The organism is Mucilaginibacter sp. P25, assembly GCF_050859465.1.
Taxonomy (GTDB): domain Bacteria; phylum Bacteroidota; class Bacteroidia; order Sphingobacteriales; family Sphingobacteriaceae; genus Mucilaginibacter; species Mucilaginibacter gossypii.
Genome location: NZ_CP193937.1, coordinates 2,412,655 through 2,470,325, shown reverse-complemented (window position 1 = coordinate 2,470,325; position 57,671 = coordinate 2,412,655). Strand labels below are relative to the sequence as shown.

Annotated in this window: 54 protein-coding genes and 4 pseudogenes (2 of these 58 only partly in view); 30 read left to right on the top strand and 28 right to left on the bottom strand. The window is 42.6% G+C overall.

Translation table 11 applies throughout. From position 1 onward, the window contains the following. From leuC to ACRQ5D_RS12820, 10 genes and pseudogenes are all read left to right on the top strand, one after another. On the top strand, positions 1–940 hold the 3' portion of the coding sequence (gene leuC / locus ACRQ5D_RS12865; protein ID WP_091174069.1) for a 3-isopropylmalate dehydratase large subunit. The gene continues 476 nt to the left of window position 1, outside the view; 940 of the gene's 1,416 nt are visible here — the last part of the coding sequence; the start codon falls outside the window, past its left edge; the stop codon is at positions 938–940. A 35-nt stretch (positions 941–975) separates the two neighbouring features. Beyond that, positions 976–1,389 (top strand): GxxExxY protein, encoded by a 414-nt coding sequence (locus ACRQ5D_RS12860; protein ID WP_091174072.1) that lies wholly within the window; start codon positions 976–978, stop codon positions 1,387–1,389. A 57-nt stretch (positions 1,390–1,446) separates the two neighbouring features. After that, positions 1,447–2,036 (top strand): annotated as a pseudogene (gene leuD / locus ACRQ5D_RS12855) (3-isopropylmalate dehydratase small subunit). A gap of 203 nt (positions 2,037–2,239) precedes the next feature. Beyond that, the gene (locus ACRQ5D_RS12850) at positions 2,240–2,920 is read left to right on the top strand and encodes a methyltransferase domain-containing protein (RefSeq protein ID WP_432329145.1); all 681 of its coding nucleotides are present in this window, start codon (positions 2,240–2,242) and stop codon (positions 2,918–2,920) included. A 59-nt stretch (positions 2,921–2,979) separates the two neighbouring features. Continuing rightward, positions 2,980–4,050 carry a 3-isopropylmalate dehydrogenase gene (gene leuB / locus ACRQ5D_RS12845; RefSeq protein WP_091174124.1) on the top strand — a complete coding sequence of 357 codons (1,071 nt, stop codon included), beginning with the start codon at positions 2,980–2,982 and terminating at the stop codon, positions 4,048–4,050. A gap of 131 nt (positions 4,051–4,181) precedes the next feature. Next, positions 4,182–4,937: a methyltransferase domain-containing protein gene (locus ACRQ5D_RS12840; protein WP_091174076.1), complete on the top strand. Its 756-nt coding sequence runs from the start codon at positions 4,182–4,184 to the stop codon at positions 4,935–4,937. 207 nt (positions 4,938–5,144) lie between these two features. Continuing rightward, the gene (locus tag ACRQ5D_RS12835) at positions 5,145–6,311 is read left to right on the top strand and encodes a 2-isopropylmalate synthase (RefSeq protein ID WP_091174080.1); all 1,167 of its coding nucleotides are present in this window, start codon (positions 5,145–5,147) and stop codon (positions 6,309–6,311) included. Between the two features lie 2 nt (positions 6,312–6,313). Next, positions 6,314–7,564, top strand: coding sequence for a threonine ammonia-lyase IlvA (gene ilvA / locus ACRQ5D_RS12830; protein WP_091174084.1), 1,251 nt, complete (start codon positions 6,314–6,316; stop codon positions 7,562–7,564). Positions 7,565–7,702: 138 nt separating this feature from the next. After that, the gene (locus ACRQ5D_RS12825) at positions 7,703–8,725 is read left to right on the top strand and encodes a proline iminopeptidase-family hydrolase (RefSeq protein WP_432329142.1); all 1,023 of its coding nucleotides are present in this window, start codon (positions 7,703–7,705) and stop codon (positions 8,723–8,725) included. 54 nt (positions 8,726–8,779) lie between these two features. Next, positions 8,780–9,619 (top strand): DUF2911 domain-containing protein, encoded by an 840-nt coding sequence (locus ACRQ5D_RS12820; protein ID WP_091174089.1) that lies wholly within the window; start codon positions 8,780–8,782, stop codon positions 9,617–9,619. A 130-nt stretch (positions 9,620–9,749) separates the two neighbouring features. Here ACRQ5D_RS12820 and ACRQ5D_RS12815 read toward each other — a convergent pair whose 3' ends face one another. The 7 genes from ACRQ5D_RS12815 to ACRQ5D_RS12785 form a co-directional block, all read right to left on the bottom strand. Beyond that, the gene (locus ACRQ5D_RS12815) at positions 9,750–10,640 is read right to left on the bottom strand and encodes an IS1595 family transposase (RefSeq protein ID WP_189549506.1); all 891 of its coding nucleotides are present in this window, start codon (positions 10,638–10,640) and stop codon (positions 9,750–9,752) included. A gap of 149 nt (positions 10,641–10,789) precedes the next feature. Next, on the bottom strand, positions 10,790–11,680 hold the full coding sequence (locus ACRQ5D_RS12810; RefSeq protein WP_189549506.1) for an IS1595 family transposase: 891 nt from the start codon (positions 11,678–11,680) through the stop codon (positions 10,790–10,792). 79 nt (positions 11,681–11,759) lie between these two features. Beyond that, entirely contained in the window at positions 11,760–12,485 is a 726-nt protein-coding gene (locus ACRQ5D_RS12805) for a DUF2490 domain-containing protein (protein WP_091174713.1), read from the bottom strand. 140 nt (positions 12,486–12,625) lie between these two features. Continuing rightward, complete coding sequence (locus tag ACRQ5D_RS12800) at positions 12,626–12,856, bottom strand: hypothetical protein (RefSeq protein ID WP_432329140.1); 231 nt, start codon at positions 12,854–12,856, stop codon at positions 12,626–12,628. Then, a complete protein-coding gene (locus ACRQ5D_RS12795) occupies positions 12,798–13,652 on the bottom strand; it encodes a hypothetical protein (RefSeq protein WP_432329138.1) in 855 nt (284 codons plus the stop codon). Before ACRQ5D_RS12795 ends, ACRQ5D_RS12800 begins: the two co-directional genes overlap by 59 nt. Positions 13,653–13,662: 10 nt before the next feature. Then, positions 13,663–14,475 carry a hypothetical protein gene (locus ACRQ5D_RS12790; protein ID WP_432329136.1) on the bottom strand — a complete coding sequence of 271 codons (813 nt, stop codon included), beginning with the start codon at positions 14,473–14,475 and terminating at the stop codon, positions 13,663–13,665. 20 nt (positions 14,476–14,495) lie between these two features. After that, positions 14,496–15,383: an ArnT family glycosyltransferase gene (locus ACRQ5D_RS12785; protein WP_432329135.1), complete on the bottom strand. Its 888-nt coding sequence runs from the start codon at positions 15,381–15,383 to the stop codon at positions 14,496–14,498. A 150-nt stretch (positions 15,384–15,533) separates the two neighbouring features. Here ACRQ5D_RS12785 and ACRQ5D_RS12780 point away from each other — a divergent pair, with 150 nt between their 5' ends. Next, on the top strand, positions 15,534–16,013 hold the full coding sequence (locus tag ACRQ5D_RS12780; RefSeq protein WP_091174707.1) for a DinB family protein: 480 nt from the start codon (positions 15,534–15,536) through the stop codon (positions 16,011–16,013). On the opposite strand, the gene ACRQ5D_RS12775 is transcribed toward ACRQ5D_RS12780, so the two are convergent. The 9 genes from ACRQ5D_RS12775 to ACRQ5D_RS12735 form a co-directional block, all read right to left on the bottom strand. Then, a complete protein-coding gene (locus ACRQ5D_RS12775) occupies positions 16,010–17,371 on the bottom strand; it encodes a hypothetical protein (RefSeq protein ID WP_091174705.1) in 1,362 nt (453 codons plus the stop codon). The genes ACRQ5D_RS12780 and ACRQ5D_RS12775 overlap by 4 nt on opposite strands. Then, on the bottom strand, positions 17,356–18,864 hold the full coding sequence (locus ACRQ5D_RS12770) for an FAD-binding protein (protein WP_091174702.1): 1,509 nt from the start codon (positions 18,862–18,864) through the stop codon (positions 17,356–17,358). The genes ACRQ5D_RS12775 and ACRQ5D_RS12770 overlap by 16 nt, the downstream gene beginning before the upstream one ends. 6 nt (positions 18,865–18,870) lie before the next feature. After that, complete coding sequence (locus ACRQ5D_RS12765; protein ID WP_431199764.1) at positions 18,871–19,149, bottom strand: Bor/Iss family lipoprotein; 279 nt, start codon at positions 19,147–19,149, stop codon at positions 18,871–18,873. A 207-nt stretch (positions 19,150–19,356) separates the two neighbouring features. Beyond that, entirely contained in the window at positions 19,357–20,250 is an 894-nt protein-coding gene (gene cfa / locus ACRQ5D_RS12760) for a cyclopropane fatty acyl phospholipid synthase (protein WP_432329132.1), read from the bottom strand. A gap of 4 nt (positions 20,251–20,254) precedes the next feature. Beyond that, entirely contained in the window at positions 20,255–20,470 is a 216-nt protein-coding gene (locus ACRQ5D_RS12755; RefSeq protein WP_432329130.1) for a hypothetical protein, read from the bottom strand. 183 nt (positions 20,471–20,653) lie between these two features. After that, positions 20,654–21,676: a recombinase RecA gene (gene recA, locus ACRQ5D_RS12750; protein WP_090534412.1), complete on the bottom strand. Its 1,023-nt coding sequence runs from the start codon at positions 21,674–21,676 to the stop codon at positions 20,654–20,656. A gap of 142 nt (positions 21,677–21,818) precedes the next feature. Then, a complete protein-coding gene (gene nth, locus ACRQ5D_RS12745) occupies positions 21,819–22,574 on the bottom strand; it encodes an endonuclease III (RefSeq protein ID WP_091174695.1) in 756 nt (251 codons plus the stop codon). A gap of 243 nt (positions 22,575–22,817) precedes the next feature. Beyond that, positions 22,818–23,012: a hypothetical protein gene (locus tag ACRQ5D_RS12740; protein WP_091174692.1), complete on the bottom strand. Its 195-nt coding sequence runs from the start codon at positions 23,010–23,012 to the stop codon at positions 22,818–22,820. 269 nt (positions 23,013–23,281) lie between these two features. Next, positions 23,282–23,866 (bottom strand): RNA polymerase sigma factor, encoded by a 585-nt coding sequence (locus tag ACRQ5D_RS12735; RefSeq protein ID WP_090534404.1) that lies wholly within the window; start codon positions 23,864–23,866, stop codon positions 23,282–23,284. Positions 23,867–24,352: 486 nt separating this feature from the next. Between ACRQ5D_RS12735 and uvrA the strand changes: the two are divergent. From uvrA to ACRQ5D_RS12700, 7 genes and pseudogenes are all read left to right on the top strand, one after another. Beyond that, positions 24,353–27,240 (top strand): annotated as a pseudogene (uvrA, locus tag ACRQ5D_RS12730) (excinuclease ABC subunit UvrA). A 239-nt stretch (positions 27,241–27,479) separates the two neighbouring features. Continuing rightward, a complete protein-coding gene (locus ACRQ5D_RS12725; RefSeq protein WP_431199760.1) occupies positions 27,480–28,577 on the top strand; it encodes an IPT/TIG domain-containing protein in 1,098 nt (365 codons plus the stop codon). Further along, entirely contained in the window at positions 28,531–29,721 is a 1,191-nt protein-coding gene (locus tag ACRQ5D_RS12720) for an IPT/TIG domain-containing protein (RefSeq protein WP_432329126.1), read from the top strand. Before ACRQ5D_RS12725 ends, ACRQ5D_RS12720 begins: the two co-directional genes overlap by 47 nt. Before the next feature lie 239 nt (positions 29,722–29,960). Continuing rightward, entirely contained in the window at positions 29,961–30,278 is a 318-nt protein-coding gene (locus tag ACRQ5D_RS12715) for a hypothetical protein (RefSeq protein ID WP_432329124.1), read from the top strand. Between the two features lie 23 nt (positions 30,279–30,301). Next, positions 30,302–30,553 carry a hypothetical protein gene (locus ACRQ5D_RS12710; protein WP_432329123.1) on the top strand — a complete coding sequence of 84 codons (252 nt, stop codon included), beginning with the start codon at positions 30,302–30,304 and terminating at the stop codon, positions 30,551–30,553. A gap of 131 nt (positions 30,554–30,684) precedes the next feature. Continuing rightward, positions 30,685–32,013 (top strand): ABC transporter substrate-binding protein, encoded by a 1,329-nt coding sequence (locus tag ACRQ5D_RS12705; protein ID WP_431199758.1) that lies wholly within the window; start codon positions 30,685–30,687, stop codon positions 32,011–32,013. Positions 32,014–32,177: 164 nt separating this feature from the next. Beyond that, complete coding sequence (locus ACRQ5D_RS12700; RefSeq protein ID WP_431199757.1) at positions 32,178–32,321, top strand: hypothetical protein; 144 nt, start codon at positions 32,178–32,180, stop codon at positions 32,319–32,321. Between the two features lie 152 nt (positions 32,322–32,473). Here ACRQ5D_RS12700 and odhB read toward each other — a convergent pair whose 3' ends face one another. The 6 genes and pseudogenes from odhB to msrA form a co-directional block, all read right to left on the bottom strand. After that, complete coding sequence (gene odhB, locus ACRQ5D_RS12695; RefSeq protein WP_091174683.1) at positions 32,474–34,027, bottom strand: 2-oxoglutarate dehydrogenase complex dihydrolipoyllysine-residue succinyltransferase; 1,554 nt, start codon at positions 34,025–34,027, stop codon at positions 32,474–32,476. A gap of 61 nt (positions 34,028–34,088) precedes the next feature. Continuing rightward, positions 34,089–36,905, bottom strand: a complete 2,817-nt coding sequence (locus ACRQ5D_RS12690; RefSeq protein WP_091174680.1) for a 2-oxoglutarate dehydrogenase E1 component — start codon at positions 36,903–36,905, stop codon at positions 34,089–34,091. 174 nt (positions 36,906–37,079) lie between these two features. After that, entirely contained in the window at positions 37,080–37,721 is a 642-nt protein-coding gene (locus ACRQ5D_RS12685) for an FAD-binding domain-containing protein (protein ID WP_432329120.1), read from the bottom strand. Then, the gene (locus ACRQ5D_RS12680; protein ID WP_431199755.1) at positions 37,685–38,380 is read right to left on the bottom strand and encodes a deoxyribodipyrimidine photo-lyase; all 696 of its coding nucleotides are present in this window, start codon (positions 38,378–38,380) and stop codon (positions 37,685–37,687) included. Before ACRQ5D_RS12680 ends, ACRQ5D_RS12685 begins: the two co-directional genes overlap by 37 nt. 259 nt (positions 38,381–38,639) lie before the next feature. Then, positions 38,640–39,445 (bottom strand): annotated as a pseudogene (locus tag ACRQ5D_RS12675) (5'-nucleotidase, lipoprotein e(P4) family). 240 nt (positions 39,446–39,685) lie between these two features. Further along, positions 39,686–40,231 carry a peptide-methionine (S)-S-oxide reductase MsrA gene (gene msrA / locus ACRQ5D_RS12670; RefSeq protein ID WP_091174672.1) on the bottom strand — a complete coding sequence of 182 codons (546 nt, stop codon included), beginning with the start codon at positions 40,229–40,231 and terminating at the stop codon, positions 39,686–39,688. A gap of 115 nt (positions 40,232–40,346) precedes the next feature. Between msrA and ACRQ5D_RS12665 the strand changes: the two genes are divergently transcribed. Both ACRQ5D_RS12665 and ACRQ5D_RS12660 read left to right on the top strand, forming a co-directional pair. Continuing rightward, on the top strand, positions 40,347–40,739 hold the full coding sequence (locus tag ACRQ5D_RS12665) for a DoxX family membrane protein (RefSeq protein ID WP_167516241.1): 393 nt from the start codon (positions 40,347–40,349) through the stop codon (positions 40,737–40,739). A 425-nt stretch (positions 40,740–41,164) separates the two neighbouring features. Beyond that, positions 41,165–41,932 carry a hypothetical protein gene (locus tag ACRQ5D_RS12660; protein WP_143020877.1) on the top strand — a complete coding sequence of 256 codons (768 nt, stop codon included), beginning with the start codon at positions 41,165–41,167 and terminating at the stop codon, positions 41,930–41,932. Between the two features lie 85 nt (positions 41,933–42,017). On the opposite strand, the gene ACRQ5D_RS12655 is transcribed toward ACRQ5D_RS12660, so the two are convergent. After that, the gene (locus ACRQ5D_RS12655) at positions 42,018–42,914 is read right to left on the bottom strand and encodes a LysR family transcriptional regulator (RefSeq protein WP_091174667.1); all 897 of its coding nucleotides are present in this window, start codon (positions 42,912–42,914) and stop codon (positions 42,018–42,020) included. Between the two features lie 99 nt (positions 42,915–43,013). On the opposite strand from ACRQ5D_RS12655, the gene ACRQ5D_RS12650 reads away from it, so the two are divergent. Together ACRQ5D_RS12650 and ACRQ5D_RS12645 are read left to right on the top strand one after the other, a co-directional pair. Beyond that, complete coding sequence (locus tag ACRQ5D_RS12650) at positions 43,014–43,652, top strand: NAD(P)H-dependent oxidoreductase (protein WP_091174664.1); 639 nt, start codon at positions 43,014–43,016, stop codon at positions 43,650–43,652. Between the two features lie 19 nt (positions 43,653–43,671). After that, on the top strand, positions 43,672–43,908 hold the full coding sequence (locus tag ACRQ5D_RS12645; protein ID WP_432329116.1) for a putative quinol monooxygenase: 237 nt from the start codon (positions 43,672–43,674) through the stop codon (positions 43,906–43,908). A 310-nt stretch (positions 43,909–44,218) separates the two neighbouring features. Here ACRQ5D_RS12645 and ACRQ5D_RS12640 read toward each other — a convergent pair whose 3' ends face one another. Beyond that, the gene (locus ACRQ5D_RS12640) at positions 44,219–44,428 is read right to left on the bottom strand and encodes a hypothetical protein (protein ID WP_432329114.1); all 210 of its coding nucleotides are present in this window, start codon (positions 44,426–44,428) and stop codon (positions 44,219–44,221) included. 490 nt (positions 44,429–44,918) lie between these two features. Between ACRQ5D_RS12640 and ACRQ5D_RS12635 the strand changes: the two genes are divergently transcribed. From ACRQ5D_RS12635 to ACRQ5D_RS12600, 8 genes and pseudogenes are all read left to right on the top strand, one after another. Next, a complete protein-coding gene (locus ACRQ5D_RS12635) occupies positions 44,919–45,689 on the top strand; it encodes a DUF349 domain-containing protein (RefSeq protein WP_091174653.1) in 771 nt (256 codons plus the stop codon). A 279-nt stretch (positions 45,690–45,968) separates the two neighbouring features. Further along, entirely contained in the window at positions 45,969–48,392 is a 2,424-nt protein-coding gene (galB, locus tag ACRQ5D_RS12630; RefSeq protein WP_091174650.1) for a beta-galactosidase GalB, read from the top strand. 402 nt (positions 48,393–48,794) lie between these two features. Further along, positions 48,795–49,615 (top strand): annotated as a pseudogene (locus ACRQ5D_RS12625) (SDR family NAD(P)-dependent oxidoreductase). A 127-nt stretch (positions 49,616–49,742) separates the two neighbouring features. Beyond that, positions 49,743–50,633, top strand: coding sequence for a helix-turn-helix domain-containing protein (locus ACRQ5D_RS12620; protein WP_091174646.1), 891 nt, complete (start codon positions 49,743–49,745; stop codon positions 50,631–50,633). A 108-nt stretch (positions 50,634–50,741) separates the two neighbouring features. Next, entirely contained in the window at positions 50,742–51,113 is a 372-nt protein-coding gene (locus ACRQ5D_RS12615) for a YncE family protein (RefSeq protein WP_431199751.1), read from the top strand. Between the two features lie 11 nt (positions 51,114–51,124). Beyond that, positions 51,125–53,188, top strand: coding sequence for a bifunctional YncE family protein/alkaline phosphatase family protein (locus ACRQ5D_RS12610; protein WP_431199750.1), 2,064 nt, complete (start codon positions 51,125–51,127; stop codon positions 53,186–53,188). Positions 53,189–53,547: 359 nt separating this feature from the next. Further along, the gene (locus ACRQ5D_RS12605) at positions 53,548–54,168 is read left to right on the top strand and encodes an aldose 1-epimerase family protein (protein ID WP_431199749.1); all 621 of its coding nucleotides are present in this window, start codon (positions 53,548–53,550) and stop codon (positions 54,166–54,168) included. 88 nt (positions 54,169–54,256) lie between these two features. Further along, positions 54,257–54,595 carry a hypothetical protein gene (locus tag ACRQ5D_RS12600; protein ID WP_090534362.1) on the top strand — a complete coding sequence of 113 codons (339 nt, stop codon included), beginning with the start codon at positions 54,257–54,259 and terminating at the stop codon, positions 54,593–54,595. A 453-nt stretch (positions 54,596–55,048) separates the two neighbouring features. Here ACRQ5D_RS12600 and secG read toward each other — a convergent pair whose 3' ends face one another. The 4 genes in view from secG to ACRQ5D_RS12580 are tightly spaced (at most 21 nt apart) and all read right to left on the bottom strand, a layout consistent with a single transcriptional unit that may run on beyond the window. Next, the gene (gene secG / locus ACRQ5D_RS12595; protein ID WP_091174641.1) at positions 55,049–55,417 is read right to left on the bottom strand and encodes a preprotein translocase subunit SecG; all 369 of its coding nucleotides are present in this window, start codon (positions 55,415–55,417) and stop codon (positions 55,049–55,051) included. 9 nt (positions 55,418–55,426) lie between these two features. Next, on the bottom strand, positions 55,427–56,797 hold the full coding sequence (locus ACRQ5D_RS12590; protein ID WP_143020874.1) for a hypothetical protein: 1,371 nt from the start codon (positions 56,795–56,797) through the stop codon (positions 55,427–55,429). Positions 56,798–56,818: 21 nt separating this feature from the next. Further along, a complete protein-coding gene (locus ACRQ5D_RS12585; protein ID WP_091174636.1) occupies positions 56,819–57,343 on the bottom strand; it encodes an LptE family protein in 525 nt (174 codons plus the stop codon). Between the two features lie 5 nt (positions 57,344–57,348). Further along, a protein-coding gene (locus ACRQ5D_RS12580) for a sigma-54 interaction domain-containing protein (protein ID WP_091174634.1) crosses the window boundary here: on the bottom strand, positions 57,349–57,671 show its final stretch. It continues 934 nt past the right edge of the window; 323 of the gene's 1,257 nt are visible here — the last part of the coding sequence; the start codon falls outside the window, past its right edge; it ends in the stop codon at positions 57,349–57,351.

Here is a 57,671-nt window from a genome sequence, read left to right as displayed (position 1 = left end):
CCAGTCGCGCCCAAAACGCATGAAAATTGAAGTGAACGGAAAACTACAAAAAGGCGTTGGCGCCAAAGATATTATCCTTTACATCATTGCGCAGATCTCGGCTGCCGGCGGTACCGGTTATGCTGTTGAATATGCAGGCGATACCATCCGCTCGTTGAGCATGGAAGGCCGCATGACCATCTGCAACATGAGTATTGAGATGGGTGCACGTTGCGGACTGATTGCTCCCGACGAAACCACCATCAACTACGTAAAAGGCCGTGAATTTGCTCCTAAAGGTGAAGAATGGGACAAAGCAGTTGCCTACTGGAAAACTTTATACTCTGATGCTGATGCATCTTTTGATGAGGTATTATCCTTTAAAGCTGAAGATATTGAGCCGATGATCACTTACGGAACAAATCCGGGTATGGGCATCGGTGTTACACAACATGTTCCTGAAACTGCTTCATTTGAAGCCAAAGAGCAGGGATCATATAAAAAAGCCCTTGATTACATGGGTCTGCACGATGATGAAACGCTATTGGGCAAACCAATTGATTACGTCTTCATCGGCAGCTGCACCAACTCGCGCATTGAAGACCTACGCCAGGTTGCCGAGTTTGTAAAAGGCAAACACAAAGCCGATAATGTTACTGTATGGGTAGTTCCCGGCTCAAAACAAGTACAGCAGCAGGCTATTGCCGAAGGACTGGACAAAATATTTGATGCCGCAGGCTTCCCGCTTCGCGAACCAGGCTGCAGCGCATGCCTTGGTATGAACGAGGATAAAATCCCGGCAGGTAAATATTGCGTCTCAACCTCAAATCGCAACTTTGAAGGAAGACAAGGGCCAAACAGCCGTACATTCCTTGCAAGCCCGCTTACCGCGGCTGCGAGTGCAATTACGGGTGTGGTTACGGATATAAGGGAATTTCTGAAGGAAGAGGAATTGGTCTGAACTCGAATTTTATAGGAATTGAATGAATTAACAGAATGGAGATTAATAAAAAACGGACACCTGAAGAGTTTAAAGATTGTACGAGCAAAATAATTGGCTGTGCCATGCGTGTGCATTCTACTTTAGGGAACGGTTTCCAGGAAGTAATTTATCAACGAGCCTTAGAAATAGAAATGGGTTTGGAAGGTCTGAGATTCGTCCGGGAAATGGAGATGCCTATCTTTTATCGTAACGAACAAATCGGAACAAGGAGAGTGGATTTCTTTGTCGAAGGCGAAATAATGGTTGAACTGAAGGCTATTGCACAGTTAGAAAACGTTCATTTAGCTCAGGCCATAAATTACCTCGAAGCTTATAACATCCAAACAGGTTTACTCATAAACTTCGGAAGCTTAAGCATGGAGTTTAAAAGATTATTGAATAAAAAATATATCCCAAATCTGAATTAATGATTTTTTTCGATTCGAAAAATTCCCTTAATTCAAAAAATTCGAGTTCAGACAATTATGGCAACTAAAATATTTAAACACATTCAAACCAGCGTGGTGCCTTTGCCTATCGAGAACATCGATACCGATCAGATCATTCCTGCAAGGTTTTTGAAGGCGACTACCCGCGATGGTTTTGGCAATAACTTATTCCGCGATTGGCGTTTTGATGAGAACGATAACCCTAAAGCTGATTTCGTACTTAATCATCCGACCTTTAGCGGTAAGGTATTGGTAGCAGGCAAAAACTTTGGTTGCGGCAGTAGCCGTGAGCATGCTGCCTGGGCTATATCTGACTATGGTTTCGACGCCGTAGTGAGCAGCTTTTTTGCTGATATTTTTAAAGGCAACGCCCTTAATAATGGCTTGTTACCGGTACAGGTAAGCGATGATTTTCTGAAAAAATCTTCGATGCCGTTTATGCCGATCACAAAGCTGAAGTAGAGATCGACCTGGAAAGCCAGACTATCACCATCTCATCAACCGGCGAAAAAGAAAGCTTCGAGATCAATCCTTACAAAAAAGCTTGCCTTATAAACGGCTACGATGATATCGACTATATCTTAAGCCAAAAAGGAAAAATTGAGGAGTTTGAGTTAGCAAGATAGACCATAGTTTATAGTCCATGGACCATAGATTAAAACTAAGTGGGCTATGGACTATGGACCATCGGCTATGGACAAACAAATGAACTAATGAACCAACAAAAACATATTCAGCGAGAAGGTAAAGGTACCGCCAAATTATTCGACGAACGGAGTTTAGCGAACGATTATGCAACCCTTGCCCCCTGCTCAGGCCGGGCCTGAAGGTGCTGGATGTGGGTTGTGGTACCGGCGCTATCTCTAAGGATATTGCCGCATTGGTTGGTGAAAGCGGTCATGTTACGGGCATTGATAATACCGAGTATTTTATCCAGAGCGGTATGGAAACTTACGCTTCGGTTCAAAATATGGAGCTCATTTATACCGATCTGTTCAGCTTTGAGCCGGAAGAACAGTACGATCTTATTGTATCGGCCCGCGTTTTACAATGGCTGAGCAATCCAGTTGAGGCTTTGAAAAAAATGTATTCGTTGTTAAAACCTGGTGGTACGGTATCCATTTTGGATTATAACCACGAGGCTTTACAATGGCAACCGCAGCCACCGGCAAGCATGCAACGCTTTTATGCTACCTTTTTAAGGTGGAGAGGCGATGCCGGCATGAATAACCATATTGCCGAAGACTTGCCCGAATATTTGCAGGAAGCAGGTTTTATCAATATCGAGGTATTTAACGCCGACGAGGTTTACCAAAAAGGCGAGTACAACTTTGAAAACAAAGCAGGCATCTGGGCAAAAGTGGCACAATCAAAGCAAATGGTTGAGGAAGGCTATATTGATGATGAATCGCGCCTGCTGGCTATTGATGAGTACACCAACTGGGTAGAAAATGAAGCCGAGCAAATGGCGATGAAACTAAAAGAAGTACGCGGCGTAAAACCCGAATAAAATAAAACATCTATAAAAACAAAAAACCGCTGCCTCAGGCAGAGATTAGGGTTATGGGAATTAAAAAACACATATTAGTAATACCCGGCGACGGGATAGGCCCGGAGGTTACCACCTGGGGTAAAGCAGTTTTAGAAAAAATCGGTCAGGATTTTGGCCACGAATTTACGTTCGACGAAGCCCTGATGGGTCATGCGGGTATCGAGGCAACCGGTAATCCACTGCCTGATGAAACACTGGCTAAAGCTAAAGCAAGCGATGCTATCCTGTTTGGTGCTATCGGTCACATCAAATATGATAATGATCCGTCGGCCAAAGTGCGTCCGGAGCAGGGATTATTAAAAATCCGTAAGGAGCTTGGTTTATACGCTAACCTGCGCCCTATTATGCTGTTTGATGAGCTTTTGGATGCATCGAGCCTGAAACCTGAAATATTGAAAGGTACTGATATCCTTTTCTTCCGCGAGCTGACCGGCGACGTTTATTTTGGTGAGAAAAAACGCAGTGAAGACCGTAACACGGCTTCTGACCTGATGATCTATTCACGCTACGAAGTTGAGCGTATCGCTATTAAAGCATACGAGGCAGCCCGTGTACGTGGTAAAAGGTTATGCTCCGTTGATAAAGCAAATGTACTGGAGGCTTCACGCCTATGGCGCGAGGTGGTACAGGAAATTGCCAAACAATACCCTGACGTTGAAACCGAGCACATGTTCATTGACAACGCGGCTATGCAATTAGTTAAAAACCCTAAAAAGTTTGATGTGGTATTAACCGCCAACTTATTCGGTGATATCCTTACTGACGAAGCATCGCAAATTGCAGGTTCGATGGGTATGCTGGCTTCAGCTTCTGTAGGTGATGGTACGGGATTTTTTGAGCCTATCCACGGTTCGGCACATGATATTGCCGGTCAGGATAAAGCAAACCCACTGGCATCGATATTATCAGTAGCTTTAATGCTTGAAATTAGTTTCGGCTTAAAAGATGAAGCTAAAAAGATAACAGACGCAATTGATAAAACTCTGAAAGACGGTTACCGCACCGGCGATATTGCTGATGCCAATACTGATAAAGTGAAAATTTTAGGCACTACGGCAATGGGCCAAAAAGTGCTGGAATATTTGTAGGTAGAGATTAGAGACCGGAGCTTGGAGATTAGGCAATGTATTGATAGAATCACCATTCCCCTTGTAATCTCGGCAAAAAAACAAAATCTGTGAAATCACCTTAATCAGTGAAATCACAAAAAAGGAATAACATGAAATGGAACGCTGATTTATACGACCAAAAGCATGCCTTCGTATTTAAATACGGAGAAGATGTGCTTGAGTTTTTGGATGTGAAACCTGGTGAACGCATCCTTGACCTGGGTTGCGGCACAGGCCATTTAACTAAACTAATACAGGATAAAGGTGCCATCGTAAAAGGCACCGATTATTCGCCCGAAATGATAGCCCAGGCTAAACAGCTTTATCCTGATGTTGATTTCGCGGTAGAGAATGCAGCTGATTTTCACACCACGGAAAAATATGACGCCATATTTTCGAACGCCGCCCTGCATTGGGTGCTTGATGCCAACGGTGCTATTCACAGCGTAGCCAACAGCCTTAAAAAAGGAGGCCGGTTTGTTGCTGAAATGGGCGGACAGGGCAATGTTGAACGTTTGATTGAGGCTACCAAACTGGTACTGCATAATCATGGTTACAATGAAAAAGCTGATACCAAAGTATGGTATTTCCCTTCGGTTGGCGAATATGCTACCAAACTGGAAGAGCATGGTTTCAGGGTTACCTACATGATTCATTATGATCGTAAAACCCCGCTGCAGGATGGCGATCAGGGCGTAGCCAAATGGATTACCATGTTTGGCGCACAGTTTTTAGAAGGCATTCCCGAGGATGAGAAAGAACAAATCCTGGCTGAGATCATTAAAAAGCTTGAACCCTTTTATAACGATAACGGCCAATGGTATGCCGATTATAAAAGGTTAAGATTTATTGCCATTAAAAAATAGATATGAGACGTGAGATTTGAGATATGAGATTTTTTTCTCTAACTTGAATACTCGCTTCTTCAAAGAGATATGAGACGTGAGATATGAGATTTCTTTATATCTCAAATTATACCTCTAACAAAAAATAAAAGAAACAAAAAATAACAATATAGATGATTAGGCATGAGTCTCAAATCTCATATCTAACATCTCAAATCTAAAAAAGATATGTTACACGATCCCAACCGCGTTTATGTTTTTGATACCACGCTCCGCGATGGCGAGCAGGTACCGGGTTGCCAGTTAACAACCCCCGAAAAGATTGAGATAGCTAAGGAACTGGAACTACTGGGCGTGGATATTATTGAAGCAGGTTTCCCGGTTTCAAGCCCGGGCGACTTCCAAAGCGTTGTTGAAATTTCAAAAGCTGTTAAAGAACCTACCGTTTGTGCGCTTACGCGTGCCAACAAAGGTGATATTGACGCTGCTGTAGCATCTCTGCAATATGCCAAACGTCCGCGCATCCATACCGGTATCGGTTCGTCTGACATGCATATCAAACATAAATTCAACAGCACCCGCGAAGAGATTTTGGAGCGCGCTGTTGAAGCCGTTAAATATGCCAAAAAATCTGTCGAGGACATTGAGTTTTACGCCGAAGATGCCGGCAGGGCCGATGTGGTTTACCTGGCCCAAATGGTTGAAGCTGTTATCGCCGCCGGTGCTACAGTAGTAAATATTCCAGATACAAATGGTTACTGCCTGCCAGATCAATACGGCAGCAAAATCAAGTTTTTGAAAGAGAACGTTAAAAACATTGATAAAGCTATCATCTCTGTACATTGCCATAACGACCTTGGTTTGGCTACAGCCAACTCAATAGCTGGTTTGCAAAATGGCGCGCGCCAAATTGAGGGTACCATCAACGGTATCGGCGAACGTGCCGGTAATACTTCTATCGAAGAAGTGGTGATGATCCTCAAAACGCATCACACCCTGGGCCTACATACCAATATTGACTCTAAACGATTCTATGAATTGAGCCAGATGATCCGCACACAAATGCGGATGCCGGTACAGCCTAATAAAGCTATTGTAGGTGCAAATGCCTTTGCGCACAGCTCGGGTATTCACCAGGACGGCTTCCTGAAAATGCGCGAAAACTATGAAATCATTCGCCCTGAAGATGTAGGCTTTCCGAGCGCCACAATAGTGCTAACCGCGCGCAGCGGCAGGCATGCTCTGAAATTCCATCTGGAGCGTTTAGGATATACGCTGGATAAGGAAGAACTTGCTTTTGTTTACAATAACTTTTTAACGCTTGCCGATAGCAAGCTTGACATAAATGACCAGGATTTGCAAAGCCTTATGGCGCACCGACTGGTAAAAAATTAACAATGGAAACTGATACAAAAAGCCAGCTTAATTTCGAAGCGGCATACCAGCGGATAAAAGACGTTGTGAAACGTACCCCGCTGCAATATAACGCCGGTCTTTCGGCAAAATACGAGTGTGAGGTTTATTTAAAACGCGAAGACCTGCAGGTTGTTCGCTCATATAAGTTGCGCGGCGCATACAACATGATCAGTCAGTTAAATGATGATGAGTTGATCCGCGGTGTGGTTTGCGCCAGCGCGGGCAACCATGCCCAAGGCGTAGCCTTTTCGTGCAATAAAAGGAATATCAAAGGCGTAATTTTTATGCCCGAAATTACCCCCAAACAAAAAGTTAAACAAACCGCCATGTTTGGGAACGGCAATATAGAGATTGTTCTTACCGGTGATACGTTTGACGATTGCTTGGCTGAGGCCCTCGCCTACACCGAAAAAAACCAGATGACCTTCATCCCTCCTTTCGATGACTACCGCGTTATTGAAGGCCAGGGAACCGTAGGCGTTGAAATACTACAGGACCTTCCGGATATTGAAGTAGCGATTATGCCTATCGGCGGTGGTGGCTTTGCATCTGGAACAGGTACTTATCTTAAAAACAATGTTCCAAACATCCATCTGATAGGCGTTGAGCCTGAAGGTGCCCCATCAATGCTGGGCGCCATAAACCATGGTAAACCCATTACATTAGATGAAATAGACCGCTTTGTTGATGGCGCCGCTGTTAAACGCGTTGGCGCATTAACTTATGATATCTGCAAAGATATCCTGGATGATATGCTGCTGGTACCTGAAGGTAAAATTTGTACCACCATACTGAAACTTTACAACGAAGATGCTATTGTGGTTGAACCCGCAGGAGCGTTATCAGTAGCCGCACTTGATGCCTGTAAAGAGCAGATCAAAGGCAAAAAGGTAGTTTGTATCATCAGCGGTGGTAATAACGATATTGCCCGTATGCAGGAGATCAAAGAAAAATCATTACTGTACGAAGGCCTGAAACATTACTTCATTGTTCGTTTCCCGCAGCGTCCGGGGGCATTGAAACTGTTTGTGAACAGTGTATTAGGTCCCGGTGATGATATTACCCGTTTCGAATTCATTAAAAAGAATGAAAAAGAAAACGGCCCTGCACTGGTTGGTATCGAGCTAAAAAATGCAGAAGACTATCCGGCTTTGCTGCAACGCATGCATGCGCACCGTTTCAATGTTATTGAACTTAATAAAGATCAAACTCTGTTTGAGTATTTGGTGTGATACACTATAAATACTCAAAAAAAGCGTCATTGCCTTTAACAAGGCAATGACGCTTTTTTTGTATATCCAATGAAGCTAATTTAGTTAGCTTCTTATTATCTTTATCTAATAATCACCTCCACCATTCCTATCGCTAACATGAAAAAACCATTCTTCATCCTGATTGCTGCCTGCTTTTGCGCATGCAATAATCCGTCAAAACCAGCGGCAGATACCGCAACTGAATCATCAAACACTCCTTACGCAATAAAAACCGGCGGGAATAAGCTCATTAAAGTTGCCGGTAAATATAACGTATGGACAGAAAAAGTTGGCGACGGTAAAATAAAAGTGTTACTGCTGCATGGCGGTCCGGGTTTTTCACATGACTATATGGAATGCTTTGAGGATTTTTTGCCGAAGGAGGGCATTGAGTTTTATTATTATGATCAGCTTGGCTGTGGTAATTCGGATGCGCCTGCCGATACCTCATTATGGAACATTCCACGTTATGTTGAAGAGGTTGAAGAAGTGCGCAAGGGCTTAGGGCTTGATAATTTTTACATACTCGGACATTCATGGGGCGGTATGCTGGCTATGGAATACCTGCACAAATACCAGTCGCACGTTAAAGGGGCGGTATTATCAAACATGACAGCCGGCATTAAAGGCTATGTTGCCTATGCCGCTGAGTTGAAGAAGAAGTTTTTTACGCCGCGTGATATCACTGTATTTGATTCATTAGACAGGCTTAAACAATACGACTCGCCTCAATACAACGACTTGCTGATGAATAAGCTATATACCCAGGTGATCTGCAGGCTTCCATTAGAGAATTGGCCCGAACCTTTATGGCGTGCCTTCAAAAAAGCGAATCATACCATATACATACAAATGCAGGGTGTTGACGAGTTTCACGTAACCGGCAATTTTAAAGGATGGGAATTTTGGGACAAACTGCAGAATATAAAAACGCCTACCCTTGTTTTAGGCGGCGTACACGATGAAATGAACCCCGAAGACATGAAAAAGGAAGGCCGTTTATTACCCAACAGCCGCACCTATTTATGCCCCAACGGCAGCCACATGAGCATGTATGATGATCAGCAAAATTATTTCAAAAACCTCATCACTTTTTTAAAGGACGTTGACGCGGGTACATTTACCGCAGATAAAAAGTAGCACACCAATTCTAACACAGCGTTTTATATTCCACCACCATTAAAACCGTAAATCATGAAAAAGTTATTTACCTGTATCATCACCACGATGATCTTCACTGCGGTAAATGTTTATGCGCAGTTAACGCCGCAACCCAGTTCAACGCAAAGTATTGTGCAGGATTTTGGCCTCGGAAAAATCAGTCTTGTTTACTCCCGTCCGGATGTAAGAGGCCGTAAAATATTTGGAGGTATGGAACCTTACGGAAAAGTTTGGCGCACGGGGGCCAATTCGGCCACGGTAATTAAATTTACCGATGAGGTAAGCATGGAAGGCAACAATATCCCGGCGGGCGAGTATGGGCTGTTCAGCATCCCCGGCGAAAACGAGTGGACCATCATCCTCAGCAAACAACCAAAGCAATGGGGCGCCTATAACTATAAGGAAGCTGATGATTTTTTGCGTTTCAAAGTAAAAACAGAACACCTTAAGGCTTTAACAGAAACCATGACCCTCGCATTCAGCAATGTTGCAGCAACCACCTGCGATTTACAGATGATGTGGGAGCACAGTGGCTTCACAATTCACATGACCACCGATATCGATGTCAAGGTAATGGCCAAGATCGACTCGGCCATGAATACAGATAAAAAGCCATACTATGAAGCTTTGATCTATTACTATAACAATAATAAAGATATGGACAAGGCCTTAGCCTGGGCAACCGAACTGGAAAAAGACAAAAACTTTCCGCCATTTGTGCCTAAACTATGGAAAGCTCGGATCTTATTGAAAAAAGGTGATAAAGCCGCAGCAATAGCTACAGCCCAGGAAGGTGCAAAAATGGCTGCCGATATGAAAACAGATGAGTACGTACGGTTAAATAATGAGCTAATAGCACAGGCGAAGAAGTAATCATTTTAACTCGATATAATCTCCAAACAAAAAACCCTTGCCAGTGATATTGGCAAGGGTTTTTGTTTGGAAGTAAGATTCTAAAAAGCTGGGGATTGCGCGATTCCCCTCTTGAGAGAGTAATAGCCCATCAAGAGGCAGTAGCCATTTTGTTAATTAAAAAGTTAAACACCTGGTTATTGCCTCTATTGTTATATTTAAATGTGAACTCATTCAGGTATGATTGCAAATGTCTGAGCGATACTTTATGGTATTGACCATATATCCCCCGTTTTAACAATGTCCAAAAGCCCTCAATCGTATTGGTGTGATACTCTCCCCGGGCATACTCTTCTTTTTCCTTGTTTAATACCTGATGTTCACGGAATATTTTATTTAAACCGGCATATCCACCAAAGCCGTCCGTTACAATAGTAGCATCTGTGCTCACTGATTGTTCAACAATGGGTTTGAGCGTTTTCCCATGTGCCTTATCTATGACCTGAAGCTTTAGACGGCCATCCCGCTCCAATAACCCAATCACGGGCTGTTTATCCTGCATGCCGGTGACCTGCAAATTATTATCGCGCCTTTCCTGCCGCTTTTTCTTTGAGTGATTGGCTTTTTTACCACCTAAATAAGTCTCATCTACCTCAACAATACCCTTAAACAAACCGCCATCCCCGCCGTCCCGCATGGCTTCCCGTATCCGCATCTGCAAATACCAGCCTGTCTTACGATTGCATCCCAGATCCCTGCTTAACTGACGTGCAGATAACCCCTTTTTCGCATTCAGCATTAATGAAATAGCCAAAAACCATTGCGGCAAAGGAAGTTTGGTGCCCTCGAAAACAGTGCCGACCAAAACGCTATAGCTGCGGTTACAGCTATTGCAAATATGCCGTTGGCTTTCCTGGCGCTTGCTGCTCCGTTTGCTGTTGCAATACGGGCATTCTGGCAATCCTTGCCATCTTAATCCTTCAAGATAGTCTATGCAACTGGACTGATCTGGAAAACGCTTAATCGTCTCTATGATATTCATTATCATAAATATACAAATTATTCCTGCCTTTTCATGGGCTATTACTCTTGAGAGGGGCGAAGGGGTGTGTTTCTGCTTTGATAAGTCTACAGCAGCCCCCCTGCTACCGCTCATTCCTCCGCACCCCCTCTCAAGAGAGTAATAGCCCATCAAGAGGCAGTAGCCATTTTGTTAATTAAAAAGTTAAACACCTGGTTATTGCCTCTATTGTTATATTTAAATGTGAACTCATTCAGGTATGATTGCAAATGTCTGAGCGATACTTTATGGTATTGACCATATATCCCCCGTTTTAACAATGTCCAAAAGCCCTCAATCGTATTGGTGTGATACTCTCCCCGGGCATACTCTTCTTTTTCCTTGTTTAATACCTGATGTTCACGGAATATTTTATTTAAACCGGCATATCCACCAAAGCCGTCCGTTACAATAGTAGCATCTGTGCTCACTGATTGTTCAACAATGGGTTTGAGCGTTTTCCCATGTGCCTTATCTATGACCTGAAGCTTTAGACGGCCATCCCGCTCCAATAACCCAATCACGGGCTGTTTATCCTGCATGCCGGTGACCTGCAAATTATTATCGCGCCTTTCCTGCCGCTTTTTCTTTGAGTGATTGGCTTTTTTACCACCTAAATAAGTCTCATCTACCTCAACAATACCCTTAAACAAACCGCCATCCCCGCCGTCCCGCATGGCTTCCCGTATCCGCATCTGCAAATACCAGCCTGTCTTACGATTGCATCCCAGATCCCTGCTTAACTGACGTGCAGATAACCCCTTTTTCGCATTCAGCATTAATGAAATAGCCAAAAACCATTGCGGCAAAGGAAGTTTGGTGCCCTCGAAAACAGTGCCGACCAAAACGCTATAGCTGCGGTTACAGCTATTGCAAATATGCCGTTGGCTTTCCTGGCGCTTGCTGCTCCGTTTGCTGTTGCAATACGGGCATTCTGGCAATCCTTGCCATCTTAATCCTTCAAGATAGTCTATGCAACTGGACTGATCTGGAAAACGCTTAATCGTCTCTATGATATTCATTATCATAAATATACAAATTATTCCTGCCTTTTCATGGGCTATTACTCTTAAGAGGGGAGCCTTAGAAATCGCTTAGTTATTAAAACCTTGTATAAAAAGCCAGCTGTGCTACATGGTTTACCACATAGGCATCGGCTTGTTTAATGTATTGATTAAGATAACCAGCTTCGGCGTCAAATGATTTGCTAAAGCGGTAGCCAACCGCTACGTAAGCACGGTTTTGATCAAAAAAGTGTTTATTAACTTTATTCTTATTTTGAACGTTTACAAAGGCCTCGTTTTGCAGGGCGAGGAAAGTACCTTCTGTAAATACATCCGAATCCGGTTTCATCGGGATCACTGCACGGGCAAAATACCTGAAACGCTGGGCAAAATACCGATCGTTTTTATTATCGGCAGTGTTCCCTAAAAAGCGCTGCTCTAACCTAAAACGATGTGCCAATTGCACATGTTTGGTAAGCTTATGGGTATATGTGTACTGCTGCCAAATGCGGTGCTCCGGGCGAAATGTTGTTTCGTTACTTGGAGTTCGGCCATAGGTAGCTATGTAGGCATAACCCAAGGCCCCTACCTTGTTTTTGGCAAAATAATAATTAGCCGAAGGACGGAGCAGGATATGCTTTAGGTAACTTACTTCATCATGCGAGCGCAATTGTCCGTCGAACGAATAACCCCAATGTTCGGATAATTTTTGGCTGTGAAAAATAGCCGCCCAGCCCGAAAACTGGTTGTCTTGCGCAAGCAGCCTTGCAGGTGCCGCGAGCAGTAGTACTGCGAAAATTAATAGTTGTTTTTTTAATTGCATGGATGATATATGTGTGTTATAAAGGTTAACATTTATTGTAGAGACGCATTACATGCGTCTCTTTTTGCGACAGAAATTTGCAGGATCTGTCGTTTTATTAAAGTAGAGACGCATGTGCTGCGTCTCTACGCATAGCTTTACTAATCCTTAAACCTTACCAGGGTTTGGCGGCCCAGATCAACCGTTACCCTGAAGGCTTCCTGGTTGCTGCTGTATCCCGGTGTTTGGTGCAGGCTTAATATAAACTGTCCCTTTACACGCTTGTATAAAAACGGCGTGTAAATAATATCTAAACGGTTATAAGTTTTCTTTTCAAAAAACGCGTCGCCGTAAATAATATGGCTGCCCTGGCCTTTGTAAAATCTCGTCAAATAGGGCAAAACGTTTCCAGCTTAAATAAGCATTAGCTACAAAGCCGGCGGGTTTATGAAAACCATCAACACCCCTAACCCGCTCAAACGACATCATGCCGCCTGCTTCAATAGATAACGAATCTAAAATGGTTTTATGACTTAAGTCGAGCCCTAATCTTATTTGTCCGCCGCCATTATCCTGGATGTGGTCGTTTGGTAAAAGCACCTCAGCCCCTGCATCATGCATCAGCAAAAAATAGTGCGAAACATAAAAGGGCCCGGTTAAGCTTGGTCGGTATTTACCCGAAAAACCGAACAGGAACTGCTCACGATCGGTAACGGTTTGGCGGCTTACCCAGTCAATCCAGGCAGTTTCGGTAAAGTGGGCATTATGAAAACGAGTAAGCAAACCCTCAACATTGGGGCGATAGTAGCGCAAAGTATCGTTCAGTAGAGCCCGTGGATAATCATCCAGCAAACCCTCGCGCGGGAAAGCACCGGCATTGAACAGCCAGTTTTTACCGGTAAAGCTGTAATAAGCAACTGGATTAACTTTCAAAAAATATGGTTTTGCACCAAACTCATGAATGCCGTTAACCCCTACAATAAAGTGGTTCACACTATCGATATTCAAGCCCAGGTCAAGCGCGGTACGCACACCCGAATAGGTGCGTGAGCGGGCAACAAAATCTTTGTACTCCCGGTTATCCATAAAACCCAAGCCATTAAAATGGATATCAAGGCTACCCTGTGCAAGGGCTGCAGTGGTGGTTATGATCGAAAAAAAGACAAAAAGGTATATCCGTTTAAACATAGTCGATTTATTATTTTACTGTAATGTTGATGCTCTTGCTGTTACGGCCGCCAAAAAATGGTTCGGTACGCAATGAAAAAATGAGTTGATATCTGCCAGGCTGCTCCGGTGCTGTTACGTTAAATTTAAAATGAGTGCTTTCGCCCGGCTTTAGGGCAATGTTATGGAATGAATCATCTGCCTTTTGATTAGTGATCTGATCAGTCTTTTTAAAGAAACAGGCTTCAAAAAATACAGGGTGCTTTTGATTTTTATTACTGAAATCAATGGCGAATGGATAAGGATTTTTAACCGTAAGGTCGAAATCTATTTTTTGCCCCGGACTAACGGCTTCTTTGGGAGCAAGTGTTTCAAATTCAACCCGCTGATAAGTGCGCGTATCGTCGACCCAACCGCCATACCATTTACCGGCAAATACGTTAATGGAATCGGTTGTTACACCGGGCAACCAAACATCCAGTACATAATAAGTTTTTTTATGCTGAATGCTGTCTTCTATAGGCCAGATATCATACTGGGTACGGCGATAATGGCGTGAATCATAGGCAAGCCCACGGGTGGTGTTATTATAAAAATTGTATTTGGACGGATCCTGAAAACCGTCATAAAATATCACATAATTATTGCCTGCCTTTTTCTGGATCTGATGAGCCCAATCCTTAAAGCCGAAAAAGCTTTTCATGGCATCGATCTTTAGCAACAACGGAGGCCCCCAGATAATACAGATACGAACAAGCAAAATCAGGCTGAGGTTTATAACAGCCAAACGGTTAAACCAGGTAGGTTTGCCTCCCGGCCTGGCAAAACTGATGAGCACCAGCATGCTCAACGGCACATAAGCAATCAGTGTCCAATGGAGCTGTACTTCACCTTTAAAGGAGGTGAGAAAAAGAATGCTAAAATGCCCGCGCTGTTTACGAGCAGGGTGCGGGTGAAAACATCTTGTATTTTGGTTGTAAATCCTTTATAAAAAAGGAACCAGCCAATCAGCGGCCCGGCCATTATCAACTGCCCCAATGGATATAAATAGGTATTATCCAACTGGTAGTCATCGGCCGAACGCTCGCTAAGGTGATAGCTTATTGAAGGATAATCGTGGTTTACCTGCCACAGGATATGCGGTGCATACAAAGCAAGCGCCAGCAGCACAATTCCGTAAAAAGACCCTCGCTTAAGCAATTTTATATTAGATACAAGCGTGAAAGCAACCAACAAAATGCCATGGTACTTACTATATAGCAGGCAGGCTATCACCACGCCCAATATAATGGCAAGTTTTAAGCTGTCCTCTTCAATATATTGCTGATAAAAATACAGGAACAGCACCGTGAAAAACAGCAAAGGGGCATCAGGTGTGGTGGTAAAACCATAAATATGGAATACAAAGATGCCCGAAACCACCAGTATAAAGTTGATGGCATCAACCCTATAGCGCTTTAGCATCAGCCACATCAGGTATAAAGATGCGGTGGTGCTCATCACTGTAAAGAGCCTCACCCCAAATTCATTATGTATGAGACTGTAACCTGCTTTAATGAAAACGGCCACCATAGGCGGATGGTCATAATATCCCCAGTCTAAAAAACGCGAGTAAACCCAGTAGTAGGCCTCATCCGCATGGATCTCCAGGGTAAATGCCTGTACGGCATTTAGCAAAGCCCACAACAGTAAAAAATAAATTATTGGCTTGTTATATTTTACCGGCGCGCTATTTAAAGAGGTATCCTGCATTAAAATGGATGAGTAAATGAATGGGCAAAGGTATGATAAAAGATATAAGCCATAAAACGTTGGCAGCGGCGATGTGATAATTTGACGAAAAACATACCACAATCTTCATAATTTAGCGCAGCTGGAAAGCCTTAACCCATCCAATATAAAATGAAACAAGAATTTGAGGTTATCAAAAAACCGCGCCTGATGCTGTTAAACGTTGTTAAAGATCTTAGCCCCGAACAACTTAACCACATCCCCGCAGGGTTTAATAACAACCTGATCTGGAACCTGGCGCATATGATTTCCGGACAACAAGGTATTTGCTATACACGTGCAGGCGTACCTATTGTGGTTGATGACAAGTACTATACCCCCTACCGTCCCGAAACAAAGCCGCAAAGTTTTATTAATGCCGATGATATTGCTGAGGTTAAAGAGCTGCTTATTTCAACTATTGATAAAATGGAGGAAGATTACCAGACAGGTATTTTCTCAAACTATCAACCGATGACCACCCGTTATGGTGTTACCTTGAGCAATATAGAAGAAGCAATCCGTTTTTTGCCATTTCATGATGGTTTGCATACCGGTTATATCATGGCTTTGAAAAGAGCGGTTTTGGAGGAGATGAGTAAGCTTGTTTAGTATACAATCTTACTAAACGGGATCCCTACCGTTAGCCCGATTGCTGTTTTATTGTAAGGCAGTCGGGTATTCTTTAAGGAATTATTGATGTCCTGAAGCAAAAGTTGTGCTTCAAAATTTATGGCTGTGACTCCCTTTTTATCAATAAGAACAATTGGGATGCCGATGATAGAGTTGAGCGCTTTATAAGTCCCCAAATTTTTTTCAATCCGGAAACTAATGCCAACATGCGAGGTTCCGGGGATATACACTAACTTACCTGCCGCAACGGGTGTTATAAAGTTTTTATATTGGCCTATGTACCGGTCACCTTTATTTATGGTGACGGTGTTGATCCCATCTGTTCCCTGTGCTCCCGTTACATCAGCACTAAATAAGGAACCGCTTTGTACCGTATTATTCACAAAGCCTTTACCGGCAAAGGTTAAAAAGAACCGGCCCAATTTAGGGCTTTCCCAGAAACGAGTATGACTTACAAATAATTCGAGCGGGTAGTTATAATGTTTGTTAACCTGTGCATTCACATCATTGCTTACCATAAATTTTTGTGGGATAACCGGGATATAAACGCCCAGACTTGTCCAGTTATCGGTTACCAGGTCATAATTACCTGTATTTACCAGTAGTTCTGATTGCTGTTCGGAAAACCGTTGCAAATAATCTCCCCGGAGCGAAGCATAAAAGGTTTCCCGAAGTTTGCTTTTCACCTCATTGAGATTTTGTCCCGGCGCCTCCTCCTGTTTCAAAGCGTTAAGAGATTGCTCAAACTCTTCGGCCTTTTTGTTGATACTTTGAGCGATTGTATTTACCATCAATGCCCGGGCTGCATCCATCTCCTTTTTAAAATCACCATTGGCTGCGTAATAAGTTTTCGGCTTTCCCATCCAAGTTTTTTGAATGGTAAAACCCAATTGATTATCATAATACCTGTTAGCACTTTTTGCCGAATACGCGTTTGCTATATTTACCCTCGCCCCTGCTACTACAAATGACCTTACCCAATCATCACTATCAACCGGTTGGTGAAAATTATGATTGATGCTGATCATCCCTTCCGCAGCGTTGATATTAACATAATTTTTATACAACGAAAGGTCTTCATTACCGGAGAGGTAGGAGCTCACCTTATTGGACAGGAAGATATTCATGCTTTTATTAGAGATCAGCATCCCATGGCCTGTGCTGTTAGAATAGTTAGTCACTTTGCTGTTTATCGCCTTTATCTCATTGATGATCTGTGTAGTGGTTTGAGCTTTAGATTGCAAGAAGCCTGAACAGAAAAAGAGCAGACCACTTACTATGATTTTAAGCCACGCTGTATAGTTTCTCCGGTTAATATATTTCAGGCCAGCCCCCATTGCTGCGTAATTTGATTGGTAAAAACTTTCTGGCAGTCGGCATTGAGCAGGGTTTTCCGGGCGTTGACCCACCGGGTAGCTGCATCGCCGTACATTCTTTGGATGCGTTGTGGGGTAATTTCGTTGGCCTTGCCCCAATGAAATGTAAAGGGGATATTTTCATGCTCAAGCATCAGCCATACCTGGGTATAAAAGTTATAAGCTTTGTCTGATAGTGGTGCATCCAACTCCATAATGCAGGTATGTTCAAACCGGGTAAAGCCCAATGTGGCTTTGGTTTGCTTAACAAACCTAAATGAAAATACACCGCTGAAAGGGCCGATATCTTTATTGATCTTCAACATCAAATCGGCAACCCTTGGCGAAAGTTCTGCCGGGAAACCGATGGCAGAGCTCAATAGTTTTCCTCTTAACGTAGTATTGCTAAAAATTTCGCCCAGCGTACCAAAATGAGGATCAGTATTAGTTGTCATGCTGATATTTAACACCTTGGTAACTACAACCGGAACTAAAGCGGGCACAGCATCAGTAATAGTACCTATAAAACTGGCAGCATCATCTCCCGGGCCGATCCCCGCCGCGTTATCAACCGGGGGCTGATAGTTGGTACGATACGGGCGCTTATACATAGTGGTTACAAATGCCCCTTTATCCAGATCGTACGGATTAAGCAGTACCGAAAAATGGAAAGGGCGCTCGTTACCGCATGGCAGCTTATCGGTATCGCTAAAATCAAGTGTTGCCATCATACCCTGCAGTTCGGCATCATAAGGTAACCGTTGCACATAAGTTTCTAACAAAAACAGGGGTTCTGTTTCCATTAGTACGCCGTGGATAATACCGAAGCTCCCAAAACTTACCAATGCGGCATTGAAAAGTTCATCATCCTGTACCAGCTCGGTTTGCAGCAGATCCATAAACCGTTGCGCTACAATGGGAGCGGAGGCTCTTTCCAACCAAATGTGCCTGTCGGGACTTACCACAATATGGAGCCCTACTACAAAATCTGGTGTGGCACCAAAATCAAACGCCGAGCCATGAGTTCCTGTACTCACTGCACCAGCTATAGTTTGCCCGTTGCTGGCACCGGAAGTTTTGAGTGACAGGCCCCTGTTTTTCAAAAATGCGCCGAGTTCCCAAATACCGTTGCCACTTTGTGCAAAAAGCAGGTGGTCTTTGTTGCCAGTGTAAGCAGGGTTTACGGCTGTATCGGCAATAGTAAACCTGGTGTTAAGGGGTTTTGTATCCAGCATTACACCATCTTTAACCGTTGCTATTTTTGTCCACGACCAGCCAGCGCCCAATGATCGTAATGGGGTACCGGTCTCAATAGCTTCTTTAATCAGGTTTTGAAGCCCTTTGGTAGCGTCATTATAACCTTCAAGGGCATCAAGATTGTCTTCGTTGCCTAATTCATACAGATCTTTAATTTGCTCGGTAAAAGTTTCGTGCCGGTTTTCCCAACTGCTGACTCCTGTTTTAATAACTTTCATAGCCGCTTATTTGATTACGCCATCTTTGGCGCAAGGTTTACCGCATTTCCACTCTACCCTTGCAGGGCTCCAGATACCTAAGGTTACAACAGTAAGCAAGGAATAACCGAAATTATTCTTCACCGTAACTTCGGCCATACCATTGGAGCCAAGGGAATCACATATAGGAGTAACGATTCGCTTGGGGCTTTGGATAGCTCCCCAAAAAAGAAGTTTACATTCTGGTGCGATACCTCTGACCCAGCCTGCGCCTTTGTTTCGACACGGGCCGTGTAACAACTGCACAGCATTAATGAGATTAAAACAGCAGGGATAAGCTTCCTATAAAAATACAGGGGCCTGTTCAAACGTGATGGCAACATATTGTAAGTATTTGGGAAATTCCTAAAATACAATAAAGTAAATCCAAATACTTGATTTTCAATTAAGTAAAAACACGTTTATTGAATACGTACTTTTACGTCATTTATTTGATTAATGAAAAGAAGGGGCTTATCTTATTGATTTGTACAATCCCAGATGCTTTGGTTTGGTTAAAACAATATGCCATAAATGGTTTTTTCTTGAGCGGAAGGATGCAGCGCTGGCACTAAGATAGTAGCGCCACATGCGGTAAAAGGTATCACCATATTTAACGTTAAGCTGCGGCCAGCTTTGCTCAAATTTTTTACGCCACTCCATACAGGTTCGGTCGTAATATACGCCGAAGTTATGCCAATCTTCCAAAATAAATAAGCCCTGCCATGCTGTTGAGAGTTGTGCTGCAGATGGCAGCATACCATTCGGAAATATGTATTTTGCAATCCAGGGATCGGTAACTTTAGTTGAGTAATTACCGCCTATGGTATGAAGAAGGCAAATACCGTCATCTGCTAAATTTTCGTTCACCCTTTCCATAAAGATGCGATAATTACGGTAGCCAACATGTTCAAGCATCCCCACAGAAACTATCCTGTCGAATTTTTCATGTACATCGCGATAATCCTGCACCCTGATCTCCACAGGCAAACCTTTGTTAATCTCCTTTGCAATAATGGCCTGCTCTTCTGAAAGGGTTACGCCTATCCCTTTTACGCCATACTTTTCGGCCGCATATTGAAGGAGGCCGCCCCATCCGCAGCCTATATCAAGTAAGCTCATGCCTGGTTCCAATTTTAACTTACGACAAATCAGATCAAGCTTAGCTTCCTGGGCCTCATCCAATGTTTGTGCAGTTTCCCAATAGGCACAGGAGTATATCATCCGCTTATCAAGCATCAACTCAAACAGGTCGTTGCCAATATCATAATGCTTGTGTGCAACTTCTTTTGCCTTTGATTTGGTTTGCTGATTACTAAATTTTGCCTTGAGAAAGTATTTAAGCGTATTTAAGTCGCGCGGGATCATTTTATCAACCCGGTGATACTGGACGCGAAAAAAATTCGTCAAGCGCTTCACAATCCCACCAACCTTCCATGTAGGCTTCCCCAAAACCTAAAGACCCTCCTGCCAGCACACGATCATACAATTTAGGATTGCGTACCTGTAAATCCCATGGGTTATTGCCATTCACGGTAATACCACCTGAAGCAAACATATTTGTAACAATCTCTTTTGATGATCCCATAGCTTTTTCCGGTTTATGCGGTGATAAAGATATTCTTTTTGCGGAAAAACAGGAACAATTGCTAACATAGTACTGCCGCGGGTTACACTACGCCAAACCCGCGGCAATTTTACAAAAAAGCCCCCTTACAGGAGGCCTTCTTATATATTCATTAAATCACTTTAAAGATCAGTATAATCCCAATTATACTTCTTCCATGCTTTCGCCGGTTACTGTTTCTTTGATCTTATTTTCCAATTCTTCCTGTAGCTCAGGGTTATCAAGGATCAGTTGTTTAACAGCATCACGCCCCTGGCCTAAACGGGTTTCGCCATAGCTAAACCATGACCCTGCTTTTTTAATAATGTTGTATTCAACACCCAGGTCAATGATCTCACCGGCCTTTGAAATACCTTCGCCAAACATGATATCAAACTCGGCTACACGGAACGGAGGGGCAACTTTATTCTTAACGATCTTAACCTTTACGCGGTTACCGGAAACCTCATCAGTGTCTTTAATTTGGGAAATACGGCGTACATCCAAACGTACCGAAGCATAAAATTTCAATGCATTACCACCAGTAGTGGTTTCAGGGTTGCCAAACATAACACCGATCTTATCGCGCAGCTGGTTAATAAAGATACAGCAGCATCCTGTTTTGCTGATAGTGCCGGTTAGCTTACGTAATGCCTGGGACATTAAACGTGCATGCAGGCCCATTTTTGAATCGCCCATTTCGCCTTCTATCTCGGCTTTAGGAACCAACGCTGCAACAGAGTCGATAACCAAAATATCAATAGCGCCCGAACGGATTAGGTTATCGGCAATTTCCAGTGCCTGTTCACCATTATCAGGCTGGGAGATCAGCAGGTTTTCAACATCCACGCCTAATTTCTTGGCATAAAAACGATCGAAAGCGTGCTCCGCATCAATAAAGGCTGCAATTCCACCGTTCTTTTGCGATTCGGCAATGGCATGGATAGCCAAAGTTGTTTTACCTGACGATTCAGGCCCGTAGATCTCAATGATCCTTCCTTTAGGCAAACCGTTAACTCCCAAAGCAATATCAAGCCCTAATGAGCCGGTTGATATAACTTCAGTTTGTTCAACTACGGATTCGCCCAATTTCATGATGGTACCTTTACCGTATGATTTTTCCAGCTTATCTAATGTAAGCTGTAATGCCTTCAATTTATCAGCGCTATTTTTATCTATGTTAGCCATCGTATTAATTTCTTCAACAAATATAATTACATTTTTTAAAATTACTAATTTTTTTAGTAATTTATTTTTTTGCGACTGGTTGATTGGAATGTATTAAGTAAATATAATAACTACTCACTAAGTCATCTATCCACTTACTCAACTAATTATCCACACTTCTCTTCCTCAACTCCTTATCTATAATATTAAGGGCCTTTTTCTTTTTAGCTTCTTTGGCCTTCTTAAGTTTTGCAGCTTCAAGCCTTTGCAGCGCGGCTTCTGTATTATTGCGCTCATAATAGCGACAAAACCACGTAAGCGGACAAATATCGCATTTAGGGCTGCGCGCCAAACAAATATACCGGCCATGCAATATAAGCCAGTGATGTGCAACACCTATATATTCTTTAGGAATATTTTGGACCAACTGTTTTTCAACCGCCAACGGGGTACGGGCATTATTAGTTAAGCCAATGCGGTTGGCCACCCTAAAAACATGTGTATCAACAGCCATGGCCGGTTCTTCAAAAATAACCGAAGCGATCACATTGGCAGTTTTACGGCCTACACCTGGTAATTTTTGCAGATTTTCGATCCCCGAAGGTATTTCGCCATTAAAAACTTCCATCAGCATTTTGCCCATGCCTACCAAATGTTTGGCTTTATTATTAGGATAACTTACTGACCGGATGTATGCAAAAACTTCGTCGGATGTTGCGGCAGCCAGATCTTGCGGAGTAGGAAAACGCTCAAACAGTGCCGGCGTTACCTGGTTAATCCGTTTATCAGTACACTGTGCCGAAAGTATAACGGCCACCAATAATTGGAATGGGTTATTATAGTGCAGCTCAGTAACCGGGTTAGGCTGGTTTTTAGAAAAATAATCAACAAAATGGCGATAGCGTTCGGCTTTTAACATTAGTTCACTGGTTCATTCGTTCATTAGTTTATTGGTGCTTTGCTTATGGCAAATACATCCTTATAAACCACTTTCCAAAACTATCAAACTTTTCACCAATGAACGAATAAACCAGTGAACTACTGAACCATCTTAAAATAGAAAGGTTCATAAATCACTTATTGGGTTTTGGTTTTCGATTCGCATCGGTAACCTTTTCAACAATTATGATCTATGAACCAGTGGGGGAATCCGCAATAAATACTAACGTAAGCTTTTTGAATAATCCAGGATCTGGTGTATAGTTTGCACTTTGGGTTTCCTGATCAGCAGGTCCAAATCAGCACGAATTGAATTGTAAAAAATCACTTCGTCGGCGTCCAGATTTTCTTGTACATTCCTGTTCATTTCAGCTTCGTTAGCTAATGCATTTAACGTTTTTGTAAAGGTTTCATCCATAAGCTTATTTTACTATAATTTTTATATGGTTTATAACGGTGGCTTAAAGATAATATTTTGTTAAATGAAAATTAAATGAAATTTTTATTTAACAAAATTAGCTACCGGAAGCTATGAATTACGTTATTGCAACAGTAAATAACTTTATATCAGCAACTAATGAAACAATAACAGAATTTTAGACAAAAAATAAGGTTAGAATATTATTATCCGGTTTAACCTAAACAATAATATCCTAACCTTTATATCTAATCTCTTATACCGAAAAACTAATTTTTCAGGCTGAGCTCTTTGCTCTGCATCATTTTGCGGAGGTTATTAAGGGCATAGCGCATACGGCCAAGGGCGGTATTGATGCTAACATCGGTAATATCGGCAATCTCTTTAAAACTCATATCCCCAAAGTGGCGCATAATGAGCACCTCCTTTTGTTCGGATGGAAGCAGTTGGATCAGTGCTTTAAGATCTTTATGGGTTTGATCCCTAACCATCTTGTCCTCGGTACTTTCGTCATAATTACCAAGCACTTCAAAAATGTCGAAATCATCGCCATTGCTGATCATAGGCGCACGTTTTTCACGGCGAAAATGGTCAATCACCAGGTTATGTGCAATACGTGTTACCCACGGCAAAAATTTACCCTCTTCGTTATATTTACCGGCTTTAAGGGTGTTAATCACCTTTATAAATGCATCCTGAAAAATATCTTCGGCAAGGTATTCGTCTTTTACCAGCAAGTAAATAGAAGTATATATTTTTGATTGGTAACGCCTTATCAATTCTACTAAACCGGCTTCGTCGCCGGCTACATATAGATGGATTAGATCCTGATCACTCTTCAATTGAAAATCCATAGAAAGTACTACTTAAAACTTAATTCTTAGTTAAAACCTTTTAAAGTAAAGTATATTCTATAGCGTGCTCCTTAGGGGTTAAAGATTTGTTTGCTCAAATAAAATAAATTATTGGTAAAATAACAAATAAAATTTTTTTTTCGCGCCCTACTTTACTATTAATCGGTATAATTACCTATAAAACCATCATTTATTTGGCACACTTCCGTTAGACTTATTTTTAATACCGAAGGTTTAATCATTCGCCAAAATAAATTTTTTAAAAAGTAGTTGTTAAAACAACATTAAGTTTTAAAAAGTCAGCAAACTGTAAACTCCAATATTTCACGTAGTTTAATCCAATAAACAATCAAAACTCATTTGGATTCTGCTAAATTTTTTAGGATTTTTGCATTCGCAAAATAAAGTCCATAGCCGATAGCCCATAGACCATGGCACTGATTTAGCTATGGTCTATAGGCCATGGACTATCGACCAAAAAACAGCATGAGTAAAGAAGCAGAAAAAGATCCGCAAAAGCATATTATTATAAAAGGCGCAAGGGTGCACAACCTTAAAAACCTTGATGTGGCTATTCCCAAAAATAAACTGGTGGTAGTTACCGGCATGTCGGGTTCGGGCAAATCATCGCTCGCTTTCGATACTTTGTACGCCGAAGGTCAGCGCCGCTATGTGGAAAGCCTTTCATCATACGCTCGCCAGTTTTTGGGCCGTATGAACAAGCCCGATGTTGATTATATTAAAGGCATTGCACCGGCTATAGCTATTGAGCAAAAGGTAATTACCTCAAACCCACGTTCAACCGTTGGTACATCAACCGAGATCTACGATTATTTAAAACTGCTTTTTTCACGTATCGGTAAAACGATATCGCCCATATCAGGCAATATCGTAAAAAAAGACTCGGTGACCGATGTGGTTAACTTTGTGCTTTCATTGCCTAACGAAACCCAGGTAACCATTCTTGCTCCATTGCACCCGCACAATAACCGGAGCCTTAAAGAGGAACTTGCAGTATTGATGCAAAAAGGTTTTGTTCGTGTTGAATACAATGGCAAACTTTCGCGTATCGAATCTTTATTAGAGGATGAAACAGTAGAGAACGTTCCTTTGATGGCGGCTGAACCAACAGTCGAGATCAAAAAAACAAAGACAAAAAAGCCGCTGCAGAAACTACCGAAATTGATCAGCAAATTGTAGTACGCATAGTTGTTGACCGCGTTACCAAGAATGAGGAAGACGAAACTATTAGCCGCTTAGGCGACTCCATACAGACTGCCTTTTTTGAAGGCAAAGGCGATTGTTTTGTTCGCTTCCAGCAACCTGACAACGATACCGAGCATGAGCGCTTTTTTTGCGACCGTTTTGAGTTAGACGGATTGAAGTTTGAAGAGCCTACGCCAAACTTCTTCAGCTTTAATAATCCGTATGGCGCATGTAAAAAATGCGAAGGTTACGGCAAGGTGATCGGTATTGATGAAGACCTGGTTATCCCGGATAAAAGCAAATCCATTTATGAGGGGGCCATTGCCCCCTGGCGCGGCGAAAAAATGCGCGAATGGAACGATGCACTGGTAAGACATGCCTTAAAGTTCGACTTCCCTATCCACCGCCAATACAATCAACTAACCGAAAAAGAGCAGCGCCTGCTCTGGACCGGCAATAAGTTTTTCCGTGGCCTTGACGAGTTTTTCAAAGAAATGGAAGAACAAACGTATAAGATCCAGTACCGTGTTTTGCTATCGCGATACAGGGGTAAAACTACTTGCCCGGAGTGTAAGGGCAGCCGTTTACGGATAGACGCTTCTTACGTAAAAATCAGCGAAAAATCAATCACTGATGTGGTGTTAATGCCGTTGGATAAAGCGTTCGAGTTTTTCAAATCGCTTGAACTGAGCGAGACCGACGCTAAAATCGGCAAACGCTTACTAATGGAGATCACCAACCGCCTTGGCTTTTTGAATGATGTAGGGTTAAGCTACTTAACACTTAACCGTTTATCAAACACCCTATCCGGCGGTGAGTCACAACGTATTAACCTGGCTACCTCTTTAGGCAGCAGTCTTGTAGGTTCGGTTTACGTGTTAGATGAGCCGAGCATTGGTTTGCATCCGCGTGATACCCAAAGGCTGATTAGCGTACTAAAATCCCTCCGCGATGTGGGCAACACCGTATTGGTTGTTGAGCATGAGGAAGAGATCATGAAAGCTGCCGATCACATTATTGATATTGGCCCGGAGGCTGGCACCCATGGCGGCGAGCTGATTTTTACCGGTACTTATAACGAAATTATAAAAGACGATAAAAGCCTCACCGGCAAATACCTGAGCGGCAGGGAAGAAATAGCTATCCCCGCAAGCCGCCGCAAATGGCACGATTTTATCGAAATAAAAGGCGCGCGCGAAAACAACCTGAAACATGTCACCGCAAAATTTCCGTTAGGCGTGCTTACTGTTGTTACGGGCGTATCCGGCTCAGGTAAAACCAGTTTGGTAAAACGCATCCTTGCCCCGGCCGTTCAAAAGGCATTGGGCAATTATTCGGGCGAACAAACGGGCTCATACGATGCTATTGATGGTGATTATGGCAAAATTGAACAGGTTGAACTGGTTGACCAAAACCCAATAGGCCGTTCATCGCGCTCAAACCCGGTTACTTATGTTAAAGCCTGGGACGAGATCCGCAACCTGTACGCCGCTCAGCCGGCAGCAAAAGCCGCCGGGCTAAAACCCTCTGCATTTTCTTTTAATGTTGAAGGCGGCCGTTGCGATGTTTGCCAGGGCGAAGGTGAAGTTAAGATAGAGATGCAATTTATGGCAGATATCTTTCTTACCTGCGAAACCTGCGGGGGCCATCGTTTCAAGCAGCATATTTTAGATATCCAGTACAAAGAAAAAAATGTATCGGAGATCCTGAACATGACTATCGATGAAGCCGTTGAGTTTTTTGCCAAAGAGCCAAAGATCATCGCCAAAATAAAACCTTTGGTTGATGTTGGTTTAGGGTATGTGCATTTAGGTCAATCGTCAAATACGTTATCTGGAGGCGAAGCACAGCGCATCAAACTGGCATCATTCCTGGTAAAGGGGAACAATACTAGTAAAACTCTTTTCATTTTTGACGAACCCACTACCGGCCTACATTTTGCCGATATTAAAAAACTGCTGAAATCATTTGATGCCCTCCTTGATCATGGCAACACCATTATTGTTATTGAACACAACATGGATGTGATCAAATGTGCGGACTGGGTTATCGATATTGGCCCGGAAGGTGGAGACCGGGGCGGTAAAGTTGTATTTGAGGGCGTTCCTGAGGACCTTCTAAAACAAAAAGACAGCTATACGGGCAAGTTTTTGAAAGAGCGGTTTTAATTGATCAATGTTTAAGCAGGCTTATCCCTTGCTATATTATATTTTAGTTAAGTTTTCATAAAATAAACTTACAGATATAAGAGCAAAGCGTATAATGCACCCTTATACGCTTTGCTTATGTAACATGTACCCACGTTTTTACGTATCAGAATAACAATTAACTATTTGTATTTAATAGTTACGGCAATCTTCCCAAAGCTTGCCAACCTAACCTTATTAATTATCGAAATATCACAAATATGAATTTATCTCTACAAACCTGTTTCAAGGCTTCATGCTTTTGGCTTTTACTTATTGTATTAGGCGTATCCTGTTCCAAATACAAAAAGCCCAAAGATGATATAGAAACAAAACCTACGGCTGCTTTTACTGCAAAAATTGATGGTGCCGATTATGCAATTGAAGCGACTGATTTTTCATCAACCTATTACACAACAAGCGGCGACGATATTAAGGCCTTGCTTACTACGGCTACATTAAACACCAATGGAAGCAAGATCACCTTTTTTGTGAATGATTTTAAACCCGGCACTGCTGTTATTAACAAAAAAACGGGAACCTCATCAAATCCCGGTAACCCTCGTTTAAAAGTGGATGCCGTTACTAACTCCGTAGTACAAAGCTATGTGCAATATATCAGCGGGGGCAATACTTATTATGCTGTTTCGGGGAGCATTACTGTTTCTTTGAGTGGTAACACAGCTACAATAAAATTCAATATTACTTTTACCGATGCTGCAGGTAAATCATTTACAGCTACGGGTTCATACACAATAAACGACTTCACAACCAATACAAAACCAAAATCACAAATCACCGATCCAACACCTATTGTAAGCAAGCCAACTATTGAAAATATAAGTCCGCTAAGCGGGTTTATTGCGGATACTGTATCCATTACCGGCACTAATTACAGCGCCACCTTAACCGAAAATATTGTGAAATTTAATGGTACCGATGCCAAAGTGGTATCGGCTATAAGCACCACCATTAAAGTAACAGTACCGGCCAGTGCCACAACTGGTGTGGTAACCTTAAAAGTAAAAGACAATGACGTAATAACCGGCCCCATGTTTACAATTTCATCGCCGGCAACTATAACTTCAATCAGCCCAACCAGCGGCAGGGCCGGAGATACCGTTACCATTAACGGCACCAATTTCAACAGCTCAATTGACGGTAACAGAGTTCGCTTTAACAATGCAGGAGCTGTTATAATTTCGGCAACCCCAACCAAAATTAAGGTTAAAGCTGCGTTGGATGGCTCAACAGGCAACGTAACGGTAACCGTTGGTCTCGTCTGCAACTGTTACAGGTCCGGTATTTACTTACCTTAACCTTCCGCAGGTGCAATTTCTTTCACCTTACCAGGGCAGGGCCGGCGACACTATCGTTATTCAAGGTTATTATTTTGGAGGCACACCAGCCGCAAACATTGTAAAGTTTAATGGGATACAGGCAAATGTACTTACTGCAGCAGGAACAGCACTTAAGGTAATTGCACCTCAAGGCGTTACTTCGGGCAGGGTTACAGTCACCGTTAATGGCAAAACGTCGACTGATAGTGCCCCATTTACGGTTAACCCGCCATACCCTAATATTAAATGGCAGGAAATTTTTTATTCATCGGGTCTGGAAAACATCAATCAAATGGCCTCTTTAAGAAATGGCTTATTGGTAACCGGCGCAGCAGTTACGAGCAGTCTTTTCTTTAGTGCCGACGACAAAACATTCACCAATGTTTATAACAATCTGCCATTCAATAAAAACAGCAAAGTGATTATTCATCTGCTAAGCCAGGATGGAAAAGCATTTTATGTAACCAGTAACCTTGGCGTAGCTAAATCAACCGACGGTGTAAACTGGACAAAGCTTACACCAGATAAAAACAATCCGGACAAAGGATTCACCGGTATTGTGAGCACCAGTGAAAGACTTATGTTAGTTTCCGGCTCAACTACCTATACATCATTAGATGCAGGAACAACCTGGACAACGGCAGGCAATTCGCAGCCTGCTCAATTAGATTACTTCACCAGTTTCCCAAACAGCAAATACATTTTTGCCATTGATACCGCTAAAAACACTGCATCGCACAATGCCACTAAGCTTTATTCATCAATAGATAAAGGCACCACGTGGAATCAATCATACAGCTCTGTTACGGGAATTTATCATTTTAATGAAGGCTGCAGAGATTTTCTTAAAACAACCAACTACAGTCTTTATTGTGCATTCAGCCCGGTATCAAACCCCGGGCTTGCTGATCAAAAGCTCTATCGGTCAGTTAACCAGGGCTACCAGTGGGATCTGGTGGGCAATGAAACCTGTTTTGTAGTAAAAACCTTCGGTGTTAATGTAGCTTATGGTAGCCAAACCTTCAATTTATCAACAAATGATGGCACTACTTTCAAAAGCTTCGCACTACCACAGGGCTACAGCTACCTGGTGGAATTGAACTGGGATCCTATATATACATAACTGTAACTAACTTATCCGGCACACACATATTCCGGTCAAGCTGGTAACTCTTCTTCTTTCTTGAAAAAATAAAAAGCCTTTTATATACTAAAGGGCTTTTTATTTTTCATTACGAGCAGCTTAGCTCTTTGATATTCCAAAATCGAATATCTATCTTTACTATTCTTCCGCACCTATTTAATCTAAAACGCTCGTTTACAGCAATTAACTTATATTACTAATACCTAAATTTTATTACCATGCCAGGTACAAAAGAATTTTATGACACCATTCGTGACACAGTTTTTAAAGGTCACATTTCACAAAGCCAGGTTGATGGTATCGAAGCCATTTTAAAGGCCGCAGCAGATGCCGGCGTTACCGATCAGCGTAAAGTAGCCTACATGTTAGGCACCGTTTACCATGAATGCGCAGGTACTATGCAGCCGATAACTGAATTTGGCAAAGGCAAAGGTCATCCCTATGGCGAAAAATTTAAAATGGGCGGGGGCCAGGTCACCGTATCCCTTATACAACGCCCGATCAGCTTTATTATGGCCGCGGTTTTGTACAATTAACATGGTACGAGAACTATGACGCCATGAGCAAGCATTTACATCTCGACCTGCTTAACCATCCCGAATTGGCGCTTCAACCTGATATAGCTGCCAATATTATGATTGAAGGTATGACAAAAGGCATGTTTACCGGCGTTGGCTTAGGCAAATATTTTGACGCCACCCATGCCGACTGGATCAACGCCCGCCGTATTATTAACGGGAATGATCACGATGTGCTGATAGCAGGTTATGCCAAACATTTTTATAAGGGATTGACCGGTATTGATGCGTAAATTGAGTATGCGACTGTTTAACCTTTAATCTCGAACAGTCGCACAACTTTTACTTTCGGCAATCAATCATCCCTGCGCAATAATCAACTAACCCCCACTCTGATATCATGATATTTGATATATTAGCTTAAATGAATAAGCTGATCACTTACCTTTTTGTACTATTCTCCATTCAGCTTTGTTCCTGCCATACTGATACTTCTCCCGATCAGCACAAAACCGTTTTTAATATCAATCTGGAAGAAGGCCTTACCTCACTTGATCCTGCCTTTTGCCGCAATCATTATACCATTTGGATGGATAACCAGCTTTATAACGGCCTGGTACAGATCAACGATAGTTTAAAAACCATTCCCTGTATAGCCAAAAGCTGGGAAACATCAGCTGATGGTTTATTATATACCTTCCATCTGCGTAATGATGTATATTTTCATGACGACCCTCATTTTGCAAATGGTACAGGTCGAAGGGCAGTGGCCTCAGATTTTGCTTATAGCTTCGGTCGTTTGATCGATCCCAAAGTCGCTTCATCCGGCTCATGGATCTTCAGTGATAAGGTAAAGGATAAAAGCGCCTTCATGGCACCTAATGACAGTACTTTCCAAATAAGGCTTAAACAGCCTTTCGCTCCCTTTCTAAGCTTACTCACGGCACAATATTGTTCTGTAGTCCCAAAAGAAGTGGTTGAGTTTTATGGCAAGGACTTCAGGAGCCATCCGGTAGGCACCGGCCCTTTCAGGTTTAAATACTGGAAAGAGGGTGAAGTACTGGTATTTTTAAAGAATGAGCATTATTGGGAAAAAGATGAAAAAGGTAAGCACCTCCCCTATTTGGATGCCATCCGCTCCACCTTTATTGCTGATAAGCAAACCTCATTCCTGGAGTTTGTAAAAAAGAACATCGATTTTTTAAATGATATCGATGGCAGCTATCGCGATGATATCCTCACCAAAGCAGGCAAGGTAACGCAAAAATATAAGGGTAAATTTATACTCAATACCGCTCCTTACCTGAATACCATTTACCTGGGCATGCTGGTTGATACCACTTTGCCCATTGTAAAAAAATCGCCCTTAAAAATACTTAAGATCAGGCAGGCCATCAACTACGCCATCGACCGCGAAAAGATGATCAAATACCTCCGCAACAGTATGGGTACACCGGGCTACGGAGGTTTTGTGCCCGAAGGCATGCCAGGCTTTAACGGCACCGGGGTAAAAGGTTATCTATACGACCCGGAAAAAGCTCGCTGCCTGCTCCGCGATGCCGGTTATCCCAATGGTAAAAACATGCCCGAAATTACCCTGGCTACCACTATTGGTTACCGCAGTTTAATTGAGTATGTACAAGGCCAATTGGAACGCATTGGTATAAAAACAAATGTAGAGATAACCCAGGGTGCCAGCCTGCGCGAACTAATCTCAAAAAACGGCATCAACTTTTTTACGGCTCCTGGATAGCCGATTATCCAGATGCCGAAAACTACCTTTCAGTTTTTTACTCCAAAAATAAAATTCCCTTCGGCCCCAATTATACCGGGTTCAACAATAAAAGGTTCGATGAACTTTTTGAGCAAACCTACCAGGTAAAAGATGATGAAAAACGTTTCGCCCTCTACCGCCAGATGGATAATCTGATGATGGAGCAATCGCCCATTGTAGTATTATACTACGATAAACTGGTAAACCTTTATCAAAACAACATTAGTGGCTATAGCCTTAATGGTCAAAATTTGTTAGTGCTTAAAAGGGTGGTGAAGCGGCTTTAGTGATTAGAGGTTGGAGGTCAGAGATTAGTTGTACTTGGTCTCGTCGCTACTTCTAATCACCTGACAAATTTCAAAACCTTGCGAAACCTATTACACAAAAAAATCCCGGAGGGAAAACCTACCGGGATCTCTTTTATAAAGTTTTTGCAGGGTTATACACCTAACAACAACCTTGCAGGATCTTCAAGCAATTGTTTAACCCTTACCAGGAAGCTTACCGATTCACGACCGTCAATGATGCGGTGATCATATGACAGGGCAAGGTACATCATCGGGCGGATCACAACCTGTCCGTTTACTGCTACCGGGCGCTCAATGATATTATGCATACCTAAAATGGCCGATTGCGGTGCATTAATGATCGGCGTCGATAACATCGAACCAAATACACCACCATTGGTAATGGTAAATGTGCCGCCGGTCATTTCAGGGATGGTCAGTTTGTTTTCGCGGGCTTTACCGGCAAGTACCACAATGGCTTTCTCAATTTCGGCAAGGCTCATGCTATCAGCATTGCGGATAACCGGAACAACCAAACCTTTAGGGGCAGAAACAGCGATAGAGATATCAGCAAAATTGCTGTATACGATCTCTTCGCCCTCAATACGTGCACCAACAGCCGGCCAGTCTTTCAAAGCCTCGGTAACCGCTTTGGTAAAGAACGACATGAAGCCTAAGCCAACGCCATGTTTCTCTTTGAATTTATCTTTGTATTTACCGCGTAATTCCATGATCGGCTGCATATCAACCTCGTTAAAGGTGGTAAGCATTGCCGTTTCATTTTTAACCGATACTAAACGCTTAGCAACGGTTTTACGCAACGAAGTCATTTTCTCGCGTTTCTCGTCCCTGGCACCGCTTGCTACAACAGGAGCAGCAGTTTGGGCAGCTGGAGCAGGAGCGGCAGGTTTAGCTGCCGGAGCTTGCGCGCCAAGGGCATCACCTTTAGTGATCCGGCCATCAACACCTGAACCTGATACTGATTTTGGATCAACACCTTTTTCGGCTAATATTTTGGCGGCAGCCGGTGATGGCGTACCTGAGGCATAAGTTTTAGCACTTTCGGCAGCTGCACCACCACGTGGCGATTCATCGGTAGCGCTAACTACAGCCGGGGTTACTGTAGGCTGTGAAGCACCTGCACCTTCAATAATACAAACTACGGTACCAATCGCTAATACATCGCCTTCTTTAGCGATTGTTTTTAACGTACCTGCTTTTTCGGCAGTAAGTTCAAACGTAGCTTTATCTGATTCCAGCTCGGCAATAGCTTCATCCATAGCAACAGCGTCGCCGTCTTTCTTAATCCACCGAGATAATGTAACCTCCGTGATAGATTCACCTACCGGTGGTACTTTAATTTCGACAGATGCTGATGCGGCAGCCGGAGCGGCAGCAACAGGGGCCGGAGCAGGAGCGTTTGCAACAACTTCTGGCTGTGGCTGTGCTGCAGGAGCAGCAACTTCAGCGCCTCCGTCTTCAATATTGGCAACAACAGCGCCAATTGGTAGTACATCGCCTTCATTGGCAACGATTTTTAAAGTACCGGCTTTTTCGGCAGTAAGCTCAAAAGTAGCCTTGTCTGACTCAAGTTCGGCAATAACCTCGTCCATTTCAACGTGGTCGCCGTCTTTCTTTTTCCAGCTCGAAAGGGTCACTTCTGTAATTGATTCGCCTACGGTAGGCACCTTAATCGCTAAGCTCATATTGTAGTATTGTAGATTTTATATTTTTTTCTGGATGATGTCAGGATGCTTAACTTATTGATCAATCAGCCCCGGCATCAGCCATTTTCTTTGTTGTTTTTTTAACAGCTTCTTTAACCACTTTACCGGCTGGGGCCTCAAAAGCTTTTGAAACTATGTATAACTGCTGGGCGGCATGCTGTTTAGCAAAGCCTGTTGCGGTACTGCTGCCTTCAATCCTTGAAATAACGCTCAGGTTAATCACCTTATCATTATGGAATTTACGGCAAATGTATGGCCATGCGCCCATGTTTTCAGGCTCTTCCTGTACCCAGATAAATTCGGCCTTTTCGTATTTAGCTTTGATCTTCAAAATTTGGGTAACCGGAGTGGGGTAAAGCTGCTCTACACGTACAATAGCCACATCCTTACGGTTATCGGCCTGTTGTTTGTCAAGCAGATCGTAATAAACCTTACCGGTACACAACAACACGCGTTTTACCTTTTTAGGATCAACATAAGTATCATCTATCAACTCGTGGAATTTACCGTTGGTAAAATCTTCAATTGGCGATACACATTTAGGACTGCGCAATAAGCTTTTTGGTGTAAAAATGATCAAAGGCTTACGGAAATCACGGTGCATTTGCCTGCGTAAAATATGGAAGAAGTTGGCAGGGGTTGTGCAGTTGGCAATTTGAATGTTATCATCGGCACAAAGCTCTAAAAAGCGTTCAACCCGTGCAGATGAGTGCTCAGGGCCCTGGCCTTCATAACCGTGAGGCAACAACATAACCAAACCATTACCACGCTGCCATTTAGTTTCGGCACTGGCAATGTACTGGTCAACAATGATCTGGGCACCGTTAAAGAAATCACCAAACTGGGCCTCCCAAATGGTTAAAGCAGTTGGGTTTGCAAGTGCATAGCCGTATTCAAAACCTAAAACGCCATACTCAGATAATAAAGAGTTATAGATGCTTAATTTAGCTTCGGGGTTAATGGATGCAAGCGGTGTAAATTCGTCTTCCGAATCAACCAGCGTCAATACCGCATGGCGATGCGAGAAAGTACCACGTTTTACGTCTTCACCACTTAACCTGATAGGGTAACCTTCTTTTAACAAAGTTCCGTAAGCAAGCAGTTCGCCCATGGCCCAGTCAAACACTTTGGTTTTGTTCACCATGGCACTGCGGTCTTCAAACAGTTTCTCAATTTTCTTGAAGAACTCTTTATTTGGTGGTAACACAGTGATCTTATTACCAATCTCTAATATGGTTTCTTCGGCTACAGAAGTATCAATAGCTTTTACCAGTTCTTTATGGCTTGCCAGGTGCAATCCGCTCCAAGCACCTTCAAACATGGCAATAGTATCAGTAAACCTTTCTTCTGATTTTACTTCATCTAGCTTTTGCTGTAACTCATCTTTGAAGGTTTTTTCGATAGATTTCAGGAATTCAGCATCTATACTGCCTTCATCTATCAGTTTTTGATTGTAAATCTTTAAAGGGTTAGGGTGCGCGTCGATAGCCTTGTATAACAGCGGCTGGGTGAATTTAGGCTCATCAGCTTCGTTATGGCCATAACGGCGGTAGCAAAGGATATCGATAAATACGTCCTCATTAAATACCTGCCTGTATTCCATAGCCAGGTTTACTACATAAGCCAAAGCTTCAACATCATCACCGTTTACGTGAAAAACCGGCGAAAGCACAGTTTTGGCAACATCGGTACAATAAGTACTTGAACGGGCGTCTTTATAGTTGGTGGTAAACCCTATCTGGTTGTTGATAACCAGGTGAATGGTGCCGCCTGTGCGGTAACCATCCAGTTTTTCCATTTGTAAAACTTCATATACTATACCCTGTCCGGCAATTGAAGCATCGCCATGAATCAGGATTGGAGCGATCTTTGAATGATCGCCGCCATATTTAAAGTCGATTTTTGAACGGGTAATCCCTTCTACAACCGGGTCAACAGCTTCCAGGTGCGATGGGTTAGGGCAAAGGCTCAGGTGAACTTTTTTACCGCTTTTGGTAAGCACGTCGGTTGAAAAACCTAAGTGGTATTTCACGTCACCACCAAAAGGCGATTCAGAATCGTAGTTTTTACCTTCAAACTCAGAGAATACCTCTTTATAGGTTTTCTCCATGATGTTGGTCAACACGTTCAAACGCCCGCGGTGCGCCATACCGATGATAAACTCCTCGATACCCAGATCGGCGCCTTTTTTAATTACCGAATCCATTGAAGGGATCAGCGCTTCGGCACCTTCCAGTGAAAAACGTTTTTGACCAAGGAATTTGGTGCCCAAAAAGTTTTCGAAAGTTACTGCTTCGTTCAGCTTGTTAAGCATTTCCTTCTTTTCATCAAGGGTAAAAGAAGGTGTATTACGACGGCTTTCCATCCGCTCTTCAAACCATTTTATTTTAATGGGATTACGGATGTATTTATATTCCGTACCTATTGAACGGCAGTAAGTATCCTCAAGCAACTGTCGGATATCGCGCAATTTGGCGGCACCTAAACCAACTTCAACACCGGCATTAAAAACGGTATCAAGGTCGGCTTCGCTCAAGCCAAAAGTTTCAAGCTCCTTGCCTGGGTAATAATGGCGGCGTTCGCGAACGGGGTTTGTTTTTGCAAACAAATGCCCGCGCGAGCGGTAACCATCTATCATGTTTAATACGTTGATTTCCTTTAAAAAATGTTCAGGAGTAGCTTCACCAACTACGGCAGGTGCAATTGCTCCGGCAGCATCGGTATCTTTACCAAAATCAAATCCTTCAAAGAATTTTTGCCATCCAAAATCAACCGATTCCGGTTCCTGTTTGTACTGTTCGTATAGGGAAGATATGTAGGCAGCGTTTCCGCTATTTATATAATTGAGACGATCCATGTGAAACTGATCTTTAAAACGGTACAAAAGTAATGATATACCGCTATATACTTCATAATTAATTGTAAAGAAATTTAGCCATTATTAGGCTTATTTTACCCATTGGGGTGAAAACTCAAATTATGGCGTGTTGTTTTGAAACAGATATAAAATATTTCGGTGCAGATAATATTTTTAAGCGCTAACCAAATCCCCGGCTTCATCAATGGATGATGGCTGCCAGGTATTCACAAAATCGGTTTTGGCTTCAAGCTCTTTGGGCAGCTTGGTAACTATAGCGTATTTGCTTTCCTTAGCATCGTTAACACCGGCAATAAAGGCCCAGTTGCCCCAATTGCTGGCCGGTGAGTAATCAATAAGCTTTTCTTCAAAATAAGCAGCACCCTGTACCCAGTCGGCTTTGAGGGTGTTTACTAAATAGCCCGCTACTACCTGCCGGTTTTGATTACTGATATAGCCTGTAGCATTAAGTTCATGCATTGCTGCATCAATAAGGGGCACTCCTGTTTCGCCGTTTTTCCATTTTTGGAGCGACAGCTCGGCGTCCGGCGCAAGGTCGGTGCCCTGAGCTTCGTCTTTAGCTTTGATAAATTTTTGGCCGTGTTTTTTAAACATGAACCTGAAGTAATCGCGCCAAAGCAATTCAAGCTTTAACAGGTTACCATTACTGCCATATTTCTGAATTTCCCAGTAAACCTGCCTCGGCGAAATACACCCTATCGAGATCCAGGGAGAAAGTTTTGAAGAGCAATCAGAGCCGTTACGCCCATTTTTTTGTTTCAGCAGCTGGTCTGCATTGGCAAAACACTTATGCATTTGCACCAAAGCCGCTGTTTCGCCCCCTGAAAATATTCAGTAGCACGCATATCGTCAACAGGCTCGTTTAAACCTAATTGTTGCAAGGTTGGTAATTCGCCGGCATCGGTAATTTCCGGAACGCTGATATGATCGGGTTTTGGTACGCACGGACGAACATTACTGTCACGTTCCACCTTCTTTTTAAAAACCGCGAAACTATCCGGGATATCCTTAATCGGGAAAGGAAGATCTTCCTTATGATACATGGTATGACCGATGAAATGCTTGAGGTTAAGCCTCATTTTCCATAGCGCAGTTTCAACCTGCTCGGAGATATTGGTTTCCTCGTAGGCTACCTCACGGTGATGATAAACTTCATTTACCTGGTATTCCTGTGCAAGCTGCGGGATCACATCGGCAGGGTTACCAATGCGGATGATCAATTCGGCACCAAAACCCTGTAAATTTTTGCGGAGATCGGCAACGGCCTCTAAAAGGAACCTCGCCCTGAAATTCCCTGTTTTTGAAGCCCCCGTTTCGGTATGTTGAAAATAATAAGGATCGAAACAATAAACCGGCAGTATTTTATCAGCCTTGCGTACAGCTTCTAACAAAATTTCGTTATCATTTATGCGCAAGTCATTTCTAAACCAAACCAGAATAGTTCTATCACTCATAGTTAAACAGGGGTTAACTGAATAATAATAATGCAGTATGCAAATTTGCAATTTATTTGCGCTTCATGCACATTTTACCGCAAGATTATGACATCACCCAAACATTCAATTATTTTATTAAACTAAGTAAAATGCTTTAGCTATATAAAATAATTACACCTATAGGGGGATCAGCGTGTAAATATACGTAAATACAGGCAATTAAGTTATATACCTGCCCGGGCGGCTATCCCTCGTCAACAGTTAAAGATCAGTAGTTTTACTGATCGGCTTTGATCTTCGCCCTGATCACCGAATCTTTTTGGGCAGGGCTAAGCTTATAATTAAACCGGAAAAGTGCCCCCTCAAAATCACCATATGAAGGATTGGGAATAACAATATACCTTTTGCCAAATTCCGCTTGCAGCTTTTGTGTGGTAGCCGTCCTGCTTTCTTCGGGCGGGTGACTATCATACAGCAGGTCAAAATCGGGCAGGTTATCGCCGCAAAGCAGCAGGATGTTATGTGTTTTTAAAACGTTAAGACGGCGCGCTTCCTTGCTCGATGAAGTAGTTTTCAACTGCAGGTGTTCATCATCGGCATTAGGCAATCCATACAATTGCAGATTTTTAAGCGTACTTGCCCGCTCATTTTCATTACGGTTGGTAATGTAAAATATCGTGATCCCTTTTGATGCGGCGTACTTAAAAAAGCAGGTGCGCCCGGCACGGTATCAGCAAGGGCTTTGTCTGTCCATTGTTTCCAGGTGGCATCGCTGTAATCTAAGTTCTGTAAGGCGCGATGGGCATCATAGGGGCTATTATCCAGCACCGTTTCGTCAATATCGGTAACAATGGCCAGTGGCTTATCACCGGGGTTCTTAATCCCTTCATCAACCCTGAGTTTAGCTACGTTATAGGCCTGAAAGCATAATGCTTTGTACTCCGCTGCCCGCTGCTGCCATAATGAAGCCCAGATCTTACCATCGTTGGTAATGCTGGTATTAGGATTGGCAGTTTTTTTAACAGATGAGCAGGCGCTGAATAACAACAGGCCTGATAGTAGATAGCTATAGCTTTTTTTCATATGGGTTGATTAAAAGAGTGACGGTCGAGACCTTGTCGAAGACTAATGCGAAAAAAGTACGCCGGCATGCTTTAACGAACTACCGTTTAACTAAACGGGTGTCATGCTGAAGCCCTCGAATCATGGTGAGCAAGGCCTCTGCGCACGACCCTTCGACGGGCTCAGGGTGACAGGCCCTTTTGCTTAATATTACTTCATCTTCAGAGCCGCTCGATTTAAACACTCCGTATGATAGGCATCTTATAACAGCTCCGGCTTTATTTTATCCTTAAACTCCTTGGCAAATTTATTGAGTTTTGGCTGGATAACAAACGCGCAGTACGACTTATTAGGATTATCGTTGAAATAATTCTGGTGGTAATCTTCGGCGCTGTAAAATGTACTTGCCGGGGTGATTTCGGTTACGATAGGATCGTCAAAAACCTGCTCATCGGTAAGCGTTTTGATCATCGCTTCCGAAGCCTGCTTTTGTTCATCTGTATAATAAAATATAGCCGAGCGGTATTGTGTGCCCACGTCGTTACCCTGGCGGTTAAGTGTTGTTGGGTTATGGGTTTTAAAGAAAACCAATAGCAATTCATCAAACGAGATCACGTCGGCGTCATACTCCAGGTGAATCACTTCGGCATGACCGGTAGCGCCTGTACAAACCTGCTCATAGGTTGGGTTTAAAACTTTGCCGCCCATATAACCCGAGGTTACTGATGTTACACCTTTAAGAGATTGGAAAACGGCTTCGGTGCACCAAAAGCAACCGTTGCCGAAAGTTATTTTTTGAATGTTCATATGTCCTGTTTTATCAAAAGTAATGCCTGTTTAAATAGTTAGCTATGAGGCTGATTTGAATATGTCAATTAAATTACTAAACTTAGTGTTTAACCTTATATTAAACCTATTAATTATGAAAATTGCAGTATTAATTGCCCGCGTTTTGCTGGGCCTGGTCTTCGTGGTGTTTGGGTTAAACTTCTTTTTCCAGTTTCTGCATATGGCCCAACCGCCCATGAGCGATAAGGCACAGGCTTTTAGCGGCGGGTTATTTGGTTCAGGTTATTTTTTTCAATACATGAAAGTAATTGAAATAACCAGCGGCCTGTTTTTAATTATCAACCGGTATACGGCACTGTTTGTGTTATTGCTGCTACCTATTTCGCTAAATATATTCCTGTTCCATGCCATTTTGGCACCGGCCGGTTTGCCAATTGGACTGGCGGTTATAGTTTTAGAGGTATTTTTGCTGTTTGCCTATCGCAAGTATTATGCGAGTATTTTTACGGCCACGCCAACGGTATAAGCACCCGGTGATTCTACAGGCTTTATTGGACAATATCCAATGTAACAAACAAGGTGTCCCAATTTTTTGATTCTCCATAAAAAAATTAAAAATTGCCGGCGTTTCTTTTTTTGCAAATAACAAATGTTCCATTTTTTGAGAGCGAAACGCCGGAACGCGTTAAAAATGAAACACATTGATAATCAGAAATTTAACACCCTACCCGAAACACTATTAAATATTTGATTATCAGCAAACAAGCCTTTTAGGAATATAAATTCAGCGTTTCAGATCCGGGCAAAATGCCCGGATTTTTTGTTTGTTTTTTTTCGTTTTTTTGGAGTTTTTTGAAAATACACGCTACTATGATCATTGTACTGACAGTACATTGTCAGCATTATTTTAATCTGGAATTAGTAGTAAAAGCAGCAAAATAAAAGCATAAATTGGCCTGTAAACCTTATCTTATGAACAGATACGCCGCCTTAATTATTTCCTTGGTTTTTATACTTTATTTCGATCATTCATCTGCACAAGATTGGTTAAAAACGGCTGAGGCAAAAGCAGCCAAAAGAGACACCAAAATATATCATCTTACATCCATCGATGGTAAAAATCAAACGGTGAAGATCGTTCCTGACTATGCAAACCATGTGCTTAAAATGATTTGCCTCAAAGATATTATTACAATAGATGATTTTTGGGGAGAAACTCCTGACATTAGGTTATTGAATAAAAACTTTATTGAGATTAACTATGCAGTAAGAGGCGGATCGGGAGTTGGGTTAGGAAATACTCTGATCATCTGCGTGGAGGGCCAACATCTATACAAGGCCATGCATGTTTTAAGATATCTTACCGGGGAATCCGGCGAACAACAGGAAGAATACCGCATTAAATTACATTTGGTTGGCAACAGTATTAACAACTGCAAATTAAAAGTCAGTGTACATGATTTTGTTGATTCAAAACCTCGCCCTAAAGAAAACTATGCCTATGACACTAACACAGTTTTAGCCTTCGACATGCAGCAAAATGTCTTTTACAGCGTTAAGCAAGACATATTCGATCACTTTATCACAACAAGAAACAAGACCAAACAAAAAATTGCAGGTAATTTCCCTATGATCATTTTAGGTAAGGAAACTTATTACTTTATAAATGACAGATGGTATTCCGGCAATCTTAACAAAGAAATGTTTGAGTTTCGATAAATCACATGGTCTTCTTTTGCCACGGCGGCCAGAGGCCGCCTTAATAGTTGCCACTCGCCGGAGGCGAGCGGCGGCGATTAGAGGCTTACACCATCTCCCGCTCAAAAATTTCCTGGATCATTCCTACCTGCTCTGCGTAAATGGATTTTTTGCGGGTGCCGAAGTACAAGGTGTTCTCAATTAAATTATATCCTTCCCAAAGCAGTTTGATATTGCCGCTGTCCCGCTCCTTTCTTGAAAGGAAATCAGGGATCACGGCTATGCCTTTACCATTACTCAAACAACGGATAATAGAGCCCATGTTAGGGACGATGAAATTAGGCTTAAAATCAGGTCGTTTGCCAAAGTTAATATGCCAGAAGCGCCGCAGGTGTTCCATATCGCCCGATGAGCCGTACCAGGTTTGGGCTTTAAGCCAGGTTTGAATCTGGTTTAGGTCTTTAGTTTTCAATAGTTCATTAAATTCGTCGGTTGGCGTTTGCGCCCCGGCAAGCACCACTATCCGTTCTTTAAAAAAAGGTTTATACTCAAGACCTTTATAATCGCCTTTATGAGGCGTAACAATCATATCGAGGATGCCATTGTCCAGGTCGGCAAGCATTTCGGGGTATTCGCCAAATTTGATGATCACATTAAAAGGCAATGTGGGCAGGTAGGATTCGAGCGTAAACTGAAAAGTTTCAAAGCACATGCCTATACTTATGGTAGGCACGTCCTTTTCGGTGCTTTTATGAAAATGCCGTTCGGCATCCTCCAGTTTACAAATTGCCTCCAGGATATAGTTGTATAAGATCTTACCCCGCTCTGTGGATACCATTTTACGCGAGGTACGGTCGAACAATTTGTAGCCTACATAACTTTCCAATGAGCTTAGATGCAGGCTTACTCCCGGCTGCGAAATAAACAGCGCTTCGGCCGCGCCGGTTAACGAACCTGTTTCATATATCGCCTTAAAGGTGCGGAACCATTCAAAATTAACCATAGCCTATCTATTATAATTATGATACAAATGTATAAATTAAACTATTTTAATAATGAATTAAGCCGCTGTAATTTTGATGAAAATTAAAACAGAAAATAAATGACAAACATATTTGTAATAAACGGAGGGCAGATCTTCGGTCACTCCGGCGGAAGATTTAACAAAACATTATTGGATACGACCGTGCAGTATTTTACCGGTCACCCTGATTTTGAAGTTCGTTCAACCGATGTAAACCATGAGTACGACCCCATGCAAGAGGCTGAAAACTATAAATGGGCCGATGTGATTATTTACCACACCCCGGTTTGGTGGTTCCAGGTACCGCATGCCTTTAAAAAATATATCGACGAAGTTTTTACCGCCGGATATCAAAACGGCATTTACCGCAGCGATGGCCGCACCGCCGAAAACCCCGGCATTAATTACGGCACAGGGGGCTTAATGCAGGGCAAAAAATACATGCTTACCACATCATGGAATGCACCGGTTACCGCTTTCACCTTACCCGGCGAGTTTTTTAATGAACGCAGTGTTGACGAAGGCCCCCTGTTTGGCTTTCACCGCATGAACGCTTTTACCGGTATGCAGGCTTTAGAAAGTATTCACTTTTATGATGTAATGAAAAACGCTAATATTGAGGAGAACCTGCAACGCTACCAGGAACATTTAAACAAGCTATTTACCCAAAACAACCCAAGCCATGAAAATTTACTTAACAGCCTTAGTGAAGTGTAAGGCCGGCACCACTGCCCAAATGAAAGATTTTTTGGATAAGCTGGTAGCAGCATCCCGCCAGGAAGAAGCCTGCCTGCAATACGAGCTATACCAATCAACAACAGACGAAACCCAGTTTATTTTTCATGAAACCTGGGCCAGCCGGGAAGGGCTTGATCAGCATGTTAAGCAGGAGCATTTTCAGTTATTCAGTAAGCAGATTGCTGATATTATAGACGGCCCGCTTGGGATATATAAAACCGACAGGGTGCATTAAAATAGATAGTTAACAAAACGGCCCCCGGTTTCCACCGGGGGCCGTTTTGTTATTTGCCACAGGTTTTATTGCGATCGCCCGAGGCTTTGCATGATTTGCTGCAGTTGTCTAAACACGTTGGCATGGTGCATGACTTTGCGCATTTGGTGCAATGGTTCATTTTGTTATTGCAGCAAGGCGTATTAGCAAACGAAATATTAAATATGGTAAACAGCATCACAGTGGTGATGAAAAGAAACTTCTTCATGATTTTTTAAATTGAATGTTTAATAAAAAGATATACTATTGAAAACAGGCAGATGTCTTTTTATCAAGCTTTCGGAGGGTTCCAGCAGGTGTTGGCGTAATCGGATAAATTGCCTGCAAGGTCAAGCAAAGGAGCATTGCTACTAATAATAGCGGCAACAGGTCCGGCCTTGATAGGTTCAACTTTTAAAAAGCAGCAATTGTTACACGATAGCATGGTCATGCACATACCACCGTCACATCCTTTTTGACCGCCATGCTGTTTCTGCGGCATATGATCCATGTGATGACAGCAATTTTTGGTCATGTTATATATAGGCTCCGCTTTTCCCGGTATTGTGGAAATGAGCACCATAAAAATTAACATGATAAAGGCGATTGCTTTCATTGAATCTTGAAACGGAATGTTAGAGGAAATAGTATAAGATGATTTAAGTTTGATGTTGTTATAATACATAAATCCAATCGGCTACTATTCATCCTTCAACACATCAATAGGCTGCTTAGAGCTAACCAGCCATACAATCAGTTAACTGATTATCAATTTTATGTTAACCCTGCTAACCTCCAACTGCTGGCCTAAGTTAATAGCTATGGTGTTACCACCATAGGTTTAAATCTCCTATTTCAAGATTGATTTTTTTAGCGTGTGGTCGATGTTATCATCATAGCACTGTCTTTTGTAAGAAATATAAGTGGTACAATGAAAACGCCGACCATAAGCACAATGAACGCCTGTTGAATTTTTTATATTTACAAACCTTATGTCTAAAAAAATGATTCCATTAATATTTATAATCATCGGCAGCATTGTTACCGTTACTGCGGCTTTTTTTGACTATAGACAAAAACTCAACGATAAACAGGAGGAATTGGATAACGAAATAAAAAGAAATTTAGAATATCAAAATTTGCTTAGTAAAAGTAACGATATTATTCAAAAGAGCAACAAAATCATTGAGAGCCAACAAACCGTTATTGACTCTTCTAACAAAATAATTGATTTACAAAATCAATTAAGCGAGAGGAATGATAAAATCCAAGATTTACAAAGCAGTACATTAAACGAAATAACCGGAGGAAAGAGCATTCCCAAACTATTTATACTGCCTACACCAATCAATATTTTCATTAAGGTTGCTAATGATACCGATGTCCCGATTAGAAATATATCAATTCAAGTTACAAGAATTATCGACGATTATTTTACAACTGATTCTGCAGGAGTTTCAAATTCTAATAATACCGATGCTTGGAAAGACTGGATATTTGATGTTAGAGATCTTTCAGCACAGTCAGAAAGAATAGTATTTCAGCATGAGAACGAAAAGAAATATAACGATGTATCATACATATATAAGGTAAGTTGGTTGACAGGTTTCTATGAAGGCAGTTTTTCGATTAAAAGCGCGCAAAATTCAATGAGGCTATCTGATTCACACATTAATCATTTCACGAAGGGTTTGGATCTCAAGAAAACTGTTTACGTGGGTGGCGTAAATCCAGATATATACATCAATGGGATTAAGCCTTAATTGGTACATTTATTTCCCAAGAGCCCAATTTAGCCCGTGGTTGATGTTATTACCGTACCATGTCTTTTGTAAGAAATATAGAAGTGGCGCGATGAAAACACCGACCGCAAGCACTATATATAAATATTCAGGGGTGGGAGAGTTTTTTCCTTTATCGCTCAACTTAATTATGATTTAAAGGCAACTCCATACTTATTTACGGCATTCCTTCTCTTTTAACCTATTATTTATAATTTAGTGTCCAAAACACATTTAATCCCAAACGATATTATGTCATCAATGAAAACCCACCGCGCCGGGGCTTATAAGTTTGCATGCATCCTTGCCGTCCTGACGCTGGCCGCATTAAAACCTTTTGCCCAAAACCGGCAGAAACTTGATTTTGATAAAAGCTGGCGCTTTAACCTCGGCGCTGTTGAAAACGGCGAAAAAACAACGCTGAACGACAGCAAATGGCGCGTGCTCAATTTGCCGCATGACTGGAGTATTGAAGGTAAATTTTCAAAAGATAACCCGGCCACACCTGAAGGCGGCGCCCTGCCCGGCGGCATTGGCTGGTACCGCAAAACTTTTACTGTTCCGGCTACATCAAAAGGCAAGCTGGTTTATATTGATTTTGATGGCGTATATCAAAAAAGCGATGTTTGGATTAACGGCCATCACCTTGGCTTCAGGCCAAACGGGTATATCTCTTTCAGGTATGAACTTACTCCTTACTTAAATTTCGGCGGTAATAACGTTATCGCTGTTAAAGTTGATAACTCGGTGCAGCCAAATTCGCGCTGGTATTCGGGTTCGGGTATTTACCGCCATGTTTGGCTGGTTACCACCAACAAAACCGCCATTGATCATTGGGGCACCTATGTAACCACGAGCGATATCACCGGTGCCTCTGCCAAAGTAAATGTACAGGTACAACTGCATAATGACCAGGCATCGCCGCAGGTGCTCATCAGCACCAAACTTTATGACGCGGCCGGTAAACAGGTAGCCGCCGCGGGCGAAGCTACATCGGCAGCGCAAAATAAAAATGAGCCTTTAACGATAACCAATACCCTTACGGTAAAAAACCCGGTGCTTTGGTCGGTAGAGAACCCATACTTATATAAAGCCGTTACCCAGCTTATTGAAGGCAAAAAAGTAGTTGATGAATATACAACCACCGTTGGCATTCGCTATTTTAATTTTGATGCAGATAAAGGTTTCAGCCTGAACGGGAAGCCGATGAAGATTTTAGGTGTTTGTAATCACCATGACCTTGGCAGCCTTGGCGCAGCTATTAACAACCGTGCATTGGAGCGCCAGTTGCAGATGCTCAAAGCGATGGGCTGTAATGGCATCCGCACCTCGCACAACCCTCCGGCACCCGAACTGCTGGACCTTTGCGATAAAATGGGTTTTATTGTGATGGATGAAGCCTTTGATTGCTGGGAATGGAAAAAGGCTACTTACGATTATCACCTGTACTTTAAAGAATGGCATAAACGCGATCTGGAAGACCAAATCAAACGCGACCGCAATCATCCAAGCATCATGATCTGGAGTATCGGCAACGAAATCCCGCAACAGGCGGATACCAGCGCGTTACGCATTGCGCCTGAGTTGGCGGCTATTGTTCACAGCCTCGATAAAACCCGCCCGCTCACTACGGCTAATGACCGTCCGGATAGCACCAACAAAATTATAAAATCGGGTGCTATTGATTTGGTTGGTTATAACTATCACCAGTTTGATTACGCTAAGTTTCATGACCGTTACCCGGGTAAAAAGTTTATTGCTACTGAAACTACTTCGGGTTTGGAAACGCGTGGTTATTATGAAATGCCTTCGGATAGCATCAGGGTTTGGCCGCCAAGCTATGATAAACCTTTTGTAAGGGAAGGCAACAATGTTTCGGCATATGACAACACCCGACCACCCTGGGGCTCAACCCATGAAATGACCTGGAAGGTGATGAAAAAGTACGACTTCCTTTCGGGCATGTTCATCTGGACGGGCTTTGACTATCTGGGCGAACCAACTCCATATTCATGGCCATCGCGCAGCTCCTACTTCGGTATTATTGACCTGGCCGGCTTCCCTAAAGACGTATATTATATGTACCAAAGTGAGTGGACCAATAAAAATGTGCTCCACATTTTCCCGCACTGGAACTGGCAGCCTGGTAAAATGATCGACATCTGGGCATACTATAACAACGCCGATGAGGTTGAGCTTTACCTCAATGGCAAATCATTAGGCATCCAAAAGAAAACCGGCGACGACCTGCACGTAATGTGGCGGGTAAAATATGAGCCCGGCACGCTGAAAGCCATATCGCGCAAAAACGGCAAAACCGTGTTAACCCGCGAGATCCATACCGCCGGAGTTCCTGCAAAAATCGAGCTGACTGCCGACCGCTCGCAGATCAAAGCCGATGGCAAAGACCTGTCATTTATCACCGTAAAAATATTGGATAAAGACGGCAACGTTGTACCTGATGCTGATAACAAGGTAAACTTTAAGATTGCCGGCGAGGGCTCCATTGCCAGCGTTGACAACGGCGATCCGGTTAGCCATGATCCGTTTAAAGCTGATTACCGAAAATCATTTCATGGCCTTGCGCTGGCCATAGTACAGGCCAAAGAAAAAGCCGGCACGATCACTTTAACCGCTTCGGCTGATGGTTTGAAAAGTGCTACACTGGTACTGAAAAGTAAATAACATCACCCCCGCCCTCTCCTTTGGAGAGGGAGTTTGAACCTATAAAAAAACGCACCCCGTCTCCCTGTAGATGGGGTGCGTTTTTTTATAAGCCGAAGAGCCTTTAAAACGGAGGAAAAGTTTTTTGTAGAGACGCATAATTGCGTCTCCCGGCGGACAAGCCAATTCAAAAGGCTTCTGATTTCGTTCGAAATTGCATGCGGGAGACGCAATTATGCGTCTCTACATTTAAAACAATCAAAGTCAAACGGTTTCTAAGTTTCTGCCGACATTTACGCCTAATGACACTTTGATTACCAATTACAAGCCCCCGCGTAAAAATGTATCATTGTTCCCTACTTCTGTATAAATTGCCCTGTGTTTGCCCTGTTAATTTTGTGCTATCATTTAAAAACAACAAAAATGGCAAAGACAATTTTCATTACCGGCGCATCACGTGGTTTCGGTAAATTATGGGCCGAGGCATTACTGCAAAGAGGCGATAAAGTAGTAGCAACCGCTCGTAACCTGAGCGCTTTGGATGACCTGGTAAATAAATATGGCGACAATATTTTACCGCTGCAACTGGATGTTAATGATCGCGCTGCAGATTTCGCAGCCATCAACAAGGCAAAAGAACACTTCGGCAGTATTGATGTGCTGATCAACAATGCAGGTTACGGTTTATTCGGCAGCGTTGAAGAAACTACCGAGCAGGAAGCCCGCGAGCAGATGGAAACCAATTTTTTGGACTGCTATGGTTATCACAGGCAGTGTTACCTGTAATGCGTGAACAAGGCTACGGCCATATTATCCAGCTTTCGAGCGTACTTGGCCTCGTTACTTTACCTGTGCTGGGTTTATATAACGCCTCTAAATTTGCGGTAGAAGGTTTAAGTGAAACCCTGGCCGCCGAAGTAAAAGGCTTTGGAATAAACGTTTCCCTGATTGAACCTAACGGCTTTGCAACTGATTGGGCTGGCGCTTCTGCCGCGCAAACCGTGGCAATGCCCGAATATGATGCTGTACGGGCGGCTTTCCAGGCTGGTTTAAATGACACCGATATTTTCGGTGTACCGGAAGCTACTACAGATGCTGTGCTGAAGCTGATTGACACCGAAAACCCTCCGTTGCGTTTATTCCTGGGTAAACACGCACACCCGTGGGTTAAACAAACTTATGAAGGCCGTGCTGCTGAGTGGGAAAGCTGGAGCGAGGTATCTGCCGCTGCGCACGGTAAATAATATCCTACAGTATATTAATTAATCAGACCATGCTTTAGGCTTTAAGCATTCAGCCTCTGATATAAATGGTATTATTTGATATAATCTACGCCGCAATTCGGCGTAGATTTGTTTATCTTTATTCATCATGCAGCATTTTAAAAATTTGGCCGATATGCACCGCTCCAATGGTTTCCCGATGCCGGAGAACCCACTCTTCAGCCTGTACAGGTGCACCCACACCTGTGGGTTTGGCGAAAGAGAGTTTACATCTGATTTTTACATGATCGGGTTTAAAAAACTTAAAGCAGGTCAGATCATGTATGGCCGTACAAAATATGATCACGATAACGGCAGCATGATGTTCATCAAACCCCGGCAGGTGATCCAGTTTAACAGTGTGGAGTATGATGAGGATGCGTTTATCATGTTCATTCACGAGGATTTTCTGAACGGCCACTTTCTGCATAACGAAATAAGCAAATATGCTTTTTTTGACTATGAGGCAAACGAAGCCCTGCACCTTTCGCCATCGGAAGAGCAGATTATGTGGGACCTTTATTACAAGATAGAAGCCGAATATCACAATAACACCGATGAATATAGCCGCGATATTATACTTACGCATATTGATTCTATCCTGAAATACTCGCAACGGTTTTACAAACGCCAGTTTATTAACCGTACAGAGCTTTCGGGTAAAACAGTATCAAAGTTTAATGAAGTGTTAGCGGCTTATTTTACCAACGGCTTATTGCTAAGCCAGGGACTGCCCTCTGTTAACGCGTTGGCCTCACAACTTAATTTATCACCTCGTTACCTAAGCGATATGCTTAAGCAGGAAACAGGAAAAACTGCTATTGAACTGATCCACATTTACCTTATAAACGAGGCAAAAAACCGTCTTAAAAGTGATTACCAAAACGTTTCTGAAATAGCATACGAACTTGGCTTTGAGAACCTTCCATATTTTTCACGATTGTTTAAAAAAGAAACGGGTATCAGCCCTAACCAGTTTAAAAAACAGTTGGTAAATTGATACACTAAGGCACTTACGCGGAAAAGTCCAATTTATTTATATTAAGTTTCTGTTAACAAGCCTTTCGGAATAAAACGATTTTGTAATTTTGATTACAATCGTTTTCTTATGAAACTAAAACTCATCGCCGGCATTATTCTTTTATGTGCGGCATTACAATCCTTCGCTCAAACTCCGGGAAAAATTGAACAAACAGGACAGGTACTATTGCCCAACGGCTGGAAGCTTAGTCCCGCGGGCAGGTCTTTACCGCTTGGCGATCTGCCGCTGAACATGCAGCTTTCCGTATCCGGTAAATTATTAGCTGTTACCAACAACGGCCAAAGCACCCAGTCGGTACAGCTCATCGACCCTAAAAATGAAAAACTGCTTGATGAGGTAGTAGTTAAAAAATCATGGTACGGGCTCGCTTTCAGCCGTGATGAAAAAAACTATATGCATCAGGCGGTAATGACAACTGGATCCTGGTATTTAATATAGCCGGTAACAAATTGGGCACCCCGGATACCATCAAATTAGCACCGAATGCCTGGCCCAAAAATAAGGTTTGCCCTACCGGCATGGTAACTAACAAAAGTAACAGCCGCCTGTATTCGGTGACAAAGGAAGACAGCACTCTTTATATTATCGATCCTGATAAAAAAGACATCCTTAAACAGGTAAAACTCCCTGCTGAAGCTTACAGCTGTATTTTATCGCTCGATGAAAAAACGCTGTATATTTCGTTATGGGGCAGCGATATGCTTGGCTTTTACAACATAGCTACGCAAACACTCAGCACCATTAAAACCAGCAGCCATCCTAACGAACTGCTTTTAGATAAGAAAGGGAAATTCCTGTATGTGGCCGATGCGAACGACAATGCGGTATCCGTAGTAAATACTTCAACTCATAAAATAATAGAAACCATTTCTACAGCGCTTTATCCTACCCGCCTCACCGGTTCAACCAGCAACGGCCTGGCCTTATCGCAAAACGGGAAAACGCTTTATATAGCCAACGCGGATAATAACTGTCTTGCTGTATTTGATGTTACTATGCCGGGCAGCAGCAAAAGCAAGGGCTTTATCCCGGTAGGCTGGTACCCAACAAACGTAAAGGTATTGGGTAATAAAATCCTGGTATCAAACGGCAAAGGGTTTTCATCAATGGCCAATCCTAAAGGGCCGCAGCCTGTTAAAAAAACAGATAACAGCGGTTACAAGCAAGGGGCTATCAACAGCCGGGAGCAATACATAGGCGGTTTGTTTAAAGGCACGCTATCATTTATCAACAGCCCGTCGGATGCCGAACTGAAAACTTACACCAGGCAGGTTTATGCCAACACGCCGTTTACTGCTAAAATTGCAAAAACAGCCAAAGGCGAAGAAGGCAACCCCATTCCACGCCGCCTGGGCGAAAAGTCGCCCATTAAATATGTGTTCTATATTATTAAAGAAAACCGCACTTACGACCAGGTTTTAGGCGATATGCCGCAAGGGAACGGCGATACTTCGTTGTGCATCTTCGGTAAAAAAGTAACGCCTAACCATCACGCTATTGCCAATGAATTTGTATTGCTTGATAACTTTTACGTTGATGCGGAGGTAAGCGCCGACGGCCACAACTGGAGCATGGCTGCCTATGCTACCGATTTTGTAGAAAAAACATGGCCAACCAGTTACGGTAGCCGCGGTGGCAATTATGATTTTGAAGGAACCCGCAAAGCCGCCTATCCGCGCGATGGCTTTATATGGGATTATTGCAAACGCGCCGGTGTAAGCTATCGTACTTACGGCGAGTTTGTGAGCGATGGTAACCCCGGCAAAGCAAACTTAAAATCGCTTGAAGGGCATTTTTGTATCAAGTCGCCGGGCTTTGACCTGAATGTGAAAGATGTTAAAAGGACTGAGATCTGGGCCCATGACTTTGATTCGTTACTCACTATAAACGCGGTGCCGCATTTTAACACCGTGCGCATTTCAAACGACCATACCAGCGGGCAGCGCAAAGGCGCCATATCGCCCATCGCCGCCGTGGCCGATAATGATCTTGCCATTGGCCAGTTCATTGAGCATTTATCACATAGTTCGATCTGGAAAGAGTCGGTGGTTTTTATTTTGGAGGATGATGCCCAAAACGGCCCCGACCATATTGATGCCCACCGTTCACCGGTGTTTGTAGCCGGTCCATATGTAAAACGCAACGCTGTGATCCACGGTATGTATTCAACCTCGGGTGTTTTGCGTACTATCGAGCTTATTTTAGGATTGCCGCCGATGAGCCAGTATGATGCCGCAGCTATGCCGCTGTATGATTGCTTTACCAGCAAGCCCGACCTTACACCATATACTGCTAAGCCGGCACAGGTTGATTTGGAACAGCGCAACATAGCAGTAAACGAGAGCAGCAAACGTTCTGAGTTGTTTAATTTTGCCAAAGAGGATGCTGTGCCGGATATCGACCTGAATGAAGTGGTTTGGAAGTACGTAAAAGGAGAGGCATCTGTCATGCCTGCGCCAAAAAGGAGTGCCTTTGTAATTTTAGAACCTAAAAAAGAACAGGATGATGATTGATTTGTTAACTTCGTTGAACCGGAAGTTATCCAATTAACGAATCCTTAATATATTGGTTTAAAGCCCGGCCGTTGTTTATAAAAGCCGGGCTTTCACATTAATAATACTCCTATGATCACTCATTTAGAAAACGAGCACATTAAAGTAGCTATCGACACCAAAGGCGCTCAGCTAAGTTCATTTATTAACAAAGCAACAGGTATCGAACATATGTGGCAGGCCGATGAAAAGATTTGGCCATGGCATGCTCCCAACCTTTTCCCGATAGTAGGTGGCCTCATCAATAATGAGCTTTTGGTTAATGGCGAAAAGTATGCGATGTCGCGCCACGGCTTTGCACGTCAGTCGGAGTTTTTTTATTGGAGTCGGATGAAACATCGGCAAGCTATTCGTTACCTAATTGCGAGAATACGCTTAAAGTTTATCCTTTTAAATTTGATTTCCAGATCCTGTATCACCTTATTGATAACGCGCTTCGGATTACCTATAAAGTGATCAACCTCGATAAAAAATCAATATATTTTTCTGTTGGCGGGCACCCGGCTTTTAACGTTCCCTTCAATAAAGGCGAGAACTATGAGGATTATTACCTGGAGTTTGAAACAGAAGAACATTTTGACACCCATCTTTTATCAAAAGATGGCTTTTTTAACGGCGTAACACATCCGGTACCAACTCCGAATAAAAAGCTTTATTTAACCCGCGATCTGTTTAATGACGATGCACTGGTTTTTAAAGATCTGAAATCGCGCATGGTAACTATTAAAAGCGATAAACATGATCAAACCTTGGCGCTTGAATTTCCTCATTTTAATTATCTTGGTTTATGGGCCAAACCGGGGGCTAATTTTGTTTGCATAGAACCATGGCTTGGCTGCGCCGATACCGAAGGCAAGCACGTTGATATTAAGGATAAAGAAGCTATCCAAAAATTAAGCGTGGGACATGTTTTTGAATCGGCCTATTTTGTTTGCTTATAACATTTGGGTTACAATAATTTTATACTTCGGTAAAACATTTTTCGCACTTTTTCTCTTTCATAGAAAGAATCACTTAAATATTAAAACTATGAAAACTAAAGTTTATTTATTAGCCCTCACCATGCTGCTGTCATTTACGGCGTTGAACACCTTTGCTGCTGATAGCCACGCGCTTACCCCGCTAAGCAAGGAAGAAATAGCAACCATGACAACCGAGCAAAAACAAGCCCGTGTTGAGGAGATCAAGGCCCGTGTAAATGAGATCAAAGCGATGGATAAATCGGAGCTTACCAAAGCTGAACGTAAGGAATTGCGTACCGAATTAAAATCAATGAAAAAAGAAGCCAATGCCCTTGGCGGCGGTGGTATTTACCTTTCAGTAGGTGCTATCATCATCATTATTTTGGTATTGATCCTGATATTATAATTTTAATCGTCTTGTATAAAAAACGCCTCCGACGAAAATCGGGGGCGTTTTCTTTATGTCCGTTCAGGACCTTTCAGAGATTTAAGTTACCCTATAAAATTAATGCTCATTTGGCTAGTACCAATTGAGTAATTAACTGAGTTGAACCCCTCTGGGGTTCAGATAAAGTAGGATGCTATTTCTACAAACATTTTCTCCCTCCGGGAAGACTTTTACGATTTAATAAACATATATTAATTGCTTATAGACAGGTGCACCAGAGGTGCAAAAGGTTTGTAGCATGAAAAATAGAAGTATCCTTTGCCCCAGAGGGGCAAAACAACACGCCTTGCTGATTAATTTTGTGAATTAACTTAAATCTCTGAAAGACCCGGATGGGACAGAAATTCCTGGAAAAAGAAAAAGCCCCTGAATATATCCAGAGGCCTTCAATATATCTTAATTGATTATTTACTATTTTTTGCTGCTGTCGGCTTTAGGAGCTGCCGGTGTAGCAGATGGCGTTAATGCCGGAGTTGATGAAGGAAGCGCGTTGCTTGGTTTTGAAGCTTTTTCAATTTGCTCACGCAGTGCAGGGTTATCATTGCTGCTTGATGAGCCGCCTTTTACAGCAACGTTAATAGCCAATGATAACACCATAAGGGTGATAGCTAACGCCCAGGTACCTTTTTCTAAAAAGTCGCCGGTTTTTTGTACACCCATTAATTGTGATGAGCTTGAAAAATTTGATGCCAAACCACCGCCTTTAGGGTTTTGGATAAGTACGATAAGCCCTAACAGAGCGCATACAATTACGGTAACAATGATTAAAACGATATACATTTCTTTATATTAATTAGTTTTCTTCTCTAACTCCTCAATTTGGCTTGCAAAGTAACGGCTTTTTTCCGGGAATTTCAACATCAATTTTTTGTAAGTTGCAATAGCTTTGTGATATAACATCTGGTCGATGTAAATTTGGGCTAATGTTTCACTTACCAGGTCATTTCTGTCTTCCGAGCTCTTCTTTGCTTTGTTCTCATTATCGAGCTTATCAATTGATGGCGGCCTGATCTGGGGCTCCTCTTTAATAAATTTCTCAATGATGATGTCTTCCTTTCTTTTTATCTCCGGCACATCGGGCTGAGGGGTTTTCTCCAGCTCCTCCAGAGATTGCGAATGGAAGATATTTTCATAATACTGATGCTGTAATGCATCGGCAGTCTGGCTATCAGATGCTACAGGTTTTTTTGGCTGTGCAACCGTTTCAATATTATAAGGCTGATAAGTTGATGCATATTCCTTACGGGTTTTATCTAACCACCACATAAAGGTATAAGGCATTTTCTCGTCGTTGTACTTTGATAAAACCTCCTGCTGTTCAGTAGCTTCAATTTCTGCCGGCTGCGGAGCCGACTCCTGCGATATCGCCTTATCATCATTCCTTGTGTCAACAACCGAGTTATCAAACAAAAAATAATCCGTGGATGCGATATTACCGATTATCCATTTTTCAGTTACATCGTCCCTTACGTCTTTAGCTTCGTCAACGGCAACCGGCGCCTCATCGGCCACCTCTGTTTTATCGTTTATCGCTGCATCGGTATTAACATTAGTAGCAACAGGTTCATTCACATTAGCCTGGCCTATACTTATATTCTCAATCCCAACAATTTCATCGTAAACCTCATCATCTATATCGTGGGTAGATGAAACTGATTCCCCGTTGGGCTCAGTTGCAACTGCTCCCGGATCAGCAACTTCCGTTATCGGTTCTGCATCTGCAATTTCAGGCTCAGGATCATCGATATTGATAAAATTGAAACTGCTTTTATCCTGATCTGTGTCTGCGGCTAAATCTTCGGGCAGTGTATCAGCCAGGTCATCAACAGCGGGACCGATATTAAAATAGTTTTCGGAGGCCGGTGTATTATTTACCGGAACACTATCAAGCAGGTTAATTACCTGTGATGAATTTACCGGAGAAAGGCCTTCGGGCTCCTGAATTAATTTATGCAGTAAAACAGGCTTGTAATAAACGGCCGCGCGCTGTATATCCTTATTGGTACCGGCATGGGCAAGCAAAGCATGCAAAATACCGCTTTGCGGGTAGGCATCAACCAGTTGCTGCAGGTTATAACCATAAAAAGAACCCGTTTCGGCCGGGTTGGCCAACAGTTCATCTAATATTTCGTATTGCCTGCTATTCAAATATTGATCCACGTGGTTGAAAATACAAATTGCCTACCAATTAGAAAAGGCTGCGTTAAAAATATCATCAATTAATTGCTTGTTAATTTGCTGTATAAGCCCCTGTTCCTGCGAAGAAATATCTCCCTTGTAATTGGCAAACTTAGTAAAACTTTGCTCAAAACTAAGCTTTTTATCCGCCGGAGTTTTCGCGGCATCAAATGAAAATTTAACACGCACGGTAATAGTAAGCCTGTTGGCATTAGCAATTGGCGCAACATTGCTCGCCGTTGCCTCGATAGAAACCGGGGCGATAGAATAACCGGTAATAGCGCCCGACATAGTTGCATCAGCCTCGCCGCGGACTAAGCTTAGGCTGGTTTGTGTACGGATCCTGTCTTTTAACGCTTCGGTAAAAGTTTGGCTTAGATTATTTACCACCAGCGGGGCATTGTTTTCAAAAAACTGCACATTGATGGTCTTCAAACCGGGCGGGATTGATTGGTTTTTGAGCGTGTAACATGATTGACATATAAGTATCAGCACACACACCGAAATAATCCCCAAAAGTTTTTTCATCAATTTTATAAGTTTAGTTCTTTTATTTTCCTGTATAACGTACGCTCAGAAATCCCCAGTTCATTAGCGGCAAGTTTGCGTTTACCCTTATGTTTTTTCAACGCCTTACGGATCAGGTCTGATTCTTTTTCAATCAGCGATAATGATTCCTCTACCTCTTCGGCATCATGTGTTATATTAAAACCGTCGATAGTGTTGCTATTACTGCTGGTGTTTGTAACGGTATTAACGGGTTGTTGTAAAGTAAATTGTGTTTCATTATTACCATGCAGCTCAATATCGCGGTAAAGTTGATTTAAGGTTTGCGGATTATTGGCATAATGCGGCG

Coding starts and splice junctions, on each gene's coding strand:
- ACRQ5D_RS12860 (WP_091174072.1), top strand. CDS start 976: ATGGAGATTAATAAAAAACGGACACCTGAAGAGTTTAAAGATTGTACG.
- ACRQ5D_RS12840 (WP_091174076.1), top strand. CDS start 4,182: ATGAAATGGAACGCTGATTTATACGACCAAAAGCATGCCTTCGTATTT.
- ACRQ5D_RS12835 (WP_091174080.1), top strand. CDS start 5,145: ATGTTACACGATCCCAACCGCGTTTATGTTTTTGATACCACGCTCCGC.
- ilvA (WP_091174084.1), top strand. CDS start 6,314: ATGGAAACTGATACAAAAAGCCAGCTTAATTTCGAAGCGGCATACCAG.
- ACRQ5D_RS12825 (WP_432329142.1), top strand. CDS start 7,703: ATGAAAAAACCATTCTTCATCCTGATTGCTGCCTGCTTTTGCGCATGC.
- ACRQ5D_RS12820 (WP_091174089.1), top strand. CDS start 8,780: ATGAAAAAGTTATTTACCTGTATCATCACCACGATGATCTTCACTGCG.
- ACRQ5D_RS12815 (WP_189549506.1), bottom strand. CDS start 10,640: ATGAATATCATAGAGACGATTAAGCGTTTTCCAGATCAGTCCAGTTGC.
- ACRQ5D_RS12810 (WP_189549506.1), bottom strand. CDS start 11,680: ATGAATATCATAGAGACGATTAAGCGTTTTCCAGATCAGTCCAGTTGC.
- ACRQ5D_RS12805 (WP_091174713.1), bottom strand. CDS start 12,485: ATGCAATTAAAAAAACAACTATTAATTTTCGCAGTACTACTGCTCGCG.
- ACRQ5D_RS12795 (WP_432329138.1), bottom strand. CDS start 13,652: ATGTTTAAACGGATATACCTTTTTGTCTTTTTTTCGATCATAACCACC.
- ACRQ5D_RS12790 (WP_432329136.1), bottom strand. CDS start 14,475: ATGCTGGTGCTCATCAGTTTTGCCAGGCCGGGAGGCAAACCTACCTGG.
- ACRQ5D_RS12785 (WP_432329135.1), bottom strand. CDS start 15,383: ATGCAGGATACCTCTTTAAATAGCGCGCCGGTAAAATATAACAAGCCA.
- ACRQ5D_RS12780 (WP_091174707.1), top strand. CDS start 15,534: ATGAAACAAGAATTTGAGGTTATCAAAAAACCGCGCCTGATGCTGTTA.
- ACRQ5D_RS12775 (WP_091174705.1), bottom strand. CDS start 17,371: ATGGGGGCTGGCCTGAAATATATTAACCGGAGAAACTATACAGCGTGG.
- ACRQ5D_RS12770 (WP_091174702.1), bottom strand. CDS start 18,864: ATGAAAGTTATTAAAACAGGAGTCAGCAGTTGGGAAAACCGGCACGAA.
- cfa (WP_432329132.1), bottom strand. CDS start 20,250: ATGATCCCGCGCGACTTAAATACGCTTAAATACTTTCTCAAGGCAAAA.
- ACRQ5D_RS12755 (WP_432329130.1), bottom strand. CDS start 20,470: ATGGGATCATCAAAAGAGATTGTTACAAATATGTTTGCTTCAGGTGGT.
- recA (WP_090534412.1), bottom strand. CDS start 21,676: ATGGCTAACATAGATAAAAATAGCGCTGATAAATTGAAGGCATTACAG.
- nth (WP_091174695.1), bottom strand. CDS start 22,574: ATGTTAAAAGCCGAACGCTATCGCCATTTTGTTGATTATTTTTCTAAA.
- ACRQ5D_RS12740 (WP_091174692.1), bottom strand. CDS start 23,012: ATGGATGAAACCTTTACAAAAACGTTAAATGCATTAGCTAACGAAGCT.
- ACRQ5D_RS12735 (WP_090534404.1), bottom strand. CDS start 23,866: ATGGATTTTCAATTGAAGAGTGATCAGGATCTAATCCATCTATATGTA.
- ACRQ5D_RS12725 (WP_431199760.1), top strand. CDS start 27,480: ATGAATTTATCTCTACAAACCTGTTTCAAGGCTTCATGCTTTTGGCTT.
- ACRQ5D_RS12715 (WP_432329124.1), top strand. CDS start 29,961: ATGCCAGGTACAAAAGAATTTTATGACACCATTCGTGACACAGTTTTT.
- ACRQ5D_RS12710 (WP_432329123.1), top strand. CDS start 30,302: ATGAGCAAGCATTTACATCTCGACCTGCTTAACCATCCCGAATTGGCG.
- ACRQ5D_RS12705 (WP_431199758.1), top strand. CDS start 30,685: ATGAATAAGCTGATCACTTACCTTTTTGTACTATTCTCCATTCAGCTT.
- ACRQ5D_RS12700 (WP_431199757.1), top strand. CDS start 32,178: ATGGATAATCTGATGATGGAGCAATCGCCCATTGTAGTATTATACTAC.
- odhB (WP_091174683.1), bottom strand. CDS start 34,027: ATGAGCTTAGCGATTAAGGTGCCTACCGTAGGCGAATCAATTACAGAA.
- ACRQ5D_RS12690 (WP_091174680.1), bottom strand. CDS start 36,905: ATGGATCGTCTCAATTATATAAATAGCGGAAACGCTGCCTACATATCT.
- ACRQ5D_RS12685 (WP_432329120.1), bottom strand. CDS start 37,721: ATGCATAAGTGTTTTGCCAATGCAGACCAGCTGCTGAAACAAAAAAAT.
- ACRQ5D_RS12680 (WP_431199755.1), bottom strand. CDS start 38,380: ATGAGTGATAGAACTATTCTGGTTTGGTTTAGAAATGACTTGCGCATA.
- msrA (WP_091174672.1), bottom strand. CDS start 40,231: ATGAACATTCAAAAAATAACTTTCGGCAACGGTTGCTTTTGGTGCACC.
- ACRQ5D_RS12665 (WP_167516241.1), top strand. CDS start 40,347: ATGAAAATTGCAGTATTAATTGCCCGCGTTTTGCTGGGCCTGGTCTTC.
- ACRQ5D_RS12655 (WP_091174667.1), bottom strand. CDS start 42,914: ATGGTTAATTTTGAATGGTTCCGCACCTTTAAGGCGATATATGAAACA.
- ACRQ5D_RS12650 (WP_091174664.1), top strand. CDS start 43,014: ATGACAAACATATTTGTAATAAACGGAGGGCAGATCTTCGGTCACTCC.
- ACRQ5D_RS12645 (WP_432329116.1), top strand. CDS start 43,672: ATGAAAGATTTTTTGGATAAGCTGGTAGCAGCATCCCGCCAGGAAGAA.
- ACRQ5D_RS12640 (WP_432329114.1), bottom strand. CDS start 44,428: ATGCCGCAGAAACAGCATGGCGGTCAAAAAGGATGTGACGGTGGTATG.
- ACRQ5D_RS12635 (WP_091174653.1), top strand. CDS start 44,919: ATGTCTAAAAAAATGATTCCATTAATATTTATAATCATCGGCAGCATT.
- galB (WP_091174650.1), top strand. CDS start 45,969: ATGAAAACCCACCGCGCCGGGGCTTATAAGTTTGCATGCATCCTTGCC.
- ACRQ5D_RS12620 (WP_091174646.1), top strand. CDS start 49,743: ATGCAGCATTTTAAAAATTTGGCCGATATGCACCGCTCCAATGGTTTC.
- ACRQ5D_RS12615 (WP_431199751.1), top strand. CDS start 50,742: ATGAAACTAAAACTCATCGCCGGCATTATTCTTTTATGTGCGGCATTA.
- ACRQ5D_RS12600 (WP_090534362.1), top strand. CDS start 54,257: ATGAAAACTAAAGTTTATTTATTAGCCCTCACCATGCTGCTGTCATTT.
- secG (WP_091174641.1), bottom strand. CDS start 55,417: ATGTATATCGTTTTAATCATTGTTACCGTAATTGTATGCGCTCTGTTA.
- ACRQ5D_RS12585 (WP_091174636.1), bottom strand. CDS start 57,343: ATGAAAAAACTTTTGGGGATTATTTCGGTGTGTGTGCTGATACTTATA.